Genomic DNA, 56,453 nt, shown 5'->3' on the forward strand with positions numbered 1-56,453 from the left:
GCCGACCACAAGATCAATCGCATCAACGAACTCATGCCTTGGTGTTACGCTGCAAAAGCAGCGTAACAGAGCGCGGCGCCGCCATGAAGACCGGCTTCACCGGGCGGACACTTCAATTGCGCAATGGTCGACGATCAAGAACAGGGCAAAGTGATCAAAATCCCGAAATCTGGCAGATTTGCTCCAGCGGCATCAAGAACAAATGGCCGGACAGGCTTCTGGCATTTCTGGATCACAGCAATCGGTGGTTCTTTTCTCCGCGATCACCTCTCAATTGGCTGAAACGCCGCAGAGGCATGCGCATCGTTCCAAGAAAGCCGTTGGGGACACCCCAAAGGACGGCGCATTTTGAACGCATCTGGCATCGGTATCGTGGAACTGAGCGACGATGGCACACCACTGCGCATCTGCCAATTGGCATCAACTGGCGAGGTCTATGACTTTGAACGGCGCGAGAAGGAAGCGCGCTTGGATTAGCGCAGAGGGCATGGCGGACACTCAACCATTTTGTAAATGAGGTTGAGTGTCCTGACCATGTTTGACGGGTCTAGGACAGGATTTCGTTGAATTCCAGAACGTTGCGATCCGGGTCGCGAATGAAAATCAGGCGGCGTCGATCACTGTAGATGAAGGGCCCTCCGCTAAGAGGGATGCCTTCGCGTTCCAAGGTGGCCATCAAATCATCAAGGTCCGTGACGATGAAGGCGGCATGGGTGATACCGGGAAGCTTGATCGGCTCGTCCATCAGCGCATTCTTTGCTCGTTTGGCCCCGTTGAAAATGAGATTGATATAGACCCCCGCGTCATTCACCATTTCGTTTGCGTGATGTTCGGGAAGGTTGATTTCTTCTCGCCAGCCAAGCTTTTCATAAAAAGCCTTGGATATATCGCGGTCAGAAACACGGATCCCGACATGTTCATATGCTGTTACCTTAAAGCCCATGGCGCACTCACAAAGCTGGCATGGAAATAAAGCCCGGCAAAGCCTTGATACGATTTATCCAAGCTTGCACATTCGGATGTTCACCGACCGGCACACGTCCTTCGTGGCCAAGAGCCACATATGGGAAGCAGGCAATATCGGCGATGGTTGGTCTGCCAAGAGCGAGCCATTCTTTTCCTTCAAGGTGCTGTTCGAGCAGGCCCAAAACACGCGCGGCTTTTGTTGCTGCGAGACCGTGATCAAGGTCATAGCCAAACTTGTCATGCAGGCGGGCATCGTTCGGGCCGCGCGCAATTTCGTTTGCAGCCGTGCTCATCCACTCCATAACTGTCGCCATGGACGCAGGTTCGGAAGGCAACCAGGCTTCGCCACCATATTTTTTGGCGAGATAAATGAGTATTGCCTGAGAGTCGCGCAAGGTTAGGTCGCCATCAGTGAGAATGGGAATCTCTTCAAATGGATTAAGATTGCTCAGCGGAGGCCTTTTATGCTCTCCGTCCAGAAAATCGACTGGAACCAGTTCGTAGTCATGGCCAATCAACGCCAAAAACAGGCGGACTTTGTAACAATTACCAGATAATTCAAGATCGTATAGTTTCACGACTTCCTCCCCATGCGTGATGTGTTTTTACCATTGCAAATTTTTTGCATATTCCTTTTATTTCCAGAAGATGGAATAGTTGGAAAATAGAATTTCAAATTTTGGAAATATGTATGGACCACCTGCGGGCTTTGACGATTTTTGTTGCTGTCGCTGATGCCGGAAGTTTGACGGGTGCCGCGCGTGCGCTGCGCGAGCCATTGACCAATGTCAGCCGTATTCTGGGTCAGCTTGAAGAACATTTGGCCTGTAGTCTGGTGAGCCGGAGTACGCGTCGGATGGTTCTGACGCCGGAAGGGCAGGATTATTTGGTGACAGCTCGCTGTGTCCTTGACAGCCTTGAAGCCGCTGAAGCCCAAATTTCAACCAAAACCAAAGTTCCCTCGGGGGCTTTGAGTTTGACAGCTCCCGTGGCTTTGGGCCGACTGCACGTTCTGCCTGTTGTTCGCGACTTTCTTAGTGCTTATCCGGATGTGAAGGTGAGACTGGAATTTGTCGACCGGCGGGTTGATCTTCTCGAAGAGGGTGTGGATGTGGCGATACGGGTGGGCCAATTGAGCAATACCGGGCATCTCGTTACTGGAGCGGGCATTTTGCGCCAGGTGGTGTGCGCCTCGACCGACTATCTGGCCCATAATGGAATACCTGAAGATCCTGCCGAGTTGGAACAGCATGATTGCATCGTTGCCCAGAGCATGGTCGGAGACCTCAGATGGACGTTTCGGAGCAACGATCATGGCCGGAGGATCGTGCGCATTGGACCAAGGATCTCAACCAGCAATGTGGAATCCGCCATCACTGCCGCAAAATTTGGATTGGGTATCACCCGGGCATTTTCGTACCAGCTCGCAGATGCGCTTCCAGAAGGGCGGCTCGTTGAGATCTTGCGTGAGTACGACGACAACCGCGTGCCTGTGAATATATTCCGACTGGCAAATCGGCACACGCGTCCCGGGGTGCGTGCTTTTGTCGATTTCGCTGCCCCGCTGCTAAGAGAAAGATTATCGGAAAAGAATCTCCAGATTTAGTTGGGACTGGATCAATCGACACCTTCCAGTCGATGGGCTGGTGTGCTTGTTTAAAATCAACGGCCCAATCGTCTTCGGGCAGAGCAGCTATCTATGGTCTTGCCTGCTGTCGGGCCTTGTCCTACGTTTTCCCCGCTTTTTGCGAGAATAAGTGAGGTATTGCAAAAGTAATGACTTCTGCAACGGTTCCAATATTAAAGCAAATGCACTTCGCGCTTGCCCATAAACCGCAATTTGCACAGCAAGTGCGAACCGTCCAAAACGTCCCGCATAGTTTGATTTCGTTCAAATTGCAGCGAACTCAACAAAAGAGCCCAAACACGACATTGAGACTGATGGTGTGTTCGCGATCGCAGGAGTTGTTGCTTGCAGTCGCCACGAAGTCTCTCCCCCTTCTTTATTGATCCATGGAAGCAACTTCTCGAATGCATAGCAACCAAGAACTGAATGTTCGCAGACTCTACATCTACTTTTCATTAGATCGGGCAGCTCTGCAAGGCACACTCAAAACTACGCAGGCAAGGGAACCACAACGGGGCAATCTCCACATTCAGATCTGACAAATTTTTTCGAAGGGGTATCATAGCAATAGTGCAGGCCAGTTTCCCCCATAGGCACTCTAAGTCCCCATCCAGCAGATAAGTACCAGCCATTGAGCGAAAGCCTGTCACAACGGGAACAGTCGGCATGGGCTTAAGGCGGCATACGGGAATGCCGTACACAAAACTATACCTATTTGGCACAGCTCAAGTGTGGTCATTTAGCGTCCATAAATTGGTGTACCCAAATCTTTGAGAAGTTTAACGCCTCGTCCGCAGGGGCATACCTTTGCGGACATTGTCTTTTGCTGCGATTTCGTATCCGCAAGGCTCGAATTTAACAATCGGACAGTCAAGACAGCGAACAAGACCTTTTCGAGCGCACGTTGTGCGTGAAGCCGGCAAAAACGCTTGCCGCCACATACTGAGCATCAGGTAGGTCGAGACGAATGGCAGCTTGCAAGAAATACGGTAGGAGGCACGAATGACTGAAATGGGGACGCGAAGCTGTCATTGAATGAGATCACAGCCTATGGCAGCAAAGGGCCGGAAGCAACTCTTCGCCCGTCGTATTCATGCCGACTTTGCTCATTGGGTGAGCCGAAACCTGCATGGCAAAAGAACGGCTGCCCCGGACCCAAGCTCTCGCCTTTTGAAAGGAGGCGAGAGCCGGTTTACTTGAAACCGCACTCAAGATAGGGGCTGGCCTGAAAGGCGGCCGTTTCTTTTTTGCCGGTCAGACGGGATCAGACCAGACCGGCCTTTGTCAGCGGCAGGCTGGTGACCCACTCGTCCTTGGCGGCTGCAATCGCGTTGGCGACCGCCGGTCCGATCGGCGGTGTGCCCGGCTCGCCTATGCCTGTCGGCGCTTCGCTTGAAGCAACGATATGCACCTCGACCTCCGGCATGTCGGACATGCGGATCGGCTCATAGGTGTCGAAATTGGTCTCCTCGACCACCCCGTCCACAAGCGTCACCTGATTGCGCAGGATGGCCCCAAGGCCATAGCCGATACCGCCTTCCACCTGGGCACGGATATTGTCCGGGTTCACCGGAATGCCGCAATCAACAGCTGCCACGACCTTCTCCACCTTGATCGTGCCGTCATCGCGCAAGGAGATTTCCGCAACCTCCGCCACATAGGACCCGAAGGACTTGTGGGCGGCAACACCCCGGTAGCGGCCTTCAGGCAGCGGTTTGTCCCAGCCCGCCTTTTCGGCTGCCAGTTTCAAAACGGCGGCCTTGCGCGGATCGTCCTTGATCATCTCCAGCCGGTAGGCCACCGGGTCCTTGCCCGCTTCCCTGGCCAGGCGGTCCATCATGGTTTCCATCACATAGGCCGTGTGGGTGTGCCCCACGGACCGCCACCACAAGACCGGCACGGCCGTTTCCTGAAAGGCCTGATCCATGTTCATGAGCGGGAAGGCATAGGTGGTGTCATGGGCGCCTTCGGTCATGTTGTGATCGACGCCATCCTTCATCAACATGGCCTCAAAGGCCGAGCCCTTGATGATGGATTTGGCCGCAATGGTGTATTTGAAAGCGGTGACATTGTTCTCCGCATCCAGCCCCACCTTGACCTTGTGCGCTGACATGGGCCGGTAATAGCCCCCGCTCATATCATCCTCCCGGGTCCAGACAATCTTGACCGGCGCAGGGTCCATGCCGTCTGCCAGCATGGCCTTGGCCAGGAACGCGGCTTCGGCCACCGGATGGCTGTCCTGCTGCGCCCGGCGGCCAAAAGAGCCGCCCGCCCAGAGCGTGTTGATCGACACCTTTTCAAAGGGAATGCCGAGCACGGTGGCCGCCACATTGTGATCGATGGTCTGGATCTGCGACCCGAACCAAAACTCTGCGGTCTCTCCGTCGAACAGGATCGCCGCATCGAGTGGCTCCATCGCCCCATGGGCCAGGAAGGGAAACTCAAAATCGGCTTCAATCACCCGGTCCGAGGCCGCAAGGGCTGCGTCCACATCACCATCTTCACGCACGGGAATGCCGGGCCGGGCCGTCATCTCTTTCAGCTCACCCATCATCGCGTCGCTGGACCGGGTTTCCGCCGCGCTGTCATCCCATTCAATTTCCAGAAGATCCCGGGCCTTGATGGCCGGCCAGGTGGAGGTGGCGATCACGGCCACGCCGGTCGGGATTTCCAGCACATTGACCACACCGGGCACGGCCATGGCTTCTTTGACATCAAAGGACTTGACCTTGCCGCCGAAGCGGGGCGCCCGCGCCACCGTTGCCACGAGCAGGCCGTCACGCTGGAAGTCCATCGTGTAGGTGCCGGGCGCGCCAACCGTCTTGTTCTTCACATCCAGACGCGGGAATGACTTGCCGATATAAACCCATTGATCCGGGGTTTTGAGAACCGGATCTGCCGGGACCGGCTGCCGGGCGGCCAGAGAGGCAAGCTCTCCGAGGCTGGCGGACTGTCCGGACGGATGGCTGACAACGCCCTTGGACACGGTGATGCCGCCTGCAGGCACACCCCAGTCTGCGGCGGCAGCGGCCACAAGCATGGTTTTGGCGGCGGCTCCTGCCTGGCGGTATTGCAGGAAGGAATTGGCCATGGCGGTCGACCCGCCGGTGCCCTGAACTCCAAACAGCGTGTTGGCATAGAGTTTGGGATTGGACGGTGCGAACTCGACCGACACCTGATCCCAGGACGCATCAAGCTCATCCGCGACCAGGGTTGCAAGACCACTGGCCGTGCCCTGGCCCTTGTCCAGATGTTTGGAAAGCACAATCACCTTGTTGTCCGGGCGGATGTGAACAAAGGGCTGAACAAACTCCCCGGCGTCTGCGGAGGCTTCGGCGCCGCGAGGCAGAGAAAGAGCCAGCACCAGCCCCCCGGCGGTTCCGGCGGTGAGCTTCAAAAAAGAGCGGCGGCTTGGCTGGGCCGCCTGCAACGGCTGTGTCAGATGATGCAGCATGGGTCAGCCCTCCATCTTGTCGGCGGCCAGGTGAATGGCCTTGCGGATACGGGCATAGGTGGCGCAGCGGCAGACATTGCCGTCCATGGCCGCGTCGATATCCTCGTCGCTCGGCTTGGGCGTTTCGCTCAAGAGAGCGGCGGCGGCCAGGATCTGGCCGGACTGGCAATAGCCGCACTGGGGCACATCCAGCTCGGTCCACGCGTCTTGAACAGCGGCAGCCGCAACCCCATCAAGACCTTCAATGGTGGTGATCTCAGCCCCGTCCAGATCGCCGACAAAGGTCTGGCAGGACCGCACCGGCACGCCGTCCCAGTGAACGGTGCAGGCACCGCACATGGCAATGCCGCAGCCGAATTTCGTTCCGGTCATCTTGAGTTCGTCGCGCAAGGCCCACAAAAGCGGGCTGTCCGGATCGGCTTCAAGCGTCCGCGTTTGCCCGTTGATCTTGAGTGTCACTGACATGCAAGGTTCCTCCCCTGGCTGGCTTTCACTGGCTGAAGAATGTAAACTACACCGTGCAGTTTATTGCGCGGATTTCTTTTTGTAAACGCTTCAGTTTACATAGAGTACTTTTTTTGGGAAGAAAGAGCGGAGCGGCAAGAGATGCAAAGGAGCTGACGCGCGCAGGACATGTCCTTATCCGACCAGAAGAAACAGCAGATCATTTGCGCGGCCATCGCGGAATTTCAGGAAAAAGGCTATGCAGGCGCCAGTATGGACCGGATTTCCGAGCGGGCCCATGTCTCCAAACGAACAGTCTACAACCATTTCGACAGCAAGGACGCCTTGTTCCGGGCGATCAGCCAGTCGCTCGCCGATCAAGTGAACCAGGCGCTGGAGCTGTCCTATGATCCCGCGCTTCCCATCCGCGAGGCCCTGGTGCGCCTTGGCTGGGCGGAAGGCGAGCTGATGGTCACCCCCTCTTTCATGAGCCTTGCCCGCATGGTCCTGAGCGAAACCATCCGCGACCCGGATCTGGCCGCCGACCTGAATACGCGCATGACGAAACTGAGCGTCTTCGCAGACATCATCGGCAAGGCGACCCGGGAAGGCAAACTGACCGCCGGAGACCCGTCTGTTGCCGCCGAGCAGTTTCTGGGCCTGATCAAATCCCGCGCCTTCTTTCCGAATATCTACGCCGCCCGCGTGCCCGGCCGGGACGAGGTGGGCAAAATCATCGAAGAGAGCGTGGATTTGTTTTTGGCCCGATACGGCGCTTGAGCCTCCAGAGTGACACCTTCCGGCGGCCTGCTCCGGAGCCTGATGATGTAGACGCCCGCCGCCAGAGGCCGTGTTTGGAGCCTGTTTGGTTAGGTGCAGTCGGTATTACCCCGACCCGTCCGGTGTCTTTTCCAGAAGCTGGCCCCAGCGGGTGCGCTCTGCCATCTGGCGGCGGGTGTCTTCCGAAATCAGGCCCTCAACATTGTCCGGCACCCAGCCCCCGCCGATCCCCTTATAGACCGCGATCAGGTTGGTCAGCACATTCGCCTCGGCCGCAATCAGGCGCTCTTCGGCGGTAAGCAGGTTCTTCTGGGCATCCACGACCCGGTTATAGGCAGCGGTGCCATCCTCATATTGGGCAGCAACCTCCGAAACCGAGCTGCGGGCCGCTGTCACGGCACGGCGCAGATAGACCGCCTGCTGCTTGGACCGCAAAAACGCGGTCAACGCATTTTCAACTTCCGAATAGGCGCTGAGCACCGTGTTCTTGTAGCTGAGCAAGGCTTGCTGAAACTTGGCGTCCTGCACCCGCACATTGTTCTGGATGCGCCCGTAATTCAGGAAGTTCCAGGAAAACCCCGGATTGATAAACCCCGCTGTGGTGCCATTGTTGAACAGGTTGGAAAAATCATCCGCCCGCACCCCGATGGCACCGGAAATCGTGAAAGCGGGAAACAGATCCGCCTTGGCGACACCGATCTGAGCCGATTGCGCCGCCGCCACATATTCCGCATAGCGGATATCCGGCCGCCGGCGCAGGAGATCGGCCGGCACCCCGATCGCCACCTCCGCCGGAACCTTCGGATACCGGCCGGACGGGCCCAGCCGGGCCTTCATCCGGCCCGGAGGAACGCTCAACAGCAGGCTGAGTGCATTATACGCCTGTGCCAGCTCGGCCTGATAGCCGGGAATACTGGCCAGAGTGCTGTTATAGAGCACCTCTGCCTCGTCCACATCCAGCTTCGCCGCCGTGCCGTTTTCGAGCCTCAGCCGGGTGAGATCGAGAGACTTTTTCTGAAGCGCCGCATTCCGCCGGGCTGCCACGATCAGGCGCTGCAATTCCCGAACGGTCACATAGGTCGCCGCAATGTCGCCCGTCAGAGTGACAAGGGCATCGTCATAAGAGGCCAGCATCGCCTTCAAATTGGCATCGGCCGATTGCACATCCCGGCGGACCTTGCCCCAGACATCCAGTTCCCAGGCCGCGTCAAAGCCGGTGGACACCCGGGTGATATGGTCATTGACGAGACCAACCCGCTCCAGATCGCGGATGAACGGGTCCTTGGCGCTGAAGCGGATGCTCCTGGAGCCTCCATTGATCTCCTGCACCTGGGGAAAGAGCTCGCCCCGGGCAATGCCGAGCTGCGCCCGGGCCTGATAGACCCGCACCCCGGCCGCCTGCAGCTCCACATTCTGCCGGTAGGCCTCGGCAATCAGGCCGTTTAACGTGTCATCTGCGAACACATGCCACCAGGGCACAGACACAGCGCTTCGGGTGGTGAACCCGGTGCGGCTGTCGACTGGCAGATCCGTGCCCGCGCTCCAGCTGTCCAGGCGGGGCGCTTCCGGGCGCTCAAAATCAGGCCCGACCATGCAGCCGCCCAGCATCAGGCCTGCGCCAACCACGAGCTTTTGTCCTGTTTGTGTCAGCCGCCCCATTTGCGCCCAGCCCCTAAACATCAAACGGCACAATGAAATTGACCCAGGTGTAAAGCCGCATGTTCATGCGCCGCAGCACCGCGACCCAGCCTCCACCACCTCCGGTATAGATCGCCGCAGCCCCATGGGCGCCCGCCGGATAGCGTTTCAAGGCAGGATCCTCATCCAGAACAATTTCGACGGCGAACCGCCCCTGGGGGCTCATGAACAAGAACTCCGGCACACGTCCATGGGGCACGATCTGTCCCTGGCCCGTGCCTTCCCAGATGGCCTTCACCTTGCCGGTGAAAATCTGGCCGGGATAAATGTCCAGAGCCACTTCCACCGGCTGGTCCGGCTTAACGAATTTCAGATGCTCCTGATAGAAAGTCGCCAGAAAATAGGGGTCCGCATCCGCCACGAAGGCCGCAATGGCCCCGATCCGGAAGCCGCCGACCACCAGACCGGGCCGGGCCTGCTGGCTGATAATCACCCCGTCTTCGGGGGCATAGACCGTGGTCTGGTCCAGATAGTACTGCGCCTGATCCACCTGGGCCTGGGCGGCTGCAACCTGGGCATTGACCCCGTCAAACGTCGCCTCGACCGCAAGCTGGGCCTTTTTCAGGTCGGCTTGCGCTTCTGCCACCTGCGCCGTGTCCGCAGTCAGCTGGGAGGTCCATTTATCAAGCGTTTCCTGCTTTGCCCCGCCCCTTGGCACCAGGTTGGTGTAGCGTTTGACCTGCTCCTGCGCAAAGGCCTCATTGGCCTGCGCCTGTGTCAGTGTGTCCCGGGCCAGCGCAACATCTTCGTTCAGGATGAGCGCGTTCTGGCGGGCGCTGGCCAGATTGGCCTGGGCCTCGGCCAGTTGCGCAGCATAGAGCGCCGTATCGAACTGATAGAGTTTGTCGCCTTTTTTGACCTTCTGGTTCTGCGCCACATAGACCTCAGTGAGCAAGGTCGGATGCGGCAGGCGCGGGGCGATCTGAACCGTCTGGCGGATCACATGCCCGTCAATCGTGTAGGGCGTATAAAACCGCAGGAACACCACCAGCAAAAACAGGACATGAAACCCCACCCAGAACGTGACCACGCCCCAGGCGATGTTAAATTTCAGCCAGCGGAACTTGTAGAAAACCAGCCACATGAACAGCGCGTAAAAGGCCAGAATCAGCAACGCGACGGTCATGAGGCTGCCCCGTCCTTCGGACCTGACCCGGCGACTTCCGGCGCTTCAACCGGGCCCGGCGCCTCTGCGGTTGGAACCGGTGACTGCAGTACCCCGTCTGCATCCGCAGCCGCTTCAGCACTCTGATGCCCCGCCTCAGCCCCCTTTCCAGGCAGCTTGCGCACATCCACGGTCAGGCTGTCGTGATAGGCCCAGATCAGGGCATGTATCCAGGGAAAGACTGTAAAGAGACCGATCCAGCCGCCAAGCTTTACCGAATCTGCATGGGGGTGATTACGCTTTTCCGCCAGCTTTCCAGGCAGGCCACCCAGTGTGATCATGGCGTAAAAGAAAGCAATTACGCCCAGAAGCAGCACGACAAACGTTGCGTAGTCATATCTATCGAGCTGGAAGTCGATCAGATCCATTCCACCCCCAATCCGGGCGTCACAGAATGTGAGCCGGACACACCTTGTTCTTACGTAGTGTTAACATGGTTCACCGGCAGAAGGTCAACCGAAACGGCCCTCAGCGAACGTGCTGACCGCATCTTTTGCACGCCAGAGGGTCGCTTTCTGACTGGTCCGCAACGAGATTGTGGGGCTTGCGCAGCGCAAAGAAACGGCTAAATTGCCGCAAAATTTCAACAGTGCGGTCAACCCGCCGACAACCTCGAACTGGACCTTCCCTAAGATGGCGCTTGGAGACATCAAAAAAGTCGTGCTGGCCTATTCCGGCGGCCTCGACACATCCATCATTTTGAAATGGCTGCAGACCGATCTCGACTGCGAGGTCGTCACCTTCACGGCCGATCTCGGACAGGGCGAAGAACTGGAACCGGCCCGCAGCAAAGCCGAGATGCTTGGCATCAAGGAAATTTTCATTGATGACCTGCGCGAAGAGTTCATCCGTGACTTCGTCTTCCCGATGTTCCGCGCCAACGCGGTCTATGAGGGGGTCTATCTGCTCGGCACGTCCATTGCCCGCCCGCTCATTTCCAAGCGCCTGATCGAGATTGCCGAGGAAACCGGCGCCGACGCAATTGCCCATGGCGCCACCGGCAAGGGCAACGACCAGGTCCGGTTCGAACTCTCCGCCTATGCGCTGAACCCGGATATCAAGGTCATCGCCCCCTGGCGCGACTGGTCCTTCAAGTCGCGCACAGACCTTCTCGACTTTGCCGAAAAGCACCAGATTCCGGTGCCCAAGGACAAGCTCGGCGAAGCCCCGTTCTCCGTTGATGCGAACCTGCTGCACTCCTCCTCCGAGGGCAAGGTTCTGGAAGACCCGGCCGAAGAAGCCCCGAACTACGTGTTCCAGCGCACGGTTGACCCGACCGAAGCTCCGGATGCGGTCACCGAGATCGAGATCGGCTTTGAAAAAGGCGACGCGGTGTCCCTGAACGGCGAAAAAATGTCCCCGGCCACACTCTTTGCCAAGCTGAATGACTATGGCCGTGACAATGGCATTGGCCGGCTGGATCTGGTGGAAAACCGGTTCGTTGGCATGAAGAGCCGCGGCATTTACGAGACCCCGGGCGGCACGATCCTTCTATCCGCGCACCGGGCCATCGAATCCATCACCCTGGACCGGGGGGCCGCCCACCTGAAGGACGAGCTGATGCCCCGCTATGCGGAGCTGATCTATAACGGTCTCTGGTTCTCGCCTGAGCGTGAAATGCTGCAGGCCCTGATCGACCACAGCCAGGAGCATGTCACCGGCACCGTGACCCTGAAACTCTACAAGGGCAACGTGATTGTCACCGGCCGGGCCTCGCCCTATTCGCTCTATTCGGAAGAACTGGTCACGTTCGAGGACGACCAGGGTGCCTATGACCAGAAGGACGCTGCGGGCTTCATCAAGCTGAACGCCCTGCGCCTGCGGACCCTGGCCAAGCGCAACCGGCTCGGCTGAGACGCCTGAAATGACACACCCGGCGACAGCAAAGCTCGAACAGGACCTTGCTGCCGCCGGGTTTTTGTTGCTCGGCGGCTTTGCCCTGGACGGAGCTGACTCCGTCCCCTTGCTTTCAGGCGGCAAGGAGCCCCGAAGCCTTTTCCTGATCGGCAGCACCGGTCCCTCGATCTGGCCGCACCTTACGGCAAGTCCGGAATACAGAAGCGGCCAGCCGGACCCGCTCGACCGTTACACCCGGCGCTGCCTTCAGGACCTTGCCGAAACCTGCGGTTACGAAGCTGCCTTTCCCTTCGAAGGGCCGCCCTATTGCCCGTTTCAGCAATGGGCGCTGAAATGCGGCGGCTTTTCCCAAAGCCCGCTTGGTGTCTTGGTCCATGAAGACTTCGGCCCCTGGGCGGGCTTCCGAGCCGCGGTTCTGAGCCCGGAGCCCTTTCTGCCTGAAACAGGCCCATCGGCTTCCAGCGGGAAAAACGGCCCCTGCACGGCCTGTCAGGACAAGCCCTGTCTGAGCGTTTGCCCGGTCAGTGCGATTTCAGAACAAAACGGCTATGACGTTGCTGCCTGCCAGACCCATTTGCACAGTAGCCCCGAGGCGGCCTGCTGGTCCGGCTGCGGTGCCCGACACGCCTGCCCCGTTGGCAGGGATCATCGCCAGGCTCCGGATAACGCACGGTTTCACATGGAGAGCTTTGCCAAATTTTAGAATTCGGCACCTGATACCAAGCGCAATTGATCATGACCCATTTGACCGCGCTTGGTAGAATGTATTTCCAGTTAAACCAGAACCAGAGAAATACTCCAAATCATAGCAACCAACATTTGAACTAAAAATAGACCAAGGACTTGGTCAGTAGCGAGCGGCGTCTTTCGCGAACAGGCCACGGTAACATGAGCGCCGTGCATTCAGCACACAGACAGCCACCGCCAACAAGGTTCCAGCAATCATATCGACAAAATAATGCGCTCCAAAAACCGGAACTGACGCGAACATAATGCCGGCGAACACCAATACGGCCCAAGAAAAGCGTGTCCTCAAAAACCCAGCGATCAGCAAAATACCGCCTGCTGTGTGAAAGGATGGAAAAGTTGCCAATCCTGCTGCGGACAGCAGGTTTATTGTGGGCACTTGTTCGGTTCTCAGAGCAACGAATTGCTTCAAATGATACACACCCGGCACATTTGCAAAACCAGGAACAGAAGAGACTTCCCCAAGGTGGTAGGAAACGGCAGCCATGGCGGGAAAGAACATGGCAATGAATGTTGATGCGGCGGCGGTAATCAGAAAAATTTCGCAGAAGTAACGGGCCCGGCGCAAATACCCCGCAACAACCAGAACCAGAAAACCAAGGACGCTTGCGACATCAAATGCCACATAGGCTACCTCAAGAAGCCGGGATAAAAACGGACGGCTTTGCACAAATGAAAAATAGGCAACCCAGTTCAGACCAAGTGCATTGTCCCAACCGTTCAACAGATTGTCGGCCAGTGGAAATGCGAGGCTCATTGTTAGATGATTGAACAAGCGTAGTGTTATCAGAGCAACAAATATGAATGCCAAGCCCTTGAGAAGAAAATCCATACGCTGCTGGAAAACATCACTGAAAGCAGCCCGGCGGACGTAGTAGGAAAGGAAAAGACATATTGAGATAATAAGACCATATGGCGCAAATGAAACCAGCTCGATGGTCGGCTTAGTGACAAAATACAAGACAACAGTCGAAACCAGGATCAACGCTACAAGGCCAAGATTTAGCTTACCAGGAAACGGCAGCTCAACGCTTCCCGCATTCGCAGGCGCTTTGGAAGCGGCAGCAATTGTGTCTGAGGCGACAACGAACCTGGTGTTTTCATTGCCAACACGCGCCCCTTGAACAAAAGAATCCGAAGCCGTCACGACTGTCCCACCGCTTTACCGATCAATAACGCCAAGCGACAGATTTATATTTCAGAGTTTAAATGTTTCTTTCTTTCTATTTCTAAATTTAAATGCCCGGACTGACGCCCTCGTTATCCGGACAGAATGCTGCTGACGTTAAACAGATATGATCAGCAATGCACTACCGGCTGAGGCTCTAGGGGAAACGTCACTCAAAGCTTCACCACCCCTTCCTGATCCGGGCAGGTTTCCAGAGCCTCTGCGGCGGTGCGGCCGTCGGCAAGGGGGGCATCGGGCCAGATTTCGGCGAGCGGGATCAGCACGAAGGCCCGGTCGGCCATGCGCGGGTGGGGCACTTCCAGATCCGGCTCCTGCACCCGCTGCATGCCGCAGATCAGGACATCCACGTCGATGATGCGTGGGCCCCAGCGCACATCCCGCACCCGGCCCAGCTCCTGTTCCACCGCAAGGCAACGCTCCAGAAGCGCGCGCGGGCTCAGCACCGTATCAACAATCACGCAGATATTGACAAAATCATCCTGCGGCACCGGTCCCCAGGGCAGGGTCCGGTAGTTGGAGGAACAGGCCACCAGCTCCAGCCCGTCCGTGGCCTCCAGAAGGCCCAGGGCCGCTTGAAGATTGTGCACCGGATCGCCGAGATTGGAGCCAAGGCCGAGGGCACAGCGGGTCGGCGCTTCAAGGGGAGCAGTCGAAGTGGAGGTCATGTCAGGCAGAAGATCTTTCAAGGTGAATGGCTTGCAGCATACGCACGCAATCGGCATGCGGACCAACATCATGCACCCGCACGATCCCGGCCCCGTTCTGGATCGCGGCCATGTGAACGGCCAGGGAGCCGTACAGCCGGTCTTCCATCTCCGCGTTCAACACCGCGCCGACCATGCGTTTGCGTGAGGCCCCGGCAAGCAACGGAAAGCCATGTTTTTGCAGAGTGCCGAACCGGTTGAGCACAAGAAAATTCTGGTCAATGGTCTTGCCGAAGCCAAAGCCCGGATCAAGGATCTGCTTGTGCGCGGCAATTCCGGCCTTTTGTGCAAGGTTGAGAGAGGTTTCAAAGAAGCGGTCAATATCACTCAGGATATCAAGGCTTTCATCCGCAGTCTCCCGATTGTGCATCATCACCACATGAACACCGGCCTCTGCCACCACATCGGCCATAGCCGGGTCGCGCTGCAGGCCCCAGACATCATTGACGATCACCGCCCCGGCCGCACAGGCACGCCGGGCGATCTCGGCCTTGTAGGTGTCGATGGAGACCGGCACCCCCAGGTCGCAGACCGGCTCCAGAACCGGAGCCAGACGCCGCCATTCTTCCTCCAGCGCCACAGGCACCGAGCCGGGGCGCGTGCTTTCCCCGCCCACATCCAGAATGTCGGCCTTTTGCGCGATCATGGCCCGTGCATGCGCAAGCGCTGCCGTCTTGCCGTCATGCTGCCCGCCATCTGAAAAGGAATCCGGGGTGACATTCAAGATGCCCATCACATGCGCCCGGGTCCCCGGCAGGATATAGTCAGAGGCTTTCGCCATTCAGGTCCCTTTCAATTGAAGAGGGACAGATGCCCTGTTGCCGCCGCCCGGTCAAGCGGAGCGGTCCGCGAAGGCCATCTGCACGTCAGAAGAAAGCGGCCCTGGGGTCTGTACCGGCCTATTCGGCGGCGGCCATGCGGGCGCTCTGGCTGCGGAAGAAGAGATAGAGGACCATTCCGGCGATTGGCATCAGCGGCAGCACGGTGGCAAGTCCCAGCAGCGGATTGCCCATCCAGGCCACGATCAGGCTGGCGACAATGCCGCCGCCAAACTGCAGAAAGCCGACCATGGCGGCCGCGGCCCCGGCAATATGGGGGAAGGGCGCCATGGAATCGGTGAAACAGGCTGGCAGCACAAGCGCCAGGGCAAAGACAAACAGGGCCACCGGCCCCATCACCGTTGCAATACCGGGCTCCTGGGTGAGCGTCAGGAAACACATGAGCGAGGAAGAGACAATCCACAGCCCCATGCCGAAGGGCACCAGCCGGTGAGCCTCGTAAAAGCGCAACAGCCGCCCGGTCACCATGGTTCCCGCCATAAACGAGCCGGACTGGATCATCATGGTCAGGCCGAACTGGGACGGGGTCAGGCCAACCTCATAGATCAGCACAAAGGGCAGAACGGCAGCCAGCGCATAAAGACTGCCAAGACCGCAGCCAATCAGCAGGCTCGGCGCCAGAAAGCGCGGGTCCTTCAGGAGGGGCAGATAATTGCGTGCAAGCTGGCCCGGATTAAGATGATGCAGTCCGGGCCGGGCATTGGTTTCCACCTGAAAGAACATCACCGAAACCATCAGAACGATGCCGTAAACGACCATGCACCAGAAGATTTCACGCCAGCCGAAAAGCTCCAGAACGACCCCGCCAATGGTCGGCGAGATAGCAGGTCCGAGCGCCAGCATCATGGCAATGGCGTTCATGATCCGGGCGGAGGCCTGCCCGGTGAACTGGTCCCGCACAATCGCCCGGGAAACAGAAATGCCGACCGCCGCCCCGATGCCCTGAAGCGCGCGGGCCAACACCATGAATTCAACCGTCGGAGCAAAGGCCGCCAGACAGCTGGACACCAGATAAAGCAGCAGGAACAGCAGTGTGACCGGCTTGCGCCCGAATGCATCGGACAAGGGCCCGCAAACCAGCTGGGCCAGGGCAAATCCGGCGAAATAGGCGGTCAAAGTCAGCTTGACGGCGGGCTCTGTGGTGCCGAACGCCTGCACCAGTGCTGGCATGGCCGGGGTATAGAGCGCCATCGACACCGGACCGATGGCCACCAATCCAGCGCCCAGAACAGAGGTGCGCCGGGCACTCATCTGATCAGGGCAAAGTTTCATTTGCGCTTGCCCTTGTCCGCCTCGGCCAAAAGATTGTCCTTCATGTCCTGCAGAAGGCTTTCCAGTTGGGACCGGTCGGCGTCCGGCATATCTTCCAGGGCCTGCGCGCGCACGGCTTGCAGCGCAGCGCTGATGCGCTCCAGCAGCGGGTCGGCTTCCGGTGTCACGTCCACCAGCTTGGCCCGCTTGTCTTTCGGGTCGGCCCGCCGTGTCACCAGCCCGGCTTTTTCCAGGGAATCCAGATAGCCGACCAGGGTCATCGGCTCCACATACATCAGGTCGGCCAGGGCCGCCTGACGCAGGCCAGGATGCCACCAGACATAAGCCAGCGTGCGCGCTTCGCCCACCGTCAACCCCGTTTCCACCTCTGTGAGCGCGGCCTCAAACCGGCGCCGCAGCAGCCGTGCCAGATCCACGACCAGCATCGTGACGCTCACATTGGGATAAGCAATGTTCATGGGTGCCCCGTTCATAAGGTATCCTTACGAACTAGGAGCCTGCCCCCGGTCTGTCAATGTTACTCTTGACACCGCATTGCACAATTTGCCCGATCCACGTATAAAGGCGCCGAATTCGGCGGCTGCGCCGAGGCTGATTTTCTTAATCCAGACGTGTTGCGGGTCCCTGGTCGGGCCCGCTCTGTCTTTTGGAGCCACATATGAACCTTCGCAATATTGCCATCATCGCGCACGTTGACCATGGCAAAACGACCCTGATCGACGTTCTGCTGAAACAGTCCGGCGCGTTCCGCGACAACCAGCGCACCGAAGAACGCATGATGGATTCCAACGATATCGAGCGCGAACGCGGCATCACCATTCTGGCGAAGGTCACTTCGCTGGTCTGGAAAGACACCCGCATCAACATCGTCGACACTCCGGGCCACGCCGATTTCGGCGGCGAGGTGGAACGTATCCTGCACATGGTGGACGGCGTGATCCTGCTGGTGGACGCGGCCGAAGGCCCGATGCCGCAGACCAAATTCGTGCTCGGCAAGGCGCTGAAACTGGGCCTGAAGCCGATTGTCGCCATCAACAAGATCGACAAGCCCGAACAGCGCGCCGACGAGGTGCTGGACGAGGTCTTCGACCTCTTTGCAGCGCTTGACGCCAACGAGGAGCAGCTGGACTTCCCGGTGCTTTACGGCTCTGCCAAACAGGAATGGATGGCGCTGGAAACCGACGGCCCGCAGGACAATATGGACCCGCTGTTCGACATGGTCCTCGACAAGGTGGCCCCGCCGGAAGCCGAGCCGGGCGAATTCCGCATGCTGGCCACCACCATTGAATCCGACCCGTTCCTGGGCCGCATCCTGACCGGCCGGGTTGTCTCCGGCACCGCCCTGCCCAACATGCCACTAAAGGCCCTGGCCCGGGACGGTTCCCAGGTGGAAACCGGCCGGGTCTCGAAAATCCTCGCCTTCCGCGGCCTGGAGCGCCAGCCGATCGAGCAGGGCGAGGCTGGCGACATTGTCGCTATTGCCGGCATGACCAAGGCCACCGTGGCCGACACCCTGTGCTCTCCGGCCGTGGACACGCCGCTGCAGGCCCAGCCGATTGATCCGCCGACCCTCTCAATGACCTTCCGGGTCAATGACAGCCCACTGGCCGGCACCGAAGGCTCCAAGGTCCAGTCCCGCGTCATCCGCGAGCGGTTGCTGAAGGAAGCGGAAGGCAATGTGGCCCTGAAGGTGGAAGACACCGACGAGCCGGATGCCTTCATCGTCTCCGGCCGGGGCGAATTGCTGCTGGCCATCCTGATTGAGAACATGCGCCGCGAAGGCTTTGAGCTAGGCGTCGGCCGCCCGCGTGTGGTCTACCAGTTCGACGAGACGGGCAGCCGCCTGGAGCCGGTGGAAGAGGTCATCATCGATGTGGATGAGGAACATTCCGGCGTGGTCGTGCAGAAGCTTCAGGAGCGCAAGGCCGATCTTCTGGAAATGAAACCCTCCGGTGGCGGACGCACACGCCTTGTGTTCCACGCGCCGACCCGGGGGCTGATCGGTTATCAGGCCGAGCTCCTGTCCGATACGCGCGGCACGGCCATCTTCAACCGCCTGTTCCACGGCTACGAGCCCTATAAAGGCCCGATCACCGGCCGCCACACCGGCGTGCTCCTGTCCAACGGCACGGGTGAGGCTGTGGCCTATGCCCTCTTCAACCTGGAAGACCGGGGTCCGATGATGATCGACCCGGGCACGAAGGTCTATCCGGGCATGATCGTGGGCGAGCACACACGCGGCAATGACCTGGAAGTCAACGTGCTGAAGGGCAAGCAGCTCACCAACATCCGCTCGGCGGGCAAGGACGACGCAGTCAAGCTGACCACACCGATCAAGCTGACCCTGGAAGCCGCGCTGTCCTACATTGCCGATGACGAACTGGTGGAAGTGACCCCGGACAGCATCCGCCTGCGCAAGGCCGAACTCGACCCGCACGCCCGCAAACGCGCCGAACGCGCCGCCAACAAGGAAACCGCCTAAACGCGGCAGGTTTTGCTTGAAACGACCTGAAAGGCCCGGGCCGTGTCCCGGGCTTTTTTGCTTTTGGCGGGGCGACGCGCCGGGACGGCTTTGGATGAGGCGGGACGATTATACCAGCCTCATCAAATAGGTCATGAGCAACTGCGCTTGGTACAAGGGGTTCCGGGAGAATTTGCCCAGGGGTGTCGGTCAAATGGCCTGAGACGCACCAGTCGCAAGTGCCTTCTTTGGATCGTAGAAGGGGCGGTCAACGATTACGGCCTCGACCCCGTTCCCGTCCACGTCAACGATGACCGTATCACCAAGCACCGCGTCCTCGGCCGCAATCATCGCAAGCGCGATGTTCTTGTTCAGGCGCGGGGAATACACCGCCGAGGTCACCCTGCCTATGGCGGCGTTGGCTTTCTCGACCCGCCAAAAAACAGTATTCGGACCAGGCAGCGGTGAACAGTTCAGGACCAATCCTACCTGTTTTCGCGCGATACCTTCATCGCGAATCCGGCGCAGCGCAGCTTTGCCAATGAAGTCCGACTCGATGTCCACGTTAACCAGCCGACCCAGGCCGAGTTCATAGGGGTTGGTGTGCGCGTCCATGTCTGCGTGGTAGGAGAGCATTCCCGCCTCGATCCGCCGAATGGTCGAGGTATGGCCCGGCTGCAAACCGAAAGGCAGACCCGCAGCCATGATTTTTTCCCACAATTCATCGCCACGGGAGCTGTCTTGAAGATAGATCTCGTAGCCCAACTCGCTGGACCAGCCGGTTCGTGACACGACCAGCGAGATACCGTCGAGATCCAGCTCACGCAGCCAGAAATACCGCAAATCTAGGATATCGTCGCCGAATAGCGCCTGCATGATACGTCCCGATTGCGGTCCTTGTAGCTGTAGTGGTGAAACGTCGGGTTCGCGAATCGTCACATCCAGACCTGAATGCACTGCCACCCCCTGAGCCCAGAGAAGGATGTCGCTGTCCGCGAGCGAAAGCCAGAAACGATCCTCGGCCAGCCGCAAGGCAACCGGGTCGTTGAGGATCCCCCCTTGTGCGTTCGTGATCAGGACGTACTTGCACTGGCCCACCGCCATTGTCGACAGGTCGCGCGGCGTTAGCAATTGGGCAAAGCGCATGGCATCTGGGCCGGCAATCTCAACCTGCCGCTCGACAGCAACATCGCAAAGGATCGCGCTGTTAACGAGGTTCCAGAAGTTCTGCTCCGGATCGCCGAAATCGCGCGGGATGTACATGTGATTATAGACGGAAAAAGCTTTGGCCCCCCAACGCACCGTGGCGTCGAAAAAGGGCGACTTGCGGATCTGCGTGCCGAAGCCGAAGCGCTGCGGGGTGATGGTCTGCGACATTAACATCGTGTGAACCCTACCATGTCCGAGTGATACGTCATCGTGCCCCTTGGTTTTGGCATGTCGTTTGACCCTTGGGATACGCCGCCCCGCCTGAGGGGTTCAGGCCACGCGCATAGTCCTATTGCATCATGCTTAAACTGCGGCCCAAACCCCTTTCTGTGTGTGTCTGGAACGACGCAATATCGAGCGAAACCGACACCAGTCTTGAGGAAGCCGGATGGCAGTTTTGTCCGCACCGCAGTCATTTGTACTCAACGCATATCAGCTTTCAGGAACAGAACAACAATCGTCAAACGACCCAAATGAACTTCCCATCCGCAAAACGTCTGACTTGCCCATGTGCACTGCGATAGGCTCTAATCCGTCCGCTTTGCACCCGCAGCCTGGGAGGATCTGGTGAGCAAGACCAATCGCGGCAATTTCTTTGAGGATTTTGACATTGGCCAGGTGATCCGCCATGCAGTGCCGCGCACGGTGACCAGCGGCGATCAGGCGCTCTATACCGCGCTCTATGGCTCCCGCTTCGCCGTCCAGTCGTCGGACGCCTTGGCAAGATCCCTAGGCTATGCCCATGCGCCGGTGGACGATCTTCTGACCTTCCACATTGTCTTCGGCAAGACCGTGCCGGATATTTCCCTCAATGCGGTGGCCAATCTGGGCTATGCGGGCGGGCGGTTTCTGGCGCCTGTCTATCCGGGCGACACCCTGTCGACCGTCTCGGAAGTGATCGGCAAGAAGGAAAATTCCAACGGCCGGACCGGGGTCGTTTATGTGCGCTCCACCGGCTACACATCCGATGGCACAGAAGTGCTGGATTATGTGCGCTGGGTGATGGTGAACAAGCGGGAGGCGGCCAGCCCCGCCCCAGACCCGGTGGTGCCAGAGCTGCCCGCCGCCCTTGACCCACAGGCACTTGGCACGGCGGTGCCCCTTCTGGACACGCTTCATTGGGACGACAACCTGTCGGGCGCCAGCTTCCGGTTTTCCGACTATGCCATTGGCGAGAAAATCGACCATGTGGATGGCATGACCGTGGAAGAGGCCGAGCACCAGATGGCGACCCGGCTGTACCAGAACACGGCCAAGGTGCATTTCAACCAGAATACCGAAGCCAAGGGCCGGTTCGGCAGACGGCTGGTCTATGGGGGCCATGTGATTTCGCTGGCCCGGGCGCTGTCCTTCAACGGGCTGGCCAATGCGTTCCACATTGCCGGGATCAATGGCGGCCGCCATGTGGCGCCGCTTTTTGCGGGCGACACCGTTTATGCCTGGTCAGAAGTGCTGGACAAGGCCTCCATCGACGGCCGGGCAGATGTGGGCGCCCTGCGCCTGCGCCTTGTGGCCACCAAAAACCGCCCCTGTCACGACTTTCCCTTGAAAGACGCGGACGGCGCCTATCAGGACAATGTCATTCTGGATTTCGACCTTTGGGCGCTCATGCCCAAATAATACCAACCTGAATAGATAGAAACCCATCTGATGGCGCTGGTCCGGACTGGCCGGCAAGGCGCGTTGCGCAGGACGGCCTGGTTGGCCGTTCAAGCGGCGCAACGCAGTCCGGCGGGCCGGAGCAGGCCACCGAGGCCGTGTTTGGGGACTGTTCAGCTGCGTCCCAGGTTTTGAACGATAAACCATATCGCCCTGCAACCTGCTCCTTGCCGAACAGTCCCCAAACACCGTCAGATCGGTTCCTATCTATTGAGGTTGGTATAAGACGGCACGTCAGGGTTTGGCGCTTGGCACCACATCCGTTGCGATCGGCCCGACAGCAACATCTTCCGCAGTCTTGCTGCCAAAGGGCATCCAGCGTTTCAGGAAGCCCCCGGCCGCGCCGCTCTTCGCCTTGTCCTCCGGCGCATAGGCGGTTTCCACCGGCGTGCCCGCTGCAGTGGCAGCGGCCGGAGGTGCCTCGGGAACCGGTGTCTGGGCGCTCTTGGAACCTTCTGACGGAATGGCCGCCGTGGTCAGCGGTCCCTCGCCGTCCTGCTTGCCGCCGCCAAGCGCTTCGGCAAACCGCTCCGAGCGTTCTTCCCAGCGCTTCTGGCGCTCTTCGCGGGCCTCGAACCGGGCGGCAAGCTGCTGGAACTTTTCATCATCCTTGCGCTCCTTGGCGGCGACGGCCGAGGCAATGCGCGGGCTGATCTGATAGTCCGGGCATTTGGCGCTGGCCCGGAAGGGCACGCCCTGCACCAGCGGGGTGGCGTCAAAGACGTATTTCTTTTCGCAGACCGCCACTTTCGGCGGCTGGTTGGTGACCTCAAAGTGGTCATATCCGGTTTTCAGCATCTTCCAGTAATCCAGATGCTCGCTGTCCCGGTGCCGGGCCATGTTTTCCGGTGTCATGCGGAAGGGAAACGCCTGCACCTGGAAGGATTTCTGCCCGCCTTTGAAGCTGTCGCGGGCGAGGGCATAAATGTCCTGAACCTGCTCGTCGGTCATGGCATAACAACCGCGCGAGGAGCAGGCGCCATGGACCATCAGATGCGAGCCGGTGCGCCCGTGGGCCCGGTCATACTTGTTCGGATAGCCCAGATTGAACGCCAGATGATAGCTGGAATTCGGGTTCATCAGCGCCGGGGTGATTTCATAAAAGCCTTCCGGGGCCTGCCGGTCGCCTTCCTTAAATTTCGGGCCCAGCTTGCCGGACCATTTGCAGATCTCGAAATCCTTGAGCAGCTTGTATTTGCCTGTCCGGGTCTGTTTCCAAACCTCCAGCTCAGATTCTTCCTTGAAGATGCGGATCATGATCGGCGAGGTCGAGCTCATGTTGAGGTCGGACATCTTGCGCTTGACGGAGTCCGACACCGGACGAAGATGTTTGGGGCCCGTGCCGAACTCATCGGCCTGACAGGCCGCCAGAAGACCGGCCGCAACGGCCAGCGCCACGGCCCGCACCGCCCTGCGGCGGCCCGGCCCGGCTGGGCCTTTATGAAGACCGGCTGGCAAATATGAACGGCGCCCAAAGACCATGTTTCGTTCCCAAACTGTCTGAAAACCCTGGAGCCCCGGCAGATTTTCTGCCCAGCGGAGCCGGTTTCCCGCGTCATGCCCCCGCGCAAAGGCTAGGCAAGGATGGTTGACGATAAGTTACTGAAACGTTTCTATCCCCGCGAAGCACAATCCGGTGATAGGAACAGAAAACCCCGTCCCGGCCCTCTCTTTAAGCCCTTGAAGCGCCTGAATGCAGGCAAAATCTGGCCACAGAATGGCAAAAGAGGCGCACCCTGAGGCCGCCTCCTCACTGTTTTGGTCTATTTTCCAGAGCGTTAGCCCCATTAACCCTGCTGTCAGGTCAGGTTGCGGCCAATGGCCACGAACTTCTCGCGCCGGTGTTTGCGGATCTCTTCGGCGCTCAGACCGGCCAGATCTTCCAGAGCGGCCTCAATGGAGCGGCCAGCCGCATCGATCACGATTTCGCGGGCCCGGTGGGCACCGCCGACCGGTTCGGAGATGATATCGTCGATCACGCCAAGCTGTTTCAGGTCCTGCGCAGTGATCTTCAGCGCGGTGGCCGCATCCTGCGCCTTGGCGCTGTCCCGCCACAGGATGGAGGCCGCCCCTTCCGGCGAGATCACGGAATAGATTGCGTGTTCCAGCATCAACACCTTGTTGGCCGTAGCAATGGCAATCGCCCCGCCGGAGCCGCCCTCGCCAATCACCAGCGCAATGGACGGCGTGCCAAGGCCCAGGCCCACATCGGTAGACCGGGCAATGGCTTCAGACTGGCCGCGCTCTTCCGCGCCCCGGCCCGGATAGGCGCCGGACGTGTCGACAAAGCTGATCAGGGGAATGCCGAAGCGTTCCGCCAGCTCCATGACGCGGACCGCCTTGCGGTAGCCTTCCGGACGGGCCATGCCAAAATTATGCTTGAGCCGGGTTTCCGTGTCATGGCCCTTTTCCTGGGCAAGAACGGCCACCGACTGGCCACGGAACCGGCCGATGCCAGCAATCAGCGCATGGTCGTCGGAAAATTTGCGGTCGCCGGACAGCGGCATGAAATCCTCGATCAGTCCGGCAATATAGTCGACCGCATGGGGACGGTCCGGATGCCGGGCAACCAGGGTTTTCTGCCAGGGGGTCAGCCGGGCATAAAGATCCTGAAGGGTCTGGGCGGATTTGGTCTTCAGCCGGTCAATTTCGCTGTCCACATTGACGGCTTCGCCATCTTCGGCCGCGATTGCCCGCAATTCCTGGATCTTGCCTTCAATATCCGCAACGGGCTTTTCGAACTCGAGATAGCTGTGCATGTATGTGTTTACCCGAAACAACCCGGCCCGGGAGCAACAGCCCGCCAGAACCGGTAAACCGACAGTATGGCCATATGGCCACGCCCAAGGCAGGCAGCAGGACCGATCTCCCGCCGCTCCAGGGACGTAATGTGGAGCGCTCTATCAAGAGACGCAAGAGGGCGCAAGCCTTGGGCCTGATCCGGGCTTCTGAAACTTCGGAGAAAAGCTGGGCGTGATGAGCGGAGGCAATACCGACAGAAAGGTCACAGCTAGTATAGTGACTGCATTTTTCATGCTGCGTTCTTTTGGAAAACCACTGACCAGATCAACACGCAAATAAGGCCCAAGCCCGCAATAGTGCTGACAAGGTTGAAGGTTTCAAGGTCCTCGGAATATTCGACATATCGGCGCGGCGGTGTGGTTATGATCCAAGTAACCCGCATCAGTGTTGAACGTGTCCTGCGGAAGATATTCTGTCGTTGACGTCAAAGCAGACATAAAGGGAATCATAGTCAACGCCGAGGCCGCTACACATGCCCAACGTGTAGGCGATACAGGATTGCCCATTGATTTCGACGGTGCGTTCGGTTCGCCCAAGGAGTGCATAGACCTCATCGCGTGATAGAGTTTCGGGTATGAGATAATTTCTGGTGAGGTCGCGGACCATTCCACCTCTGGGGCAGGATGCTTCTTTCTGAACGCATTCCCAGTCTGATAGCCCGTGGCAATTTCCTTGCAGCTCCCATTTCGTTTGCTCAAAGGTTTCTCCTCTGAACGGAGACATGTCCACGTACCAGAGAAGGCTCAGTACGAGGCCACCAATCGTAAGACTCAATATTCCGATACCACGCAGGAAAAATCTGCTGAATGTTGGTATTCGCTGTCCATTTCTGGCAGAGCGCGAAAAGGTCCATCTGTAAATCGAATTGGTTTGCATGGCTCTGTCACAGAGCGAGAGATATATTCTCTTCCGTGTCAGCAAAATAAGGGCAAGACCAACCAGAACAGGGACGGCAATCGACAATAAAACGAACATTGGGACTATGATTTTCTGCGTTTCACTTGGCCATATTTCCGTCTGGTGAAGCCCATAAGAGCATGGGCCACGCCCTTTTTGCCGCGCTCACCACCCGGCGGGTCCGGGCGGCTGACGACGGGAGCTTAGCGGGCCGCCTGGACGTCGCCGGCGCCATCAATGGCCAGCTTGCTGGCTTCCACAAGCAGACGGCCGTTTTTGGTGTCGATGGAAATGCGGTAGGGCAGCAGGACATTCTCCCGGCCCATCGGGGCAATCCACACTTCCATATTGGCCTTGGCCATATATTTGACCGACTCTTTGGAGGGCCGGTGCCCGGCAACGGGAACCCACTGCGCCTTGCACACGACAACCGTACCGTCATAGCCGCGCCCGGACACTTCCTTGGTGCCCGAATAGCTCAGCTTGATGTCAAAGCGGGTCCAGCCGTCAAACACCGGCAGCTTGCGCGAGCAGGCCTTGGGCCCGAGGCTGTCCTTGGCCCGGCCCACCGGCATCAGCGCCGCACTGAGCGGGTCGATGGCGTTGCGCTTGTGGCGGTTGGTGATCTTGATGCGCTCCGGATTGGGCTTGAACTGGGGTGCGACTTCCATGGAGCGGATGTTGCGCGAGCCCTGGGTCAAGTTGACATAAAAATCCAGATTGGCCGCATGGGAGGCCATGCGGTATTTGGAGGGCACCACTTTCGAGCCGACCAGCCAGCCGGAGGCTTCCGCCCCGCCCTTGCCGGTGGAAAACAGCGTGCCGATCCCGGCGGGTTCCACCGTCACCTTGGCCGAATAGGCATTGCCCTGCATGGCAAGGGACAAGGTGCCCCGCCCGATCTTGAAGCCGGCCAGAGATATGGAATAGACGCCGCCAACGCCGTTCTTCTTCGCCTGCGCCGGAGATACCATCAGCGCAGCGGCAAGCATGGGAAGGACGGCAAAGCGTCCGAGTGACGTCAGACCAAACACTTCAAAAAACCTCCGCGCCGCCTTTCAGCAACGACATGCGCCCCCGCGCCAAACACTGGTCCCCGCGCGTCACAGTACCATGAAACCCGCCCGGAGACCTGCCACAATCATTCTCAATTATGGTAACTCAGTGGTTAACAGGTCGCCTTCCTGCGAATAAAATCACAGAATCGCGCCGAAGGGCAGGAGATGTCTTGACGTTGACGCACGCTGCCATTATAGCGGGGCAACTTTTTCCGAGAAATGCCGGAGACGATGTCGCCGGGCCTCAGGTCCGCGCCGGTTCCGGTTTGGACTTGCTGGGTTCCATGGAACGGCCCAGCCACGAAAACAAAAGGTGATACCATGGCACGCCGTTGCGAACTCTCCGGCAAAGATGTGATGACGGGCAACAACGTCTCGCACGCAAACAACAAGTCCCGCCGCCGGTTCCTGCCGAACCTGTGCAACGTGTCCTTGATGAGCGACACGCTCGGCGAGACCTTCAAGCTGAAAGTCAGCGCCCATGCCCTGCGCTCCGTTGAGCACCGTGGCGGCCTGGACGCTTATCTGCTGAAGGCGTCCGACGCCCAGCTGTCCGACGCCGCCCGCAAGATCAAGGTCAGCGTCAAGCGCAAGCAGGCTGAGGCCGCTGCCGCTTAACCCTTTGGGGACACCCCATGACGGATACCCGGAGCTTCTCCGTGGGCCATAACGCCATCGCGATTGCCGCGATGGCGCTTGTCGTTCTGGCCTCCAACTATCTGGTGCAGTTTCCGGTCGATCAGGCGATCGGCGGCGTCAATCTGGCCGACACCCTCACCTGGGGCGCTTTCACCTATCCGGTAGCGTTTCTGGTGACCGACCTGACCAACCGCCGCTTCGGCCCCTCCGCCGCGCGCAAGGTGGTGCTGGCAGGCTTTGCCCTTGCCATTCTGGTGCCACTGGGGTTCTGGGCCGCCAATGAAGCCTTCACGACACCGCGTATCCTGATTGCCTCCGGCACCGCGTTCCTGGTGGCTCAGCTGCTGGACGTGACGGTTTTCGACCGGTTGCGCCGCCTGACCTGGTGGAAAGCACCTGTGACCTCCTCCCTGATCGGCTCGGTGATCGATACCTTGCTCTTTTTCGGCATCGCCTTTTCAGCCAGCTTTGCCTTTGTCGACGGCCTGTTCGGCATGGAGGACAGCTCTCTTGCCTTTCCCGTGCCGCTCTTAGGCATCGGCTCGGCGCCGGAGGTTCTGCTGTGGACGTCCCTGGCCGCCGGAGATTTCCTGGTCAAGATGCTCGTCGCCCTGGCCCTGCTCGCCCCATACCGGATTCTGCTCGCCCTGTTCCAGCAAGAGCCCAACGGAACAGCTGCTTGATCGCACGGCAATCTGACGCCAGACGGCGCCATTTTTGTTTAGAGACAAATCCGGATTTCAAGGTGCTCCGCGTCAGTTCAAGTTCCTTTTGTTATGCTGACCGCGTCTGGAAAGGAACCTGATCGCGGGAGAAAAAGTATGCACCCCTATGAAGGCGGCTGTCTGTGCGGCAAAGTCCGCTTTAAAGCTGCACGCGCCCCTCTGCGCACCGGCCTGTGCCATTGCCTGGATTGCCGCAAACACCACGGGGCGCTGTTTCACGCCTCCGCAATCTTCCCCCGGGACGCGGTTCAGGTTGAAGGACAAACAGGACAGTATCAGGGCCGCCACTTCTGCCCCGCCTGCGGCTCCTCCGTCTTTTCCTGCACGGGAGAGGAGATAGAACTGCATCTCGGATCTTTTGACGCGCCGGATCAGCTCACCCCGACATACGAACTCTGGACCCTGCACCGCGAGAGCTGGCTGCCACCGTTTCCGCTGCAAGACCGGTATGAACGGGACCGGGAGCCTTGACGAGCGCCACCTACTCCTCCAGCCGGAACCTTAAGAACAGCGTCCGCTGCAGGATCGAGCGGTTGTCGTCGGAGACAAGCGTCAGGATGGTGTCGCCCTTTGGGGTCTGATGAACGGCCAGACCTTCCATATTGTCGATCTGATAGTCAAAACCGGCCTCCAGCAGCACCTCACCTTCCAGCACGGCCCCGGCTTTGATCCTGTCGCCGGAAAAACGGCGCAGGCGCAGACCAATCAGGTCGCGCAGGTTGAACCGGCGCTCCATCAAAACAAGATCGCCACCGGGCAGAAAGGCCGCATCAGTAGCGTCAAACCGGCCGGATCGTTTGATCGTAAAGCGCGCGCCCCCCTCAGGGCCGATGAGAAAGGCGGACAGGTCATGGGCTTCACTCGGGCTGGATTCGGCCACCGCGACCAGCTTGCCTGCCAACGGACCACCTGCCGGCCCCGCCGCAAGCGCTTCCAGCCCCGCATTGCGCGGCAGAGCCCGGATCGCCTCAGACACAGCAACCTGACCGGTCATCCGCTCCTGCCCGGTTCTCAGTGGCCATGGATAATGATAAATCGCGTTTTGATATTCCGCCGTCACATAAAGACCGGAGGCGGCCAGGGCCAGCGCCTCGGTATCATGACCCCAGGCCGCCCGGAGTGTTTTGCCGGAGGCATTCACCAGCGGCGCAAAGCGCACCTCTTCAATCCCGAGCGGCACCCCCTCCCCGGTCTGGCGAACCTTGCCGGTGACCCAATGGCCATTGTCGGTGACCGCCAGAAATTCTGCGCCGCCATCCAGCGTAAGCAGCCCGGACAGCCCGCCGACGTTGCGGCTGGAGGCCAGAAGTTCCAGCCCGCCGAGAAAGGTCAGGGCGCCGAACCGTGTGTCCTTGAACCCGATATGAAAGGCGCCGATCGGCTTGGTACGCACGGTGACCGGCCGGCCCTCCGAGAGCAGATCTGACGCGGTTCGGGCAGCAGCTTGAGTGGGACCAAACACTATCTCAAGCGCCAGCACCCCCAAAAAAAAGACGGCAGATGCGACCCGCAGGCTCCGGCGCGGCCAGGGCGCGCTCCTGAACTGCCAGGCCATCTTTATCTGCGCCCGCCCCGGCGCCGGCTGCGGCCCTGCTGGGTGTCCTGGACTTCATCGTCGAAAAGGTCAGCCAGCTGGTCGGTCATCGCCCCGGCCAGCTCTTCCGCATCCACAATGGTGACCGCCCGCCGGTAATAGCGGGTGACGTCGTGGCCAATGCCGATGGCAATCAGCTCGACCGGGGACCGGGTCTCGATCTCCTCGATCACATAGCGCAAATGCCGTTCCAGATAATTTCCCGGATTGACCGACAGGGTCGTGTCATCCACAGGCGCGCCGTCGGAGATCATCATCAAAATGCGCCGCTGTTCCGGCCGGGCCAGAAGACGCTCATGCGCCCAGGTCAGCGCCTCTCCGTCGATATTTTCCTTCAACAGGCCCTCGCGCATCATCAGGCCGAGATTGCGCCGGGCCCGCCGCCAGGGCGCATCGGCGGATTTGTAAATGATGTGGCGCAGGTCATTGAGGCGGCCCGGTGACGGCGGCTTGCCCGCCCCGATCCAGCTTTCCCGGGACTGTCCGCCTTTCCAGGCCTTGGTGGTGAAGCCGAGAATTTCCACCTTCACGCCGCAGCGCTCCAGGGTGCGCGCCAGAATATCGGCACAGGTGGCCGCCACCGTGATCGGGCGGCCGCGCATGGAGCCGGAATTGTCCAGAAGCAGCGTCACCACCGTGTCGCGGAAATTCGTGTCCCGCTCCTGCTTGAAGGCCAGCGGCGCCATGGGGTCCGTGACCGCCCGTGTGAGCCGGGCCGTGTCGAGCAGGCCCTCTTCCAGATCAAAATCCCAGGAGCGGTTCTGTTGCGCCATCAGCTTGCGCTGCAGCCGGTTGGCCAGGCGGGCCACGGCCCCTTGCAAATGGGTGAGCTGCTTGTCCAGAAAGCCGCGCAGCCTGTCCAGTTCGGCCGCATCACACAACTCCTCCGCCGTCACTGTTTCATCAAACTGCCTGGTGAACACCCGGTAGTCGGTTTCCGGCCGATTGGAGAACGGCATCTCCTGGCGGTCGCTTTCACCGGCATCTTCCGACTCCTCCGCCATATCCTGCTCGGCAAACTCGTCCATTTCGGCATCGGCGGCTTCGGTCTCGCCGCTGTCCTGCTCTTCGCCGGACAGCTCCATCTCCTGCGGCGAGGCTTCCTGCTCACCGCCAGTCTCTTCATCGTCGTCGCCGGTCTCGGCGTCGTCATTGTTGCCCTGGTCTTCGCTCTGGTCCGGATCGGTGTCCTGGTCCTGATCGCCGAGCTCATCACCCATATCGAGGGATTTCAGCACGTCGCGCAGCCGCGTGGCAAAGCCGTCCTGATCCTCAAGCGCGTCAGACAGGAGATCCAGATCCCCGCCGGCCTTCTCCTCGATCCAGCCACGCCACATGTCCACCAGCGGTTTGGCACTGTCCGGCGGTGTGGCGCCGGTCAGACGTTCGCGCACGATCAGCGAAAGCGCGTCCTGAAGCGGGGCCTCCTCCCGGCTGGCAATGTCCGGCGCGCCGGACTTGCGGAACCGGTCTTCCAGCATGATGGCCAGATTGTCGGCCACCCCTTGCATGCGCCGGGCTCCGACCGCCTCACACCGGGCCTGTTCCACCGCCTCGAAAATTGCCCGCGCATCAGCGCCCTGTGGCATGTTCTTCGAATGCACCGTCTTGTCATGACAGGCAAGGCGCAGAGCCATGGCATCGGACAGGCCTCGTGTGATGGCAATGTCGCGCCCGGTGACCTTGCGCGAGGGCTCCGGCAAACGGGCCGTCAGGCCGCTCAATCCCGGCCGATCACCGGAAAAGACGACTTCCAGCTCCGCCTCGCCGGCAATCGCCCGCATGGTTCCGGTAACCGACTGCTTGAACGGTTCCGTGGTCGGCGCGGGCTTGTTGCCCGGCATGGAATTACTGCCAGGACGTGGTGCCATGGGTGCCTCAGCTCATCACAACATTAACGGAGGACTCGGGAAGGTCTTCGCCGAAGCAGCGCTGGTAGAATTCGGCCACCAGCGACTGCTCCATGTCGTCGCATTTGTTGAGGAAGGTCAGGCGGAAGGCGAAGCCCGTGTCGCCGAAAATCTCGGCATTTTCCGCCCAGGTGATCACCGTGCGCGGGCTCATCACAGTCGACAGGTCGCCATTGATGAAAGCGTTGCGGGTCATGTCCGCGAGACGGACCATCTTCGACACCGTATTGCGGCCTTCATCGGACTGGAAATGCTTGGCCTTGGACAGGACGATATCGACCTCTTTGTCATGGGGCAGATAGTTGAGTGTGGTCACGATGGACCAGCGGTCCATCTGGGCCTGGTTGATCTGCTGGGTGCCGTGATAAAGACCGGAGGTATCGCCAAGGCCGACCGTGTTGGCGGTGGCAAACAGGCGGAAGGCCGCATGGGGCCGGATCACCCGGCTCTGGTCCAGAAGGGTCAGGCGGCCGGACGATTCCAGAATGCGCTGGATCACGAACATCACGTCCGGGCGGCCCGCATCATATTCGTCAAAGACCAGTGCCACATTGTGCTGGTAGGCCCAGGGCAGAATGCCGTCCTTGAATTCGGTGACCTGCTTGCCGTCCTTGATGACAATGGCGTCCTTGCCGACCAGATCAATCCGCGAGATGTGACTGTCGAGATTGACGCGGATACAGGGCCAGTTGAGCCGGGCGGCCACTTGCTCGATATGGGTCGACTTGCCGGTGCCGTGATAGCCGGTCACCATGACGCGTCGGTTATGGGCAAAGCCTGCCAGGATCGCCAGCGTCGTCGCCTTGTCGAACAGGTAGTCCTCGTCGCGCTCCGGCACGTGCTCGGACGGGGCAGAGAAGGCTGGAACCTTGAGGCTGGAAGCAAATCCGAACACCTCTTCAACAGACACTTCAATATCCGGCATGGCCATGGCGGCAGTCGTCGTCTCAGTCATTAGTCCTCCGCTGTCCCGGATGCCGGGAGGGATCATTTGGGGAAAGTTTGCAGGACCCTGCAAACTTAAAGGAAACCGGCTTTCTTCAGAACGTTATAGGCCTGAATGATCTCCCGCAGGCGGTCCTCGGAAGATCTGTCTCCGCCATTGGCGTCCGGATGGTTCAATTTCACCAGCTCCTTATAGCGCGCTTTTATCTCCGCGCCACGGGCTGAATAGGGCAGATTGAGCACATCCAGGGACCGTTTTTCAAGCGTCAGCAGCTTTCTCTGCCGCGGACGGCGCACCTGCTCGGCCCGCTGCTGGGCGTGGCCGCGCATTTTTGCACGCGGGTCGAACCCGTCCGGACCGTCCGCCGCCTGCTTGTTCACGCCCATTTTCCAGGTCGGCCGGTGTCCGGTCAGACTGTCCTTCTGGTAGGAGCGGACGTCGTCGTCCCCCATACCGATGAAATAATTGTAGGACTTGTTGTACTCACGGACATGATCCACGCAGAAATTGAAATATTGCCCTTCCCGGTCCCGGCCTTTCGGGGCCCGGTGCACACCGGGACGCTTGCAGCCCGGGTGATCGCACACCGGATGCGTCTCCTGCGCAGCGCGCTCCTTGTCCGGTTTCACCCGGATGCTGTCGAAGAGTTTTGAATTCAGTTTCATATGGTCGAATATCAAGGTCCGAAGGGCGGCGGGCAAGCTGCGGGCTGTTGCATTTCGCCGGTGTCCAAAGCTAATTTCCGGTGCCTGATGCTGAATGCTCAGGAACAGCCCGATACTCTATCAGCCGCGACTGAACCCGCAAAGACTTGACTTTGAAAACTCCGGCCACACGTTGGAACCCATGAGCATAAAAGAAACCATTACCGCCAAGCTTCAAGCGGCCTATGCCCCTGATGCCCTGACTGTTATTGACGAATCCGACAAGCACAGGGGCCATGGCGGCTGGCGGGAAGGCGGCGAAACGCATTTTCGCGTTCAGATTGCCGCCAAAGCGTTTGAGGGCATGAGCCGGGTTGCCCGGCACCGGGCCATCAACGAATTGCTGGCCGAGGAACTGGCCGGAGGCGTTCATGCTCTGGCCCTGGAAATCCGGGCCACCGGTGAGACGGACCCGCGTGCAGCGCGTCTGGCGAACCAGGGCTGACCCGCAGCACCCGTCTCGATCACAACAAGTCTTCTTGCCCCTGGCGGATTATTCCGCCGGGGCTGCCGTGCGCGGCGCCTCAGCACCCGCAACCGGGCGGGTCTGACCAAGCGGCATGATCCGCAGCCGGGTGATCCGGTTTTTTTCCCTGCGCAGCACCGTGAAGCGGAACCCGTGGAAGGTGAAGATCTGACGCTCTTCCGGGATCATGCGGGCCTCATGGATCACCAGCCCGGCAATGGTTGTGGCCTCATCATCCGGAAGGCTCCAGTCGGCGGCCCGGTTGAGATCTCGGATCGGCACCGAGCCGTCAACAATCACGGACCCGTCCGCCTGGGGCCTGAGGCCTTCCAGCTCCAGATCATGCTCATCGGCAATCTCGCCGACGATCTCCTCCAGAATATCTTCCAGGGTCACCAGCCCCATCACCTCGCCATATTCATCGACAACGAGGGCGAAATGGGCCTTGTGGCGCAAAAACGCGTTGAGCTGATCCTGCAGGCTTGTGGTGTCGGGCACGAACCAGGCCGGGGCCGCAATCTCCAGAATATCGATGCCATCCGCCTTGCCGTCCGCCGCATGGAGCGCACGCAACAAATCCTTGGCATGGAGCACCCCGATGAAATTGTCGCTTTCCCCACGCCAGAGCGGCAGGCGCGTATAGGGGGAAGCCAGCGCCGCATCGACAAGCTTGGCGGGCGCATCATCCGCATTGAGGGCCTGCATGTTGGTCCGGTGCACCATGACGTCGGACACTTCCAGCTCAGCCAGATCCAGAAGACCGCCGAGACGGTCCCGCTCGCCTTTTTCCAGGCCACCCTCGATATGCTGCAGATCCACCGCGCCGCGCAATTCGTCATGGGCGGACAGGATCGACGCATCATCGCCGATCTTCACGCCGCCAAAACGCAGGAGCAGCCGCACGATCCATTCCACCCCCACCACGACCGGACCAAAGATTGCCACGATGAAGCGCACGATGGGCGAGACCATGAGCGCGAACCGCTCCGGATTGGAAATCGCCCAGGTTTTCGGCAGAACTTCGGCAAAGACCAGAACCAGCGCCGTCATGACCAGAGTGGCGAGCGCAACACCAGCCTCGCCAAACAGCTTCAGAAAGACGGTGGTTGCCAAGGCCGATGCAAGGATGTTGACCAGATTGTTGCCCAGAAGCAGCGCCCCGATCAGCCGCTCGCGGGAGGCAATCAGGCGGCTAGCCACCCGGGCCCGCCAGTCTCCGGTCTTTTCCAGCTGGTGCATGCGCGCCCTGGAGGCCGCAGTCAACGCGGTCTCCGAGCCGGAAAAGAAGCCGGACAGGAACAGAAGCACAAAAATGGCGAGAACCGCCAGCCAAAGAGCCGTTTCCATCATGGGTCAAGCTTCTCCTTGAGAAAACCGGATACCAGCGCCGGATCAACGCCCTTTTCCACGAAGGCCTCGCCAATGCCCCGGGTCAGGATGAAGGTCAGAGCCCCCCGGCTCACTTTCTTGTCCTGCGCGATGATATCCATGAACAGGTCCACACCCGGCAGTTGCCCGGGAATGTCCTGAATGGTGACCGGCAGGCCCACGTCGCTTAGATGCCTGCGCACCCGAAGCACCGTGTCCTCGCCGGTCAGGCCCAGCCGTTCGGAAAATTCATAGGCCAGCATCATGCCGATGGCGACCCCTTCGCCATGCACCAGCCGGTCGGTCTCATAGGCAACGGCCGATTCCAGCGCGTGGCCGAAAGTGTGACCCAGATTGAGCAGCGCCCGGCGGCCGCTTTCCAACTCGTCCGCCGCGACCACATCCGCTTTGGCCTGACAGGACCAGGCCACCGCCTCGTCCCGCTCCGGCCCGCCGGCAAAGACCGCCTGCCAGTTGTTCTCCAGCCAGTCGAAAAAGGCCGCATCCCCGAGCAGGCCATATTTGGCAACCTCTGCATAGCCGGCCCGGAAATCGCGAAGCGGCAAGGTGTCGAGCACTGCGGTGTCGGCCAGCACCAGCGCCGGCTGGTAAAAAGCGCCGATCAGGTTCTTGCCCTGGCGGGCATTGATGCCGGTCTTGCCGCCGACGGAGCTGTCAACCTGGGCCAGAAGCGAGGTTGGAACCTGCACAAAGGCCATGCCGCGCCGGGTGGCCGAGGCAACGAAGCCTGCCAGATCGCCGACAACCCCCCCGCCCAGCGCGACAACCGCATCACCGCGCTCCAGTCGGGCTGCCAGAACCTCGTCACACAGGCGTTCAAATTCCCGGAAGCATTTGGTGCTTTCACCAGGGGGAACCGTCAGCGCCGTATAGTCCAGTCCGGCAGCCCGCAAACTGGCGCCAAAAGCATCGAGATGAAGACCTGCGACGGTTTCGTCGGCAACCACGGCCAGGCGGGCGCCCGGCAGCAAGGTCGCAATTTCCGCACCGGCGCGCTCCAGAACGCCCCGGCCGATCCTGATCTCATAGCTGCGCGCGCCGAGGTCGACATGAACGGTCCTTCTGTCCGGGAGGGTGTCCGTGACGGATGTGTCTGTCATGGGTATCAAAGTCCAAATCAGGAAGAAGAAGCTGGCGAGGACCCGGTGTCCTCACCAGAAAACAGGTGCCCGGCCAGCGTGGTGATGATCTGATCCACCACCGCGTCATGGGGCACGTCTTTTGAGGTGACCGTCAACGCCGCCTTGGCATAGACCGGCTCGCGCTCAACCATGAGCCTGCGCATGGTGCCTTCCGGATCAGGGGTCTGCAGCAGCGGCCGGGTCGACCGGCGCCGGACCCGGGCCATGACCGTGTCGAAATCCACTTTCAGCCAGATCGACAGGCCGTTGGCGGCAATCTCGGCACGTGTGGCCGCGCTCATGAAGGCGCCGCCGCCGGTGGCCAGCACCTGTGGCCCCTCGCCCAGAAGCCGGGCAATGACACGTTCTTCTCCAGAGCGGAAATAACTCTCCCCATGCGCTGCGAAAATTTCAGAGACCGTCATGTTGGCGGCCCGCTCTATTTCGGAATCGGCATCAATGAATTCAAGGCCGAGCCGGTGCGCCAGGCGCTTGCCAACCGTTGATTTTCCGCAGCCCATAATGCCGACCAGAACGATCGAACGCCTCCCGAGTGCCGCAACGAGACGGCCGGGATCGACAGGTTTTGCTTTTGTTTCGGCGGTATACACGTCACTGTCCCGCGTCTTGTCCGTTTCAGTCATGGCTGCGTTGTATCATATTCGGAAGAAAAGACACGCTGTGGAAGACAGCCGCCGCATTTCCGCCGTGCTGTCGGACATGCTCACCCTCCGGCCTTGCAGCCCGCGCTTTCAGGGCCCACAAGGCCTTGCACAGAACGCTGCGGTTTTGGAACATTTCCCCAACCGATTCGCACCGGGAGATATCGCGTGCCGACCCTGACCCGTCTGATTGTTGTCATCGCCCTGCTTGGCGCGCTTGGCTATGGGGCCGTCTATTCGCTTGCGACCTATGTCGACCCGCGCGAACGGGAGATCACTGTCAGGGTGAAAAAGGACGGCTTCGGACGCTGATGGCAACCGGTTTCGATCTGGAGACTTTTCTGGAAATGCTGGCCGCAGAGCGCGGCGCGGCGGAAAACACACTCGCCGGATACCGGCGCGACCTGGAGGATTTTTCAGACTTTCTCGGCAAGACAAAGATTGCCGCAGCACAGGCTGGTGACATTTCCGCCTATATGAGCGACCTCACCCGGCGCGGCTTTGCCGAAACCTCTCAGGCGCGGCGCCTGTCGGCCCTCAAACAGTTTTTCAAATTTCTCTATACGGAAGGGCTGAGACGAGACGACCCGACCCGGACCCTGTCGGCTCCGAAAAAACGGGCCAGCCTGCCGAAGGTCCTGTCCATGGAGGAAGTGGACCGGCTGATCGAAACCGCCCGGGAGGGCACTCTCAAACCCCATAGTAGCCCGGCCGCCCGCCTGCGCGCCCAGCGCCTCTACACCTTGATCGAAGTGCTTTATGCCAGCGGGCTAAGGGTGTCGGAGCTGGTTGCCCTGCCCCTGACCGCCGCCTTGCGGGATGCGCGGCTGATCGAGATCCGTGGCAAGGGCGGCAAGGAGCGTCTGGTCCCGCTGTCCCACGCGGCCCAGGCCGCCATGAAAGACTATGTGGCGCTGCGCGCTGCCCAAGGCGCCAATGACAAAAGCCCCTGGCTATTCCCCTCCCATGGTGGCAGCGGCCACCTGACCCGCCAGCATTTCGGGCGCGACCTGAAGGATCTGGCCCTGGCTGCCGGGCTCGATACGGCCAAGGTCTCGCCCCATGTGCTGCGCCACGCCTTTGCGTCGCATCTGCTTCAAAACGGGGCGGATTTGCGGGTGGTCCAGCAGCTTCTCGGCCATGCGGATATTTCAACGACGCAGATCTACACCCATGTGCTGGACGAACGGTTGCGCGCCCTGGTGGAGAGCGCCCACCCGCTGGCCAAGCGGTAGAACGGTTGCGGGAAAATCGGAACCGTCGGTTGCTGCCTGACAGAAAAGACTTCAACGCATTAACGAATACTGCGTGTTTCCAGCCAAATTCGAAACACTGCAAACCGGCTCTATTGCACTGCAGCAAACAACACCTTAAACTTGCGCGCCTGACTTCATTGGCCTGACCTTTCCAAGCGGACACTTTCATGCTGCAGCCCACCAGCGACTATGACACGCTGATCGACAGATTTCGCTGGTCGCTTCCAAATAGCTACAATATGGCCGCAGCTGTCAGCGATCATTGGGCGGCACGCGATCCGGACCGGCTGGCCATCCGGCATATCCTGGCAGATGGCACCGCAGAAGACTGGAGCCACCGCCAGCTTAACCGGACCGCCAACCAGTTTGCCAATGCCCTGCGCGGCCTTGGGCTTATGCGGGGCGACCGGGTGGCCCTGTTGCTGCCCCAGGGCCCAGCGACCGCCATGGCTCATCTTGCGGCCTACAAGCTCGGCGCGATTGCCGTACCCCTTGCGGCCCTTTTCGGCCGCGATGCGCTGCGCTACCGGCTGGCCGATTCCCGCGCCAAGGCGCTTGTCACCGATACGGCCGGTCTCGAAAAAGCCACCGGGCTGCGCGCAGGTCTGCCGGAGCTGACCACCGTCATCTCGGTGGACGGGCCTGAGGCAGATGTTCACAGCCTGACCGCCCTGCTGGAGGCTGCGAGCGACCGGTTTGACACGGCTGCGACCACACCGGACGATCCTGCTCTGATGATCTACACTTCCGGCACTACCGGCCAGCCCAAGGGTGTGCTTCATGGGCACCGGGTCCTGATCGGCCATATGCCGGGTATTGAGCTTTCCCAGAACTTCCTCGGCCAAGAGGGAGATCTTTTGTGGACCCCTGCGGACTGGGCCTGGGCCGGCGGTCTGCTCAACGCTCTCTTTCCCGCCCTGGCCCTCGGGGTTCCGGTTGTCTCCCAGGCCGTGCGCAAATTTGACCCGGAAGGCGCTTTTCACCTGCTTCAGAGCCAGGCGATCCGCAATGCCTTCATTCCGCCAACGGCGCTGAAAATGCTGCGCGCCGTCGAGCGCCCAGCCAGCCGCTTCACCCTGAAATGGCGCAGTGTCGGGTCGGCAGGAGAGGCCCTTGGCCGGGAAACCTACGACTGGTTCGCGCAAGAATTTGGTTTTCCCGTCAACGAATTTTACGGCCAGACCGAATGCAATGCTGTGCTTGGGTCCGCTGCGGCGCTCAAGGTGAGCCGCTCCGGGGCCATCGGCAAACCGACCCCGGGACATGAGGTGGCGGTGATCGACGGGACCGGCCACCCGCTGCCTGCAGGGGTGCTGGGCCAGATTGCCGTCAAACGGCCGGACCCGGTCATGTTTCTGGAATACTGGAACAAGCCAGAGGAAACTGCTGCCAAATTCATCGGTGACTGGATGGTCACAGGTGATCAGGGCCAGAGGGATGAAGACGGCTATATCCATTTCATCGGACGGGATGACGACATCATCACATCCGCCAGTTACCGGATCGGGCCGGGGGAGATTGAGGACTGCCTGCTCAAACATCCCGCAGTGGCTTTAGCCGCGGCTGTCGGCAAGCCAGACCCGCTGCGCACGGAGATCGTCAAGGCCTTTATCGTGCTGAAACCCGGTGAGACCGCGAGTGCAAAACTGAAAGCTTCAATCACCGATTTTGTCCGTACCCGCCTGTCGGCCCATGAATATCCCCGCGAGGTGGAGTTTGTGACCTCTTTGCCCATGACCACCACCGGAAAGGTGATCCGCCGCCTGCTGCGGGATCAGGGGTAGACACTATTTCTGAAGTATTAGCCTGGTTTACGCGCCAGCCAGGCTTTGACCTTGCGCACCGCCTGTTTCAGGCGGCGTTCCAGGGCCATATCGGCCCGGCAAATCCCCATGGCCACGGCGCCTGCAGAGCCCGTGCCCAGCACCAGCGTGGCCAGTTCCAAACGGCCGCGCCAGAGCGGCTCGATCATGGGGTGGCCCGGAATGGCCAGGGAGTCGGCCTGCCTGAATCCCGGCCGCGCCAGATTGTCCCGGAACACTTTCATCATAAGCTGGACACCTGGAGAATAACGCGCAAAGTCTTCATCGAAGGCAATTTTCCAGGTCAGGACATGGCCGCCATCTTCGAAAGACACCAGACCGGCCACCAGCGTGTCCCCGGCTGAAAGCGTATCGATGCGAACCGCATCGGCCTCGGAAAGCGCCTGCACCGCCTGCCGGGAGAACCGGGCCGTCCCGTCGCGGCTCTTGAGGGCCGTACCGCCCTGGCCCTTCCACCCCTTGGCCTCAAGATCCAGAAAGGCTTCGAACTGCGTACAGGCATCCGCACCGCGCACGGTCTCAAAGCGCACCGGGCCATGATCTTCCAGCCGGCGCAGCAAGCGCCGTATTTCCTTGCGACGTTTGCCTGAAAACGCTTCTTCAAACTGGCCTTCGCCCTCTTCTGCACCGGCATGACACGCCCGCGCGGCGCGGCCTTCCAGCACCGTTTGCACACCGGCAAGACCCTGAAGCCGGTGTGCCGTCTCAGACGCAAGGGGCAGATAGGGAAGAACCAGCACCTGAGCGGCCCCGGCCGCCGCCGTGACAAACATGCGGAGCGCCGCGTCATCGGCCTGCGGATGCAGGAGCGGTGTGCCAAGCGGGGCATAGTGCGTTGTCCAGACCATGGCGGCGGGGCATACAAGACCGGCGGCACGCCGCCCGATGGGCGCAGCCACCAGCCAAAGCCCGGTGGTTTTGTGCCGGACCACCAAAAGACGGACCTGCGCCGCGCCCATGCCCCCCAGATAAGCCCGCAAGAAGCCCGGCCCGAAAAACGGATTGGGATCAAGCGCGGCCTCCGCGAGCGCCAACCAGGCGTCCAGCGGCAGATCCGCGTCCACAGGATCCAGAAACACGGTCTCCAGAGCGCTGGCCTCTCCCGCCTCAACCGCCATGGGCGCGGCCTTTCGACGGCGCCATGAGGGGCAGCACGAAGGTTGTCACGTTCAGGTGCCGCCGGGCGGCCCGGGCCAGCAGAGCCGCCTCGGCGATGATGGCCAGGCTGGTGGCAACCGCCGCTCCTTCCAGGCCCAGAAGGGGAATGAACAGCAGGTTCAGCCCCACATTGAGCGCGAAAGTGACCCCGTAAATGGCGGCGCAGCTGTTCTGGTGGCCGGTCATGGACAAGAGCGCATCAGCCGGACCGACCGATGCCCGCGCCAGGACCCCAATCAGAAGCAGACCGATCAGCGGATATCCGGCCTCAAAACCGCTACCAAACAGCCGCAGCAGCAGGGGCGCTACCAGCAAAAGCCCGGCCCCGGCGGCCAGGGACGGCCAGAAGGTCCACAAGGTGGCCTGCCGGGAATAGGCGGCCAGGCCGGCAAGATCGCTGGTGTGAATGTAGCTGGAAAACCGGTGGGCGGAAGCCGCACGAACGGCAAAATAGACAAAATGCACCAGCGCCAGCGTCTTGGAGGCCGCAAAATAGACAGCCACCTCATGCGGGTCCCGGAACAGGCTGACCATGATCACATCGGCGCTGGTGATCAGCTGCAAAAATCCTTCCACCATCAGCATGGGCAGGGAAATCGCCAGCCAGGACCTCATATCGATCCGCACCGGCCCCTTTGGCACCTGTTGCGGCAATCTGCGCCGCAGATGGAGGTATTGATAGACGGCGACCAGACCGGTCGCCACGACCGCAAGAGTGGCAGCGGAGGTGGCCGTCGCCGGGTATCCGGCGACAAGGGCCACGATCAGAAGGACGAGAATGGTCAACGGGCGCCAGATATAGGTCGGCAGCATGGCAAGCGACGGCCAGTCATGGCTGCGGGCAATCCCGTCCTGCACAAGCCCAAAGGCGAAGAACGGCAGCGCCAGCGAAACGATCAGCAGCGGCTGCACATAGGACGGGTCCAGAAGCGGCCGGGCCAGAGCAACCAGACTGGCAGCCAGCACCGAGACCCCGGCGCCGATCACAAAGGCCAGCTGGCGGCTTGTGCGCAGAAACCCGCGCAGCCCGTCCAGATCCCCGGATTGCCGGTATTGCGGAATGAAGCGGCTGGCGGAAGTGGAAAAGCCGCCGCAGGCCATCACCCCAAGAACAATCACACAGGTCCACGCAACCGAATAAATGCCGTAGTTATGGGCCCCCAGGAGCCGCGCCAGGGCAATTTGGGACAGAAAGGCAAGCGCAGCGCCCGCCACACGCACGGCGAAAGTGGTCATGGCCATGCGGCCTGCCGCGCGGTCGTCCGAACTGCCGGACCCGCGAAGAGACGCCAGCAGTGGCACGATCCGGCCCAGCCCCTGAAACCAGGCGGCGTCTTGGAAACGCTTCGTCCAGGAGGTCGCGGTAGATCGCACGTGCAAGGCCCTTGAAACACTCTTTCCGTATTTATGACACGAGGGGCTTAACATTCCGTCGCCGGAATGCCCCATGAAAGACAGCGTTTCTTCAATCAGATGGGCCCTTGCAGGGACCTGGAAAGAGGCAAAACGGCCTCTCTGGACACAAAGACGGCAGGCCTTTGGGCTTTGCCTGTTGACAGGCGGCTGAAAATTAGAACAAATAAGGAACAAACGTTTCAAGCTGGCCGAAGATCTTCTTCCGGCTGAACCGTTTTGCGGGCTGTCCGGATTGCCTCCCCGGTGTGTACTGTCCCGCCTGTTCGATCCGGTCCCCCTCCCGCCGCTTTGAGGGGGGACCGGATTTTTTTGACACCAGGTGACTGGTACCGCCAGCTGCCAGCCTCTCAGGTCCGGCCGGACTCTATGCGTCCACCGCCTCAACATAGTACCAGCGGCCAGCTTTTTTCCGGAACCGGCTGCATTCCCGGTGAATGTTCAAACGGCCTCCGGAGAGATATTTCGCTTCAAAAAGCACCGTCCCGTCCCGGTCTTTTGGTCCCCCCGCCTCGCTGTCCAGCACCCTCAAACCGGTCCAGTGGTTTTCCGCCGCCCAGGCGGCCACCCCGGTCTCATCAAATCCCGGTTGGAACTTCGGCCACAAGGTCACCTTGAGATAGGAAATCTCCTGGCGCACATAGGCGCTGTAGCGGGAGCGCATCAGGGCTTCGGCCGTATCCGGCACCGCCAGGCCATCCAGAAAAGGTCCGCAGCAACTTGTGAAAGGCCGCCCGGAGCCACAGGCACAGATTTCCTCAGACACGGGGTGATCCTCCGGGGTGTTTCATGACAGTGTCCTGCGGTCTCTACCACTTGTTCTCCCGCCCGGCTATGGTCTCCCGGCAGCTTCCACGGAGCCGGGCCGAGCCTCATGCGACTTGCCACGTTCAATCTTGAATCCTTCGGCTCGGACCGGTTTGATCCGGAGACGCTTGCCCCGCGCCTCACCGCCCTGCGTCCCCGGCTCTGCGAGCTGGAGGCCGACATCGTGTGCCTTCAGGAAGTCAATGCCCAGAAAGTCTCCGGAGCAAGCATACGCCAGTTCCTGGCCCTTGACCGTCTGATCACCGGAACACCCTATGAGCACTACCATAGGGCCACCAGTGAACGGGCGCCCGGCAAAGGCCCCAATTCCCGGCACAATCTGGTCATTCTGTCCCGGTACCCGATACTCGCCCAGGACAGCCTGTTTCAACAGCACGCCCGGCCTCCTCTCTGGCAGCCCGTGACCGCCGATCCCGCCTATGACAGCCCGCAGGAGATCACGTTCGAACGGCCGATCCTCAGAACCAGGCTGGATGCGGGCCGCGGCGGCCCGCTGCATCTTTTTGCCGTTCACTTGCGCGCCCTGCGCGCCGCGCCGGTCCGGGGCGGCAAGACCTCCGCCCGGACCTGGAAAAGCACCGCGGCCTGGGCAGAGGGCTACCAGCTGTCCATGCTGAAGCAGATCTCGCAGGCTTTGGAGCTCCGGCTGGCGGTGGATGCCGTGTTCGATCAGGACGAGAGCGCCCGGATCATTGTGACCGGGGATTTCAACGCCAGCGGCGAAGCGGTTACCTTGCGGCTGCTCAGGGCCGACCCTGCGGACACCCGCACGCCGGGGCTGGAGCACCGGCGCCTTTACCAGCTGGATGCGTCCCTGCCGCTTGAACAGCGCAAGACCGTGCTGCACAGGGGCAAGGGCAGAGCGCTCGACCATATCCTGGCCAGCCCCGCCATGACCGGCAGAACCATTAGCGTCCGTGTCTTCAATGCCGGGCTCGACGCAGAAGCTTCCAAGCAGGACCCTGGATCGGATCACGCCGCCATGTGCGCCGAATTCGATCTCTAGAAGATGGTCAAGAGCAGGCCGCCCGCGGCTCAGTCTGGCGCGAGTGAGCGGATATAGGCGGCCAGATTGGCCGTCTCGATGGTGCCCAGGTTCATATCCGGCATGTTGGGATGGGGATCGGCCAGAAAGGTTGCCAGCGCCGCCTCGCTCCACTCGGGATCTTTTGCCATATCGTAAAAGCTCGGCAGGGAGACGCTGGACGCGCGCGCCTGATCTTCAGAAACGATATGGCACGCTGCGCACCATTGCAGGGCCAGCTTCTTGCCGGCAACACGATCGGCCCCATGTGCGGCGGAGGCCATTGCCGCAGTCAGGACACCCGCAATCACCAAGTGCAGAACGCCTTTGGGAAGCCTGGGCAGGGCGGAAGGGGCCAGGTCATCGGCATACCAGTGCATGGATTGCTCCTTGTGGCTGATGGATCTCTGAGACCTGAAGCCTGCAGGGTTTGCGGGCGCCTCTCCTTGCGCTACGTCAATTGCAGCACCGGCATCAGCAACTTAATCGCGCTTTTTCTGTTGCACCTGCCCTGAGGCTTCGACACACTCGGCTCATGTGCAATCCCAGGAGAGTGATATGTCCCCCCGCCTGAGACCCTTGATCCGCGCGGCCGCTGCTGCCGTCTTCAGCTTGTCCGCATCGGTGTCCTTTGCCCAGGAGACGACACCGATCTATTCCCTGAAGGACCGGTTTCACCCGGTGACGGCACAACAGGGCATGGTCGCCAGCCAGGAGGCGGTGGCCACCGGCGTTGGCCTTGAGATCCTCAAAAAAGGCGGCAACGCGGTGGATGCCGCCATTGCCACGGGCTTTTCGCTTGCTGTCACCCTGCCGCGCGCGGGCAATCTGGGCGGCGGTGGCTTCATGATGATCCACATGTCCGGAACGGGGGACACCCAGGCGCTCGACTACCGGGAAAAGGCTCCGGTTGCGGCCTTCAAGGATATGTTTCTGGGCTCGGACGGCGAACCGGACAAGCAGAAGTCGCGCTTTTCCGGCCTTGCCATAGGAGTTCCGGGCACGGTGGCCGGATTTGAAGCCGCGTTTCAAAAGTATGGCAGCGGTCAGCTGACCTGGGCGGATCTGCTCGCGCCGGCTATCAAGCTGGCCGAGGAAGGCATTACGGTAACCCCCGGGCTCTCATCGGCCCTGTCCGCCCGCACCGAGCGGCTGACCAAGGATCCGGCCACGGCGGCGATTTTCTTCAAAAACGGCACCACACCCTATCAGCCGGGGGAAACTCTGGTGCAAAAGGACCTGGCCCAGACCCTGAAGCTGATCGCGGAGAAGGGCGCTGACGGCTTTTATAAGGGGCCGACCGCCGAACGGATCGCCGCCAAGGTGCAACAGGCCGGTGGCGGCATGACAGCAGAGGATCTGGCGGCCTATGCGCCGGTCTGGCGCAAGCCGGTCACTGGCAGCTACCGGGGCTATGAGATCGCCTCCATGCCCCCGCCCTCGTCCGGCGGGGTGCATATCGTCCAGATCCTGAACATTCTGGAAGGCTTTCCGATGGCCGAATTCGGCCCCAACGCGGCCGACACTGTGCATGTGATGGCCGAAGCCATGCGCCGGGCCTATGCCGACCGGTCGAAATTCCTCGGCGACCCGGATTTTGTCGATGTGCCGGTGGCCGGACTGACCTCAAAGACCTATGCCGCCGAACTGGCCAAGGCCATCCGCATGGATGCCGCGACGCCCTCCGAAGAGGTCCGCCCCGGCGATCCCTATCCTTATGAAAGCAACGAGACCACCCATTTTTCCGTTGTCGACAAGGACGGCAATGCGGTCTCCAACACCTACACGCTGAACTTTTCCTATGGCGCGGGCCTGACCGCCGACGGAACCGGTGTTCTCCTGAACAACGAGTTGGATGACTTTTCCGCTAAACCAGGCACGCCCAATGCCTATGGGCTGATCGGGGGAACCGCCAATGCGGTGGAAGGTGGCAAGCGCCCGCTGTCCTCCATGAGCCCGACGCTTGTGTTCAAGGATGGCAAGTTCTTTCTGGCGACCGGTTCGCCCGGGGGCAGCCGCATCATCACCACCACCTTGCAGGTGATCATGAACATCGTCGATCACAAGATGAACATCGCCGAGGCGACCGCCGCCCCCCGGATCCACAATCAATGGCTGCCGGACGAAATCCGCATCGAGGAAGGCGTCTCCCCCGATACGGTCCGGCTGCTGGAAAGTCGGGGCCACAGGGTCACGGTCAAGAATGCCATGGGCTCGACCCAGTCGGTCATGGCCGTGGACGGCGCGCTTGCGGGCGCTTCCGATCCACGCCGGGAGGGCGCCCTGACAGCTGGTTACTGAGCCGCTTGCGGCGGCAGGTCAGGGCCGGTGTCCGGATGGGGCACCAGGCCCTGCCCGTCCAGATCCTTCAGGTGGCGGAAGAAACTTTCCACCGACACGGCCAGGAACGAGGCCAGCAGGACGCCGACATAGGTGGAATGCTCCAGAAGCTCCGCCCGGTCGCCAACAACGACATCGAAAACGGTAAAGCCGAGGAAGACGGCAATTGAGACGGCAATTGCAAGATCCGTCCGGTAGGCCACCCCCGGCACCCCCCGCAGCAGGCGCAGGCCAGCCCAGACGAAAAAGCCCGCGGCGGCAAATTCAACCAGGCCCGCAAAGACAAGTGTGGCCTGCACAAAAGCCGGGTCCAGCGCCAGCTTGTCAAAATAGAGCGTGAATTTTTCCACCCGGTGATTGCCGTGCCAGTTCAACAGGCCCAGATCCGTGCGGGCAAAGAATTTGTCGAGCCCGTTCAAAAGCCAGAATGAGAACCAGAACAGGATGACACTTGCAGTAATGGGGTGACGAAACACGTTCATAATATCTTACATTGTAAAATTGAAGATAACACAACCCTTAGCAACCATTACTTGAAATAAGGTAAGGAAAATGTCCTGCGCCCCAAAAAAGTTCCTTTAGGTTACCATTTCTCGAATCCCGATGCGCAAGCGCCTGCGGAGCTGCCGGCATTCCGGCGATTGACAGCCTGAAACCCCGGTGCTAGCGCTAGTTCAAAGCGCTTTGAAACCTCTGCGGAGCGCCCTTCCAAACACATGAAATCAACAGGGAGAAACGGTCATGCCGATCAGAACCGTGGTCTGGGGCGAAAACGTCCATGAACAGCATAACGAGATTGTCGCCCGGACCTATCCAGGCGGCATGCACACCTGCATTGCCGATGCCCTGAACACCGACCCCGGGATCTCCGCGACGACGGCCACCTTGCAGGAGCCGGAGCATGGCTTGAGCGCTGCCCGGCTGGCTGAGACCGATGTGCTGCTGTGGTGGGGGCATGCCGCCCATGGAGATGTGGACGATAAGGTGGTGGAGCGGGTCTGCGACGCGGTCTGGTCCGGCATGGGCATTTTATTTCTGCATTCGGCTCATTTTTCCAAGCCCTTCAAACGGCTGATGGGCAGCCCCTGCAACCTGACCTGGCGCGAGGCCGGAGAGCGCGAGCGCCTGTGGGTCACCAGCCGCAACCACCCGATCACGCAAGGGCTGGGCGACAGTTTCGAGCTGGAGATGGAAGAAATGTATGGCGAGCCTTTTGGTGTGCCGGAGCCGCTGGAAACCGTCTTCATCAGCTGGTTCCAGGGCGGAGAAGTATTCCGCTCCGGTCTCACCTACAAACGCGGCGCGGGCAATGTCTTCTATTTCCGTCCCGGCCATGAGACCTACCCGACCTATCACGACCCCACCGTACAGCGTGTCTTGAAAAACGGGGTCAAATGGGCCTTCAACCCCATGGCCCGGCTGGCAGACCCCAATGTGGCGCCGAATGTACCCGTGTCCGAGGCCCTCGAACCCATTGAGGAACGTGGACCAAAACTTCACGCTGAAGGCGAAGACGGCTTCCGCTGATCCCGCGCGCGCCCTTTTTTCCGGCCCGCCCCCTCTTTTCAGGAAGAAACAGACCATGGCCCAACAGGACACTCCGGTCCGCATTCTGATCCTCGGCACCGGCAACATGGCTGCCCATCATGTGGAGGCCTATCAGGCTCTGCCCGGCGTTGAGGTGGTGGGCGGGGTTGACCGCCGCCCCGGCCCCTTGAATGCGTTCTGCGACCGCTTTGCCATCGGGCACCGGTTTGACACCCTGGAAGAGGCACTCGCCTGGGGTGCGTTTGACGCGGTTTCCAATGTCACTCCCGATGCCGCCCACCACCCGACCACCCTGCCGCTGCTGGATGCCGGAAAACATGTCCTGTGCGAAAAGCCGCTTGCGACCAATCAGGCAGATGCGGCCGCGATGGCCGAGCGGGCCCGGCAAAAGGGCGTCATTGCCATGGTCAATCTCAGCTACCGCAATGTCGCCGTCCTGCAAAAGGCGGCGCAGCTGGTGGCCGAAGGGGCAGTTGGCCACCTCCGGCACTTTGAAGCCTCCTATCTGCAAAGCTGGCTGACCCAGTCCGCCTGGGGCGACTGGCGCACGGAAAGCCAGTGGCTGTGGCGCCTTTCAAAGGCCCATGGCTCCAAGGGGGTCCTGGGGGATGTGGGCATTCACATTCTGGACTTTGCCACCTTTGCCGCCGGAAGCCCGGTAACCGAACTCTCCTGCCGGCTGAAGACCTTTGACAAGGCAGAGGGCAACCGGATCGGAGAGTATCCGCTGGATGCCAATGACAGTTTCACCCTGCAGGCGGAGCTTGCCAATGGCGCGCTTGGCACCATCAGCGCCAGCCGCTTTGCCTCCGGCCACCTGAATGACCTGCGGCTGCGCCTCTATGGTGATCTCGGCGGCCTCGAAGTGCTGTTTGAAAACGCCGTTGAAAGCCTGCGGATCTGCAAGGGGCCGGATCTTGACAGCGCCCGCTGGGAAAAACTGGACGTTCCCGAGGTGAAAACCGTCTATGAGCGCTTCGTCGGCGCCATCCGCGGCAAGGGGTCCCCGGAGCCGGATTTTGCCCATGGCGCCCGGCTTCAGGCCGCCCTCGATACCGCCGAACAATCCGATGCGGACAATGGCCGGTTCCTGCCGGTTCCTGACATCCTTTGACACGTGGCACGGTCATCCGGCTTGAAATGCCAAACGGCGGAGCTGGAAGCTCCGCCGTTCACAAGGGTACTTTCGCAAGGCACCACCGCCCGCTGGCCTCTGGAAGCGGTTTGCGCGCGATGTGAGGTAACTCTAGCGCAGTCTTTCTGACACTTCGTTCACCCCGGTCTTCAGGTTTTCCGATAATTTTAGACGAAACCCGCCGATCCAGAAAAAGACGAGAAAAAAACCCGGTTCTAGGATGCAGAAAAATCCGGATTTTTTTCAAGGACCCGAAAGCCCCCCCTTCAGGGCCGGCTTTTTGACCCGTCTATTCAGCAGCGCCGCCCTTATTTTTCACAGCGGAAAGACGCCGTCGGCAGCGACCATCCACCTGTCGGAATGGTGGAGGCGTAAACCGCATTCTTACCGTGTTTCTGGCATTCCTCTTGCGCCAATTGCGCCATCTTGGCCGGATCATACATGGCCGGATCGTATTGAACGAGCACATTGGACGGATTGGACGACACAACACTCTGGCATCCTGACACCAGACAGACAGCCAGGACCACAAACAAATATTTTCTATAAGTCACTGATATTTCAACACGAATCTAATATATTCACAGCACACGATAAAGTGGCACCCAAATGATTTCAAGGCTTTCAGGCAGATCCGCCAAAGCCAGACTTCCCAAAAAGCTTCTTGTTGGCAAATATCTGGAAAGGCGTGCAAAAAAGCAAAAGGCCCAGGACGGTTCCTGAGCCTTTTGGAAACTGGAGCGGGCGATGGGATTCGAACCCACGACCCCAACCTTGGCAACCGGACCAGATCGTTTTCGCCATGCCTGGTTATTCTACGCCATAACGCGAAAATCTACGATCAGTCAATAACTTGCATTGATCGGCGCGCCGCCGGCGGTACGCTGGAAATACCCTTGATTTCCGTTCATCTGCTTCCCCGCTCATGCTGCAACTGCGTGGGGAAGCAAATCGTGCCGCCACCGCTCTCCACGTTCACAGCAGTCCACTGACTCCAAACGACATTTCAAGTTGAAAGGAAACCGGCAATGCCCAAACTCACCAAAAGACTTGTTGACGCACTGCAACAGGACCCGAAACGTGACCAGTTCATATGGGACACCGAGGTTCGTGGTTTCGGGATCCGCGTCAAACCTTCTGGAACCAAGACGTTTCTGATCCAGTACCGAAACTCGGAGCGGCGAACTCGCCGGTTCGTCATCGGGCAATTCGGTGTCGTAACTGTTGAAAACGCCCGCGACCTTGCCAGGAAAAAACTGGCCGCCGTGATCGACGGCAGCGACCCTTCAGCTGAACGCCGTGCCGCACGTCAGGGCATGACCGTTGCGGAAATCTGTGACTGGTACCTCGAAGAAGCAGAAGCCGGCCGTCTCCTCGGACGCAACAGACGTCCAATCAAAGCCTCGTCCGTGGCAGGCGATCGTAGCCGGATCGAACAGCACATCAAACCGTTGATCGGAACGCGTATCGTCAGTCACTTACGGCTTGCTGACATTGAAAGACTTCAGGGGGACATTGCTGCCGGGAAAACGGCACGCTCGCGCCGCCCGGGCCGCGGCGGGCAAACGTCAGGTGGAGCCGGGGTCGCAGGGAGAGCCATTAGCACATTGCGCAGTTTGCTCAATCATGCACGCCGCCTCGGGCTGATCGAACAAAGCCCGGCCAACGGTGTCAGGGTGATCGCTTCGGAAAAACTCAAACGCCGTCTGAGCGCAGGTGAAATTCGTCACCTTGGTAAGGTGATGATGCAGATGGAACACGAGGGCGAACATCCGACCGGTCTTGCTTCAATCCGCGCCATGTTTCTGACCGGGTTCCGGCGAATGGAAGTCCTCGGCATGCGCAAAGAGTGGATCGAAGCAGAAAACAACTGTGTTGCCTTTCCCGAAACGAAATCAGGCGCGCAATTGCGGGCCATCGGAGATGCGGCCGTCGCACATCTGCTCGAAACTGCGAAATCCAATTCCACTCCATTCGTCTTTCCAGCCGACATCGGGGAGGGTCATTTCATAGGTGTTGTGCGTGTGCTTGAGCGGGTTTGCCGGCGGGCCGGATTGAGCGGCGTGACCCCTCATGTTCTAAGGCACACATTCGCAAGCATGGCTGCTTCACAGGGCTTCAGCGAATTGACGATTTCAGGCCTACTCGGTCATGCCCCACGCGGTGTCACACAGCGATATGTGCATCTCGACACTGCACTCGTCATTGCTGCCGATCAGGTAGCGGGCGAGATTGCTCGACTTTTAAATGGGGGAGAAGTGATGTCCGTTCGAGAGGTTAAGCAGAGGCGTTCCAAGTCCGTGTTGCGGGTGCAGATATTATAGTGAAGCTTCGAGGAACTGAGAATAATTGGCAGAAGGTCTGATTTTCGCCTGTCACTCCTTTTCTGTACTGCAAGCCTCCGAAGGCAGAGGTCACAGGTTCGAATCCTGTCGGGTGCGCCAGATTCATATCAACAAAACAGCCACTTAGCAAGGAAAACTCACTTCGACTTGGGTGACGCTACGCTGTACGGAAGCACCGCGGAAGCAGACTCGATCCTGCCATAGTGCGCTATATCGCACCCGCTTCGGCTTCAACCCACTCGGGGCTACGCGCCAATTCCTATTCTGAGGGTCGCGCGTGCGAATCGCGCCGGAGTCAGCTAATTTTTCAATAAGCCACTTAGATCGCACTGTTTCATTTCGATGGTTTGAAACGGTTTTCCCCAAACGAAAGCCTTGGTAGGGGCACGATCAACCGAATCGAAAAATTATTGCAGAAGCTAACGTCGACGCCCGCTATTCCGGCGTTGCTTGCCGCGAAGTCCACGACGGTATTGGACCAAGCCAGATCAGCTTCGCAGCCCTTTGGCGCAGTGGCAACCAAAACCCCGCGCCAGCCAACTTCATCGCTCCGCTGAAAGAACGTTATCCCTCACCTGCCGTCTTGACTGACACTCCGCCGCGCCTTCGCAAACCCACGATCCGTCGCGATAAACCGTTCCAGCATCGGCACGATCAGCCTGGCGGGATCCTCAACCTCCTGCCCGCTCTGCCGCCCAAGAATTTCGGCATAGGCCACCAGTTCCCGATGCAGCTTCGCCGGGAGTTCCACGCTCACCTTGACCGGTTTGTCGTCCGGTAAAGGCCCAAGTTTCAGTTTCACCATGGTCAACCTCCATATGGTTCGAGCACCAGGTCACGGGTGACGATCACCCGGACCGGGAACCCCGGCTGGATCGTCCGTGTCGGTGCGACCTGCAACTGGCGTTGAACGATCTGCTGCCCGGCATCGTCGATCGTGTCCTGAGCGCCTTCGCGGATCGCCTGAACCAGACGATCGTCATCACTTGCGGCGAGTTCCGCACCGACACTGAGCAGGGTCGACAGCCCGACCGCCTTGGCAAGATCCCACCAGTGGTAGTCGACCCCATCCTCCAGGCCGGCGTGCCCAAGCGTGTCCGCTCCCGGCTGGCGCTCAAGCACGATGGAGCGGCCATTCGGGAAGATCAGCCGGTTCCAGACGAGCAGCACACGGCGCTGGCCGAAGCCGATATCGTTGGAGTATTCGCCAATGATGCGGGTGCCCTGCGGGATCAGGAGAAGTCTCCCGGTTGGACTGTCATAGACATGCTGGGTGACCTGGGCGGTGATCTGCCCTGGCAGATCGGAGCGGATCCCGGTGATGAGCGCGGCGGGAATGACGGACACGGCCTGCAGCACATAGGGCGACGCCGGTGCTGCGACACGATCGGATGCAGTGGTCCGACGGTCTACGGATGCATTGAGAAAGGCGGTATTGCTGTCTTGTGCCGCAACTCCTCCTGGGGCACTGCCGTTGATCGACGGCACTGCACCCAGCCCCGCGCCGCCCGATACAGCCTGTTCCGTCTGGAAAAAGACACGGCTGGTGCGGGCGGCTACTTCCTCGGCAAGACGGCGCTGCTCCTGCTCATCGAGCGTGGGTGTCTGGATCGCCGGCGGTACAACCGGCTGGCCGCGTTCCTGTGCCTTGAGGATCGGCTTCCCGAGGTCTCCCGGCAGGGGCGGGCCGAGAACCGGACCGGTATAGTCACTCGGCAGACTGCCCAATCCGTCAGCGGTGTGTCGGTTTTCCGTCGAAAACAACTCCTCACCTCCGTCGCTCCGGTCCGGCGCCTGGAGTGCATAGATCAAGGCGCTACCAATGCTGAGCAAGACAACGAACCCGACCCCTGCAAGCACTTTGCGCGAGAGACGCGTCACGCGTGGTGGATCTAGCCGCAGCCGCATTTCCTCCCTAACGTTAGCGTTCGGGTGCGGATCGCCGTCTTGGTTTTTCTGCTCTTGATCGTTCACGCCCCCTCACCTCCATTGCCGAACTTTGTCGACCCCGAATGGGGACCGCCTCCTTGTCCTTCTGACGGACCCTCACGTCGTTCTTCCGTCCGAACAATCCTGACCGTCTGCTGACGCTTGCCACTACCAAGCCGGAGTTCGGCAGCCCCAAAAATCCGATCGACGATCAGGATATTCCTGTAAACGCGGCTGTTTACAATTTGCGGCTTTCCGTCGGGCCCGAGTACGAAGATTGGCGGCATCTCCCCCTGAACAATTCCGCCCGGGAACTCGACATAAACCCTCCTGCCGTCGTCATAGACGGAGACCGGGCGCCAGGGCGGGATGTCGCCGGTCAGCCCATAGCGATAGTTCCGTGCCGCGAGCGCCGGAATACGCGGTGTTGCCGAGACGACGGGACGCTGTGAAGACGAAGACCTTGGATAGTTCCAGGCAACCGCGGGCATATAGGAGCCCTCGCTCGAGCGCAGCTCGATCCTGTAGACTCGCCGATCTGTGGTGACGACCAGGTTGGTCTCGAGGTACGGGCGCGCCGGCTTGACGAGGATGTGGACCTGGGGCTCTTCACCTGAACCGCTGGTCGTATCGCCGATGATCCAGCGGGCCGTATCGCCGGCCGCGATCGGGCCGGCACCGGTCAGCGCTTCACCCGGTTGCAGAGCAATATCAGTAATCTTTCCAGGCGCGGTATAGACCTGATAGAGCGCGCCTTCCGACCAGGGATAGATCTGAATGGCGTTGTAGTAACCCTCGCGGCGCGGCTCGATACGCGCGGCCGCGTTGGCATTCTCGATCCTTTCGGCTGACGTTTTTGCCGCCTTGCCTCCTTTTGCCGGTGTCCAGGCCGGTGGAACATGAAGAGGCTTTGGCCGCTCATTGCCCACCGTTCTGGGCACTGCCGGTAGGGGCGGCACAGTCTGATCGTAGCTGATCTGCGGCGGCTTGTAGGTGGCACAGCCCGCCAAAGCCGTTGCACAAAGAAGCAAAGCCGCACATGCGGAAATCCGGAAATCTGGAAACACGGGTTTACGGAGAACCGTCCTCATTGCCCCATCTCCCGCGACCAGTTGATGGCGTTGATATAGATGCCGAGCGGATTGGCCCGCAGCCTCTCGGCATCGCGGGGTGGCTGGATGATGACGGTCAGGATCGCCGTCCAGCGTTCTGTGGCAGAGAGCTGGCCGTTCTCGTAATGCCGTTCGATCCAGGCAACGCGGAAACTGCCGGGCGAGGCCCGGATGACGCTGGAGACCTCGACCGCAACCTGTTGCTTACCGACCCTGGCAAAGGGATCGTTTGAGCGTGCGTAATCGTTGAGGGCGAGCGCACCGCGGTCGGTGGTGAACTCATAGGCCCGGAGCCAGTTCTGCCGGACGATGATGGCATCGGCGGGAATGCTTCGGACCTTCTCGATGAAGCGTGCCAGATGAAACGCGATCTGCGGATCGGACGGTTCATAGTCGGCTGTGGCGGCAGCAACCACTTGCGCCTCGCCCAACTTGTCCACCTGCACCACCCACGGCACGACGGTGCCGTTGACCGACTGCCAGATGAGCGCGGCGGCAAAGCCACCGGAGAGCGTGAGGCAGCCGAAGGCCATCAGCCGCCAGTTCTTGGCCTGAACACGGGCCGAGCCGATGCGCTCGTCCCAGACCTGGGCGGCCTTCTGGTAGGGCGTTACGGGCTCAGAAGATTTGCCGTAGTGAACGGAAGATCGTTTGAAGAGGCTCATGAGCGGTCGCTTGTCTGGAGATTGATGGAAGCGCCACCACCGTGACTGTCGCCCGAGCGGACGGCATGGGCGGCGGCGGACACACCGTGGGAAAGTTGCTGCGAGCGCTTCATGCGCCTTGCCCAGGCAGGGGGGCCATCGGCAGCGGGAGTTGGGAGTGCGACCGAAGCATCAGGTGCGCCTGCATCGCCAATCGTGCCACCCGTTGCTTCAAAAGCTGTCCGGGCTCCGGACTGATGGCTTTCCTGGATGCTTCCAGATGCTTTTGCATGAAGCCGTTTGAGCGGCGATGCCGCGGCCTGAACTCCGGCACTTGCCACAGCGCCAAGGCCGGAGGCGACACCGGCAGCGCCCGACTGTCCGGCCGAGCCAAGGCTGTAGGCAGTCGAGGCTCCGCCCGCGATGGCAGTACCGCCGCGTGCGGCCGCCGCCGTGCCGGACAGAGCGAGAGCGCCTCCACGAGCAGCCAGCCCGGCGGCTCCAACTCCGGCTATGGCCGCACCGCCGACCGCAAGCCCGGTGCCGACGGCTGATCCAGCACCGAGCTGTGGTCCACCGGAGACGAGACCGTTCGCGATACCCGGGCCGAAGATCCCGAGGCCGAGCAGTGACAGGGCCGCAAGCACCACGGCCATCGCCTCGTCGATTGTCGGCGTGACACCCCCGAACCCGGCGGTGAATTGAGCAAACAGCGTTGAGCCGATGCCGATGATGACGGCGAGCACCAGCACCTTGATGCCGGAAGAGATGACATTGCCGAGCACGCGCTCGGCCAGAAAGGCTGTCTTGCCGAAGAGACCGAAGGGAATGAGCACGAAGCCTGCGAGGGTCGTCAGCTTGAACTCGATCAGGGTGACGAAGAGCTGAATGGAGAGAATGAAGAAGGCCAGGAT

Annotated in this window: 52 protein-coding genes and 1 pseudogene (1 of these 53 running past the window's edge); 19 read left to right on the top strand and 34 right to left on the bottom strand. The window is 60.3% G+C overall.

The annotated features are described in order from the left end of the window. Nucleotides 1-440, top strand: a pseudogene (locus ACXAH0_RS22545) (hypothetical protein); the annotation flags it as partial. 107 nt (nucleotides 441-547) lie between these two features. Here ACXAH0_RS22545 and ACXAH0_RS22550 read toward each other — a convergent pair. Further along, a complete protein-coding gene (locus ACXAH0_RS22550) occupies nucleotides 548-943 on the bottom strand; it encodes a VOC family protein (protein WP_475186316.1) in 396 nt (131 codons plus the stop codon). 7 nt (nucleotides 944-950) lie between these two features. Next, nucleotides 951-1,544, bottom strand: a complete 594-nt coding sequence (locus ACXAH0_RS22555; RefSeq protein WP_475195213.1) for a glutathione S-transferase family protein — start codon at nucleotides 1,542-1,544, stop codon at nucleotides 951-953. Nucleotides 1,545-1,657: 113 nt separating this feature from the next. Between ACXAH0_RS22555 and ACXAH0_RS22560 the strand changes: the two genes are divergently transcribed. Further along, nucleotides 1,658-2,572, top strand: a complete 915-nt coding sequence (locus ACXAH0_RS22560) for a LysR family transcriptional regulator (RefSeq protein ID WP_475186310.1) — start codon at nucleotides 1,658-1,660, stop codon at nucleotides 2,570-2,572. Between the two features lie 1,285 nt (nucleotides 2,573-3,857). On the opposite strand, the gene ACXAH0_RS22565 is transcribed toward ACXAH0_RS22560, so the two are convergent. Next, nucleotides 3,858-6,047 (bottom strand): xanthine dehydrogenase family protein molybdopterin-binding subunit, encoded by a 2,190-nt coding sequence (locus ACXAH0_RS22565; RefSeq protein ID WP_475195216.1) that lies wholly within the window; start codon nucleotides 6,045-6,047, stop codon nucleotides 3,858-3,860. Between the two features lie 3 nt (nucleotides 6,048-6,050). Next, on the bottom strand, nucleotides 6,051-6,512 hold the full coding sequence (locus ACXAH0_RS22570) for a (2Fe-2S)-binding protein (RefSeq protein ID WP_475180270.1): 462 nt from the start codon (nucleotides 6,510-6,512) through the stop codon (nucleotides 6,051-6,053). 168 nt (nucleotides 6,513-6,680) lie between these two features. Between ACXAH0_RS22570 and ACXAH0_RS22575 the strand changes: the two genes are divergently transcribed. After that, nucleotides 6,681-7,271: a TetR/AcrR family transcriptional regulator gene (locus tag ACXAH0_RS22575; protein ID WP_475195218.1), complete on the top strand. Its 591-nt coding sequence runs from the start codon at nucleotides 6,681-6,683 to the stop codon at nucleotides 7,269-7,271. 105 nt (nucleotides 7,272-7,376) lie between these two features. On the opposite strand, the gene ACXAH0_RS22580 is transcribed toward ACXAH0_RS22575, so the two are convergent. Genes ACXAH0_RS22580 through ACXAH0_RS22590 form a run of 3 tightly spaced genes read right to left on the bottom strand, consistent with a single transcriptional unit; the run spans nucleotide 7,377 to nucleotide 10,502 of the window. After that, nucleotides 7,377-8,897 (bottom strand): efflux transporter outer membrane subunit, encoded by a 1,521-nt coding sequence (locus tag ACXAH0_RS22580; protein ID WP_475195221.1) that lies wholly within the window; start codon nucleotides 8,895-8,897, stop codon nucleotides 7,377-7,379. 46 nt (nucleotides 8,898-8,943) lie between these two features. Continuing rightward, on the bottom strand, nucleotides 8,944-10,095 hold the full coding sequence (locus ACXAH0_RS22585) for an HlyD family secretion protein (protein WP_475195223.1): 1,152 nt from the start codon (nucleotides 10,093-10,095) through the stop codon (nucleotides 8,944-8,946). Next, on the bottom strand, nucleotides 10,092-10,502 hold the full coding sequence (locus ACXAH0_RS22590) for a DUF3302 domain-containing protein (RefSeq protein ID WP_475195225.1): 411 nt from the start codon (nucleotides 10,500-10,502) through the stop codon (nucleotides 10,092-10,094). Before ACXAH0_RS22590 ends, ACXAH0_RS22585 begins: the two co-directional genes overlap by 4 nt. Nucleotides 10,503-10,767: 265 nt before the next feature. Here ACXAH0_RS22590 and ACXAH0_RS22595 point away from each other — a divergent pair, with 265 nt between their 5' ends. Then, nucleotides 10,768-11,988, top strand: coding sequence for an argininosuccinate synthase (locus tag ACXAH0_RS22595; protein WP_475195228.1), 1,221 nt, complete (start codon nucleotides 10,768-10,770; stop codon nucleotides 11,986-11,988). A 10-nt stretch (nucleotides 11,989-11,998) separates the two neighbouring features. Continuing rightward, nucleotides 11,999-12,694, top strand: coding sequence for a hypothetical protein (locus ACXAH0_RS22600; RefSeq protein ID WP_475195230.1), 696 nt, complete (start codon nucleotides 11,999-12,001; stop codon nucleotides 12,692-12,694). A gap of 144 nt (nucleotides 12,695-12,838) precedes the next feature. Here ACXAH0_RS22600 and ACXAH0_RS22605 read toward each other — a convergent pair whose 3' ends face one another. The 5 genes from ACXAH0_RS22605 to ACXAH0_RS22625 form a co-directional block, all read right to left on the bottom strand. Continuing rightward, entirely contained in the window at nucleotides 12,839-13,885 is a 1,047-nt protein-coding gene (locus tag ACXAH0_RS22605) for a phosphatase PAP2 family protein (RefSeq protein ID WP_475195233.1), read from the bottom strand. 194 nt (nucleotides 13,886-14,079) lie between these two features. Beyond that, nucleotides 14,080-14,592: a 2-amino-4-hydroxy-6-hydroxymethyldihydropteridine diphosphokinase gene (gene folK, locus ACXAH0_RS22610; RefSeq protein WP_475195237.1), complete on the bottom strand. Its 513-nt coding sequence runs from the start codon at nucleotides 14,590-14,592 to the stop codon at nucleotides 14,080-14,082. A 1-nt stretch (nucleotide 14,593) separates the two neighbouring features. Further along, nucleotides 14,594-15,412: a dihydropteroate synthase gene (gene folP / locus ACXAH0_RS22615; protein ID WP_475195240.1), complete on the bottom strand. Its 819-nt coding sequence runs from the start codon at nucleotides 15,410-15,412 to the stop codon at nucleotides 14,594-14,596. Nucleotides 15,413-15,530: 118 nt separating this feature from the next. After that, nucleotides 15,531-16,742, bottom strand: coding sequence for a multidrug effflux MFS transporter (locus ACXAH0_RS22620; protein WP_475195243.1), 1,212 nt, complete (start codon nucleotides 16,740-16,742; stop codon nucleotides 15,531-15,533). Beyond that, nucleotides 16,739-17,200: a MarR family winged helix-turn-helix transcriptional regulator gene (locus tag ACXAH0_RS22625; RefSeq protein ID WP_475195245.1), complete on the bottom strand. Its 462-nt coding sequence runs from the start codon at nucleotides 17,198-17,200 to the stop codon at nucleotides 16,739-16,741. Before ACXAH0_RS22625 ends, ACXAH0_RS22620 begins: the two co-directional genes overlap by 4 nt. Nucleotides 17,201-17,400: 200 nt before the next feature. Between ACXAH0_RS22625 and typA the strand changes: the two genes are divergently transcribed. Beyond that, complete coding sequence (gene typA, locus ACXAH0_RS22630) at nucleotides 17,401-19,224, top strand: translational GTPase TypA (RefSeq protein ID WP_475195246.1); 1,824 nt, start codon at nucleotides 17,401-17,403, stop codon at nucleotides 19,222-19,224. 189 nt (nucleotides 19,225-19,413) lie between these two features. Here the strand turns inward: typA and ACXAH0_RS22635 are convergent, their stop codons facing one another. Beyond that, nucleotides 19,414-20,580 carry a glycine cleavage T C-terminal barrel domain-containing protein gene (locus ACXAH0_RS22635; RefSeq protein ID WP_475195247.1) on the bottom strand — a complete coding sequence of 389 codons (1,167 nt, stop codon included), beginning with the start codon at nucleotides 20,578-20,580 and terminating at the stop codon, nucleotides 19,414-19,416. A gap of 399 nt (nucleotides 20,581-20,979) precedes the next feature. On the opposite strand from ACXAH0_RS22635, the gene ACXAH0_RS22640 reads away from it, so the two are divergent. Next, nucleotides 20,980-22,032 carry a MaoC family dehydratase gene (locus tag ACXAH0_RS22640; protein WP_475180229.1) on the top strand — a complete coding sequence of 351 codons (1,053 nt, stop codon included), beginning with the start codon at nucleotides 20,980-20,982 and terminating at the stop codon, nucleotides 22,030-22,032. Between the two features lie 273 nt (nucleotides 22,033-22,305). On the opposite strand, the gene ACXAH0_RS22645 is transcribed toward ACXAH0_RS22640, so the two are convergent. The 3 genes from ACXAH0_RS22645 to ACXAH0_RS22655 form a co-directional block, all read right to left on the bottom strand. After that, on the bottom strand, nucleotides 22,306-23,469 hold the full coding sequence (locus ACXAH0_RS22645) for a L,D-transpeptidase family protein (RefSeq protein WP_475195248.1): 1,164 nt from the start codon (nucleotides 23,467-23,469) through the stop codon (nucleotides 22,306-22,308). Between the two features lie 401 nt (nucleotides 23,470-23,870). After that, nucleotides 23,871-24,830: an acetyl-CoA carboxylase carboxyltransferase subunit alpha gene (locus ACXAH0_RS22650; RefSeq protein ID WP_475195250.1), complete on the bottom strand. Its 960-nt coding sequence runs from the start codon at nucleotides 24,828-24,830 to the stop codon at nucleotides 23,871-23,873. 1,143 nt (nucleotides 24,831-25,973) lie between these two features. Then, on the bottom strand, nucleotides 25,974-26,804 hold the full coding sequence (locus ACXAH0_RS22655) for a DUF3108 domain-containing protein (RefSeq protein WP_475180223.1): 831 nt from the start codon (nucleotides 26,802-26,804) through the stop codon (nucleotides 25,974-25,976). Between the two features lie 345 nt (nucleotides 26,805-27,149). On the opposite strand from ACXAH0_RS22655, the gene rpmB reads away from it, so the two are divergent. From rpmB to ACXAH0_RS22670, 3 genes are all read left to right on the top strand, one after another. Continuing rightward, nucleotides 27,150-27,446, top strand: a complete 297-nt coding sequence (rpmB, locus tag ACXAH0_RS22660; RefSeq protein WP_475195253.1) for a 50S ribosomal protein L28 — start codon at nucleotides 27,150-27,152, stop codon at nucleotides 27,444-27,446. A gap of 17 nt (nucleotides 27,447-27,463) precedes the next feature. After that, entirely contained in the window at nucleotides 27,464-28,150 is a 687-nt protein-coding gene (locus tag ACXAH0_RS22665; RefSeq protein WP_475195255.1) for a queuosine precursor transporter, read from the top strand. Between the two features lie 138 nt (nucleotides 28,151-28,288). Further along, nucleotides 28,289-28,663 (top strand): GFA family protein, encoded by a 375-nt coding sequence (locus ACXAH0_RS22670; RefSeq protein ID WP_475195258.1) that lies wholly within the window; start codon nucleotides 28,289-28,291, stop codon nucleotides 28,661-28,663. Nucleotides 28,664-28,673: 10 nt separating this feature from the next. On the opposite strand, the gene ACXAH0_RS22675 is transcribed toward ACXAH0_RS22670, so the two are convergent. From ACXAH0_RS22675 to ACXAH0_RS22690, 4 genes are all read right to left on the bottom strand, one after another. After that, a complete protein-coding gene (locus ACXAH0_RS22675; RefSeq protein WP_475195259.1) occupies nucleotides 28,674-29,747 on the bottom strand; it encodes an esterase-like activity of phytase family protein in 1,074 nt (357 codons plus the stop codon). Between the two features lie 2 nt (nucleotides 29,748-29,749). Next, nucleotides 29,750-31,657 carry a cobaltochelatase subunit CobT gene (cobT, locus tag ACXAH0_RS22680; RefSeq protein WP_475195261.1) on the bottom strand — a complete coding sequence of 636 codons (1,908 nt, stop codon included), beginning with the start codon at nucleotides 31,655-31,657 and terminating at the stop codon, nucleotides 29,750-29,752. A 7-nt stretch (nucleotides 31,658-31,664) separates the two neighbouring features. Next, nucleotides 31,665-32,651 carry a cobaltochelatase subunit CobS gene (gene cobS / locus ACXAH0_RS22685; RefSeq protein ID WP_475195263.1) on the bottom strand — a complete coding sequence of 329 codons (987 nt, stop codon included), beginning with the start codon at nucleotides 32,649-32,651 and terminating at the stop codon, nucleotides 31,665-31,667. A gap of 65 nt (nucleotides 32,652-32,716) precedes the next feature. Then, a complete protein-coding gene (locus ACXAH0_RS22690; protein WP_475195264.1) occupies nucleotides 32,717-33,307 on the bottom strand; it encodes a DnaJ domain-containing protein in 591 nt (196 codons plus the stop codon). A gap of 181 nt (nucleotides 33,308-33,488) precedes the next feature. Here ACXAH0_RS22690 and ACXAH0_RS22695 point away from each other — a divergent pair, with 181 nt between their 5' ends. Further along, nucleotides 33,489-33,791, top strand: coding sequence for a BolA family protein (locus ACXAH0_RS22695; protein ID WP_475180199.1), 303 nt, complete (start codon nucleotides 33,489-33,491; stop codon nucleotides 33,789-33,791). A gap of 48 nt (nucleotides 33,792-33,839) precedes the next feature. Here ACXAH0_RS22695 and ACXAH0_RS22700 read toward each other — a convergent pair whose 3' ends face one another. Genes ACXAH0_RS22700 through ACXAH0_RS22710 form a run of 3 tightly spaced genes read right to left on the bottom strand, consistent with a single transcriptional unit; the run spans nucleotide 33,840 to nucleotide 36,966 of the window. Further along, the gene (locus tag ACXAH0_RS22700) at nucleotides 33,840-35,162 is read right to left on the bottom strand and encodes an HlyC/CorC family transporter (RefSeq protein WP_475180197.1); all 1,323 of its coding nucleotides are present in this window, start codon (nucleotides 35,160-35,162) and stop codon (nucleotides 33,840-33,842) included. Further along, the gene (gene aroB, locus ACXAH0_RS22705; RefSeq protein WP_475195267.1) at nucleotides 35,159-36,301 is read right to left on the bottom strand and encodes a 3-dehydroquinate synthase; all 1,143 of its coding nucleotides are present in this window, start codon (nucleotides 36,299-36,301) and stop codon (nucleotides 35,159-35,161) included. Before aroB ends, ACXAH0_RS22700 begins: the two co-directional genes overlap by 4 nt. Before the next feature lie 17 nt (nucleotides 36,302-36,318). Further along, nucleotides 36,319-36,966: a shikimate kinase gene (locus tag ACXAH0_RS22710; RefSeq protein ID WP_475180192.1), complete on the bottom strand. Its 648-nt coding sequence runs from the start codon at nucleotides 36,964-36,966 to the stop codon at nucleotides 36,319-36,321. Nucleotides 36,967-37,152: 186 nt separating this feature from the next. Between ACXAH0_RS22710 and ACXAH0_RS22715 the strand changes: the two genes are divergently transcribed. The 3 genes from ACXAH0_RS22715 to ACXAH0_RS22725 all read left to right on the top strand — a co-directional run bounded on the left by ACXAH0_RS22715 (nucleotide 37,153) and on the right by ACXAH0_RS22725 (nucleotide 40,024). Then, nucleotides 37,153-37,296, top strand: coding sequence for a hypothetical protein (locus tag ACXAH0_RS22715; protein ID WP_475180189.1), 144 nt, complete (start codon nucleotides 37,153-37,155; stop codon nucleotides 37,294-37,296). Next, the gene (gene xerD / locus ACXAH0_RS22720) at nucleotides 37,296-38,219 is read left to right on the top strand and encodes a site-specific tyrosine recombinase XerD (protein ID WP_475195269.1); all 924 of its coding nucleotides are present in this window, start codon (nucleotides 37,296-37,298) and stop codon (nucleotides 38,217-38,219) included. The genes ACXAH0_RS22715 and xerD overlap by 1 nt, the downstream gene beginning before the upstream one ends. A 188-nt stretch (nucleotides 38,220-38,407) precedes the next feature. Continuing rightward, a complete protein-coding gene (locus tag ACXAH0_RS22725) occupies nucleotides 38,408-40,024 on the top strand; it encodes an AMP-binding protein (RefSeq protein ID WP_475195271.1) in 1,617 nt (538 codons plus the stop codon). 17 nt (nucleotides 40,025-40,041) lie between these two features. Here the strand turns inward: ACXAH0_RS22725 and ACXAH0_RS22730 are convergent, their stop codons facing one another. From ACXAH0_RS22730 to ACXAH0_RS22740, 3 genes are all read right to left on the bottom strand, one after another. Then, complete coding sequence (locus ACXAH0_RS22730) at nucleotides 40,042-41,181, bottom strand: GNAT family N-acetyltransferase (RefSeq protein ID WP_475195274.1); 1,140 nt, start codon at nucleotides 41,179-41,181, stop codon at nucleotides 40,042-40,044. After that, nucleotides 41,171-42,595 carry a lipopolysaccharide biosynthesis protein gene (locus tag ACXAH0_RS22735; protein WP_475195275.1) on the bottom strand — a complete coding sequence of 475 codons (1,425 nt, stop codon included), beginning with the start codon at nucleotides 42,593-42,595 and terminating at the stop codon, nucleotides 41,171-41,173. Before ACXAH0_RS22735 ends, ACXAH0_RS22730 begins: the two co-directional genes overlap by 11 nt. A 406-nt stretch (nucleotides 42,596-43,001) precedes the next feature. After that, nucleotides 43,002-43,400 (bottom strand): YchJ family protein, encoded by a 399-nt coding sequence (locus tag ACXAH0_RS22740; RefSeq protein WP_475195277.1) that lies wholly within the window; start codon nucleotides 43,398-43,400, stop codon nucleotides 43,002-43,004. A gap of 108 nt (nucleotides 43,401-43,508) precedes the next feature. On the opposite strand from ACXAH0_RS22740, the gene ACXAH0_RS22745 reads away from it, so the two are divergent. After that, nucleotides 43,509-44,468 (top strand): endonuclease/exonuclease/phosphatase family protein, encoded by a 960-nt coding sequence (locus tag ACXAH0_RS22745; RefSeq protein ID WP_475195279.1) that lies wholly within the window; start codon nucleotides 43,509-43,511, stop codon nucleotides 44,466-44,468. A 29-nt stretch (nucleotides 44,469-44,497) separates the two neighbouring features. Here ACXAH0_RS22745 and ACXAH0_RS22750 read toward each other — a convergent pair whose 3' ends face one another. Then, nucleotides 44,498-44,866, bottom strand: a complete 369-nt coding sequence (locus ACXAH0_RS22750) for a c-type cytochrome (protein WP_475195282.1) — start codon at nucleotides 44,864-44,866, stop codon at nucleotides 44,498-44,500. Between the two features lie 178 nt (nucleotides 44,867-45,044). On the opposite strand from ACXAH0_RS22750, the gene ggt reads away from it, so the two are divergent. After that, the gene (gene ggt / locus ACXAH0_RS22755) at nucleotides 45,045-46,787 is read left to right on the top strand and encodes a gamma-glutamyltransferase (RefSeq protein WP_475195283.1); all 1,743 of its coding nucleotides are present in this window, start codon (nucleotides 45,045-45,047) and stop codon (nucleotides 46,785-46,787) included. Here ggt and ACXAH0_RS22760 read toward each other — a convergent pair. After that, nucleotides 46,781-47,308 (bottom strand): hypothetical protein, encoded by a 528-nt coding sequence (locus ACXAH0_RS22760; protein ID WP_475195284.1) that lies wholly within the window; start codon nucleotides 47,306-47,308, stop codon nucleotides 46,781-46,783. The two genes, ggt and ACXAH0_RS22760, sit on opposite strands and share 7 nt — an antisense overlap. A gap of 259 nt (nucleotides 47,309-47,567) precedes the next feature. Between ACXAH0_RS22760 and ACXAH0_RS22765 the strand changes: the two genes are divergently transcribed. Then, nucleotides 47,568-48,353, top strand: a complete 786-nt coding sequence (locus tag ACXAH0_RS22765) for a ThuA domain-containing protein (protein ID WP_475195286.1) — start codon at nucleotides 47,568-47,570, stop codon at nucleotides 48,351-48,353. A gap of 55 nt (nucleotides 48,354-48,408) precedes the next feature. Beyond that, entirely contained in the window at nucleotides 48,409-49,488 is a 1,080-nt protein-coding gene (locus tag ACXAH0_RS22770; protein ID WP_475195289.1) for a Gfo/Idh/MocA family protein, read from the top strand. A gap of 329 nt (nucleotides 49,489-49,817) precedes the next feature. Here ACXAH0_RS22770 and ACXAH0_RS22775 read toward each other — a convergent pair whose 3' ends face one another. Further along, nucleotides 49,818-50,063 (bottom strand): hypothetical protein, encoded by a 246-nt coding sequence (locus ACXAH0_RS22775; protein ID WP_475195291.1) that lies wholly within the window; start codon nucleotides 50,061-50,063, stop codon nucleotides 49,818-49,820. Between the two features lie 474 nt (nucleotides 50,064-50,537). Between ACXAH0_RS22775 and ACXAH0_RS22780 the strand changes: the two genes are divergently transcribed. Further along, on the top strand, nucleotides 50,538-51,833 hold the full coding sequence (locus ACXAH0_RS22780) for a tyrosine-type recombinase/integrase (protein WP_475195293.1): 1,296 nt from the start codon (nucleotides 50,538-50,540) through the stop codon (nucleotides 51,831-51,833). A 592-nt stretch (nucleotides 51,834-52,425) separates the two neighbouring features. On the opposite strand, the gene ACXAH0_RS22785 is transcribed toward ACXAH0_RS22780, so the two are convergent. The 5 genes from ACXAH0_RS22785 to trbL all read right to left on the bottom strand — a co-directional run. Further along, entirely contained in the window at nucleotides 52,426-52,659 is a 234-nt protein-coding gene (locus ACXAH0_RS22785; protein ID WP_475195295.1) for a DUF2274 domain-containing protein, read from the bottom strand. 2 nt (nucleotides 52,660-52,661) lie between these two features. After that, nucleotides 52,662-53,762, bottom strand: coding sequence for a TraB/TrbI/VirB10 family type IV secretion system protein (locus ACXAH0_RS22790; RefSeq protein ID WP_475195324.1), 1,101 nt, complete (start codon nucleotides 53,760-53,762; stop codon nucleotides 52,662-52,664). Between the two features lie 62 nt (nucleotides 53,763-53,824). Further along, a complete protein-coding gene (gene trbG, locus ACXAH0_RS22795; RefSeq protein WP_475195298.1) occupies nucleotides 53,825-54,874 on the bottom strand; it encodes a P-type conjugative transfer protein TrbG in 1,050 nt (349 codons plus the stop codon). After that, nucleotides 54,871-55,560 (bottom strand): conjugal transfer protein TrbF, encoded by a 690-nt coding sequence (gene trbF, locus ACXAH0_RS22800; RefSeq protein ID WP_475195300.1) that lies wholly within the window; start codon nucleotides 55,558-55,560, stop codon nucleotides 54,871-54,873. Before trbF ends, trbG begins: the two co-directional genes overlap by 4 nt. Beyond that, a protein-coding gene (gene trbL / locus ACXAH0_RS22805; RefSeq protein WP_475195302.1) for a P-type conjugative transfer protein TrbL crosses the window boundary here: on the bottom strand, nucleotides 55,557-56,453 show its 3' portion. Its footprint extends 456 nt past the window's final position; 897 of the gene's 1,353 nt are visible here — the last part of the coding sequence; the start codon falls outside the window, past its right edge — the gene reads right to left on this strand; the stop codon is at nucleotides 55,557-55,559. The genes trbF and trbL overlap by 4 nt, the downstream gene beginning before the upstream one ends.

Source organism: Roseibium sp. AWQ4_290, assembly GCF_056160985.1.

Excerpts from the sequence above, each read along its gene's own strand:
- ACXAH0_RS22550 (WP_475186316.1), bottom strand. The coding sequence starts at position 943 with ATGGGCTTTAAGGTAACAGCATATGAACATGTCGGGATCCGTGTTTCT.
- ACXAH0_RS22560 (WP_475186310.1), top strand. The coding sequence starts at position 1,658 with ATGGACCACCTGCGGGCTTTGACGATTTTTGTTGCTGTCGCTGATGCC.
- ACXAH0_RS22565 (WP_475195216.1), bottom strand. The coding sequence starts at position 6,047 with ATGCTGCATCATCTGACACAGCCGTTGCAGGCGGCCCAGCCAAGCCGC.
- ACXAH0_RS22570 (WP_475180270.1), bottom strand. The coding sequence starts at position 6,512 with ATGTCAGTGACACTCAAGATCAACGGGCAAACGCGGACGCTTGAAGCC.
- ACXAH0_RS22575 (WP_475195218.1), top strand. The coding sequence starts at position 6,681 with ATGTCCTTATCCGACCAGAAGAAACAGCAGATCATTTGCGCGGCCATC.
- ACXAH0_RS22585 (WP_475195223.1), bottom strand. The coding sequence starts at position 10,095 with ATGACCGTCGCGTTGCTGATTCTGGCCTTTTACGCGCTGTTCATGTGG.
- ACXAH0_RS22590 (WP_475195225.1), bottom strand. The coding sequence starts at position 10,502 with ATGGATCTGATCGACTTCCAGCTCGATAGATATGACTACGCAACGTTT.
- ACXAH0_RS22595 (WP_475195228.1), top strand. The coding sequence starts at position 10,768 with ATGGCGCTTGGAGACATCAAAAAAGTCGTGCTGGCCTATTCCGGCGGC.
- ACXAH0_RS22600 (WP_475195230.1), top strand. The coding sequence starts at position 11,999 with ATGACACACCCGGCGACAGCAAAGCTCGAACAGGACCTTGCTGCCGCC.
- folK (WP_475195237.1), bottom strand. The coding sequence starts at position 14,592 with ATGACCTCCACTTCGACTGCTCCCCTTGAAGCGCCGACCCGCTGTGCC.
- folP (WP_475195240.1), bottom strand. The coding sequence starts at position 15,412 with ATGGCGAAAGCCTCTGACTATATCCTGCCGGGGACCCGGGCGCATGTG.
- ACXAH0_RS22620 (WP_475195243.1), bottom strand. The coding sequence starts at position 16,742 with ATGAAACTTTGCCCTGATCAGATGAGTGCCCGGCGCACCTCTGTTCTG.
- ACXAH0_RS22625 (WP_475195245.1), bottom strand. The coding sequence starts at position 17,200 with ATGAACATTGCTTATCCCAATGTGAGCGTCACGATGCTGGTCGTGGAT.
- typA (WP_475195246.1), top strand. The coding sequence starts at position 17,401 with ATGAACCTTCGCAATATTGCCATCATCGCGCACGTTGACCATGGCAAA.
- ACXAH0_RS22635 (WP_475195247.1), bottom strand. The coding sequence starts at position 20,580 with ATGTCGCAGACCATCACCCCGCAGCGCTTCGGCTTCGGCACGCAGATC.
- ACXAH0_RS22650 (WP_475195250.1), bottom strand. The coding sequence starts at position 24,830 with ATGCACAGCTATCTCGAGTTCGAAAAGCCCGTTGCGGATATTGAAGGC.
- rpmB (WP_475195253.1), top strand. The coding sequence starts at position 27,150 with ATGGCACGCCGTTGCGAACTCTCCGGCAAAGATGTGATGACGGGCAAC.
- ACXAH0_RS22665 (WP_475195255.1), top strand. The coding sequence starts at position 27,464 with ATGACGGATACCCGGAGCTTCTCCGTGGGCCATAACGCCATCGCGATT.
- ACXAH0_RS22670 (WP_475195258.1), top strand. The coding sequence starts at position 28,289 with ATGCACCCCTATGAAGGCGGCTGTCTGTGCGGCAAAGTCCGCTTTAAA.
- ACXAH0_RS22675 (WP_475195259.1), bottom strand. The coding sequence starts at position 29,747 with ATGGCCTGGCAGTTCAGGAGCGCGCCCTGGCCGCGCCGGAGCCTGCGG.
- cobT (WP_475195261.1), bottom strand. The coding sequence starts at position 31,657 with ATGGCACCACGTCCTGGCAGTAATTCCATGCCGGGCAACAAGCCCGCG.
- cobS (WP_475195263.1), bottom strand. The coding sequence starts at position 32,651 with ATGACTGAGACGACGACTGCCGCCATGGCCATGCCGGATATTGAAGTG.
- ACXAH0_RS22690 (WP_475195264.1), bottom strand. The coding sequence starts at position 33,307 with ATGAAACTGAATTCAAAACTCTTCGACAGCATCCGGGTGAAACCGGAC.
- ACXAH0_RS22695 (WP_475180199.1), top strand. The coding sequence starts at position 33,489 with ATGAGCATAAAAGAAACCATTACCGCCAAGCTTCAAGCGGCCTATGCC.
- ACXAH0_RS22700 (WP_475180197.1), bottom strand. The coding sequence starts at position 35,162 with ATGATGGAAACGGCTCTTTGGCTGGCGGTTCTCGCCATTTTTGTGCTT.
- aroB (WP_475195267.1), bottom strand. The coding sequence starts at position 36,301 with ATGACAGACACATCCGTCACGGACACCCTCCCGGACAGAAGGACCGTT.
- ACXAH0_RS22710 (WP_475180192.1), bottom strand. The coding sequence starts at position 36,966 with ATGACTGAAACGGACAAGACGCGGGACAGTGACGTGTATACCGCCGAA.
- xerD (WP_475195269.1), top strand. The coding sequence starts at position 37,296 with ATGGCAACCGGTTTCGATCTGGAGACTTTTCTGGAAATGCTGGCCGCA.
- ACXAH0_RS22725 (WP_475195271.1), top strand. The coding sequence starts at position 38,408 with ATGCTGCAGCCCACCAGCGACTATGACACGCTGATCGACAGATTTCGC.
- ACXAH0_RS22730 (WP_475195274.1), bottom strand. The coding sequence starts at position 41,181 with ATGGCGGTTGAGGCGGGAGAGGCCAGCGCTCTGGAGACCGTGTTTCTG.
- ACXAH0_RS22745 (WP_475195279.1), top strand. The coding sequence starts at position 43,509 with ATGCGACTTGCCACGTTCAATCTTGAATCCTTCGGCTCGGACCGGTTT.
- ACXAH0_RS22750 (WP_475195282.1), bottom strand. The coding sequence starts at position 44,866 with ATGCACTGGTATGCCGATGACCTGGCCCCTTCCGCCCTGCCCAGGCTT.
- ggt (WP_475195283.1), top strand. The coding sequence starts at position 45,045 with ATGTCCCCCCGCCTGAGACCCTTGATCCGCGCGGCCGCTGCTGCCGTC.
- ACXAH0_RS22760 (WP_475195284.1), bottom strand. The coding sequence starts at position 47,308 with ATGAACGTGTTTCGTCACCCCATTACTGCAAGTGTCATCCTGTTCTGG.
- ACXAH0_RS22765 (WP_475195286.1), top strand. The coding sequence starts at position 47,568 with ATGCCGATCAGAACCGTGGTCTGGGGCGAAAACGTCCATGAACAGCAT.
- ACXAH0_RS22770 (WP_475195289.1), top strand. The coding sequence starts at position 48,409 with ATGGCCCAACAGGACACTCCGGTCCGCATTCTGATCCTCGGCACCGGC.
- ACXAH0_RS22780 (WP_475195293.1), top strand. The coding sequence starts at position 50,538 with ATGCCCAAACTCACCAAAAGACTTGTTGACGCACTGCAACAGGACCCG.
- ACXAH0_RS22785 (WP_475195295.1), bottom strand. The coding sequence starts at position 52,659 with ATGGTGAAACTGAAACTTGGGCCTTTACCGGACGACAAACCGGTCAAG.
- ACXAH0_RS22790 (WP_475195324.1), bottom strand. The coding sequence starts at position 53,762 with ATGCGGCTGCGGCTAGATCCACCACGCGTGACGCGTCTCTCGCGCAAA.
- trbG (WP_475195298.1), bottom strand. The coding sequence starts at position 54,874 with ATGAGGACGGTTCTCCGTAAACCCGTGTTTCCAGATTTCCGGATTTCC.
- trbF (WP_475195300.1), bottom strand. The coding sequence starts at position 55,560 with ATGAGCCTCTTCAAACGATCTTCCGTTCACTACGGCAAATCTTCTGAG.